Origin of the sequence: Helicobacter cinaedi PAGU611, from assembly GCF_000284635.1 — a bacterium.
Taxonomy (GTDB): domain Bacteria; phylum Campylobacterota; class Campylobacteria; order Campylobacterales; family Helicobacteraceae; genus Helicobacter_C; species Helicobacter_C cinaedi.
The window spans coordinates 1,672,473-1,730,143 of sequence record NC_017761.1; the positions used below are offsets into that span (position 1 = coordinate 1,672,473).

A 57,671-nucleotide genomic window follows, 5' to 3' on the forward strand; every position below is an offset into this window, starting at 1 on the left:
CCTAGATTCTACCCTTATAAAAAGTCTCAACGACTACACGATAAACTTTAACTTCCACAAGAGCCTAGACATACCCAAAGAGCCGCAAGGTTTTGTAGAAAAAGAGCTTACAACACTTATAGAATCTATGCGAGAATATGAGAATCTCATAAATGACACAAACGCATTTGAATGGCGGTTTGCATTCCCTGAAGTGCTAGATTCTAATGGCGACTTTCTAGGCTTTGATTTAGTTATAGGTAATCCACCTTATATCCGCCAAGAAGAGATAAAGCACCTAAAACCACAACTTCAAAAAGCCTTTAGAATCTACAAAGACACAAGCGATATTTACACCTATTTCTACGAGCAAGGACACAAGATTCTAAAACACAATGGAATCTTAAGCTTTATCACAAGCAATAAATACTGCCGAGCAGGATATGGCGAGCCTTTAAGGGAGTTTCTACTTGAAGCCACCGCCCTGCTTTACTACATAGAACTAAATGGTATAAAAGTCTTTGACTCCGCCTCTGTGGATACAAGTATCCTAAGCTTTATCAAAACAACGCCAGATTCTACACATACATTTGACTTCGCACACCCCAAAGACTACGATACTAAAGCCAATGCCCCACTACAAGAATACATCACACCACAAAGCCTTTTGCAATCTAGCTTAACTAAAGAAAGCTTTATTTTCCAAGACAGCACCAACGCCGCCCTTAAAGCTAAGATTGAAGCCATCGGCACACCGCTAAAAGAATGGGATATTTCTATAAATTATGGAATCAAAACAGGCTATAACGAAGCCTTTATTATAGACTCACACAAACGAGATGAGATTTTAAGGAATTGTGTGAGTGAAAATGAAAGGCAAAGGACAAGTGAGCTTATAAAGCCCATTTTGCGTGGCAGGGATATTAAGCGGTATAGCTATGAGTGGGCAGGATTGTGGATAATCATAGCCAAATTTAACTCTCATCAATATTTAGAAAAAGATTATCCAGCAATATATAACTATCTCTTACAACACAAAGATAAGCTACAAAAAAGGGGACAATGCACCAACAAACCAGCCACAGATAAAAAGCCATACACAGGGCAACACCATTGGCTAGAGCTAGACAACAACCCTACAAATGAATACTTAAGCAACTTTGAAAAAGAAAAGATTGTGTGGAATCCTGTAAGTGGAGAGTATTTTTTCACCCATATTAAAGAAACAATGTATTTTAACAATTCGCTTTTTATGATGACAATAGGGAATACATCATTGCAAGGCGTGAGTGAAACGAACAACGAAGCAATGAAATCTCATCAATCGCACGAAGTGCCACCGCTTGAAGCGTCGTCGGGGGTTTGGGGGGTTAAAGGGGGGATAAGGGGAGCGACTTCGCAATTCAAGCCCCCTTGTCCCCCCTTAAAAAAAATGAATGACAAATTGCTTTACATTCTAGGGCTTATGAATAGCACTTTGTATAAGTGGCTTATCACGCAAATGACAAATTTAGTAGAAACAGGAAAATACGCTTATGGTGCTAAAGATAAGATAGAGCAACTCCCTATCCCGCAAATCACAGAATCTAATAAGCCCCTATGCGATGAGATTATAAAATGTGTAAATAAAATCCTAGAAATTAAAGCTAAAGATTCTACCCTTGACACAAAAGAGTTAGAATCCAAAATTGACTCTTTAGTCTATAAACTCTACAATCTCACAAATGACGAGATAGAAATTATTGAAAAGGAGTAAAATGGATCAACCAACAAAAAACACCATTACGCAAGAGTCTTATGCAGACAATCCTACAGCTAAAACTACCGCTCTAAAATCAGATAGTGAAGCAGAAGTGACAGAAAGACAAAGAATGTATGAATCTTTTTTTAAAGATGCAATGAATAGAGCAAAATCTAATCAAGAAGCACAAGACAAGATGATTCTAACAATATCTGCCGCATTGTTCGGAATAATGCCGTTTATCCTAGAAAAATTACAACCAACCTGTTCCAATAAAGTTTTTATATTTATTTTTTTATTATCCAATACGCTTTGTCTTATTTCTGTAATACTCTCATTTTGGTTTTGTGCAAAAGGAAATATGAAAGATGTGGAATTTGCCGAGAAGTATTATTTGCAGGGGAAAGAAAAATCTTTTAACAAAAAAAGTAAATGGACAAAATATGGAGAAAAGTGCAATCAATTGTCTTTAATTTCTATTATAATTGTTTTCATTGTTTTTGCTATAATGATGGGCAAATATTTCATCAATAAATAAGAGGAGTGTAATATGAGTGATAAAAACTCTCAAAGTGAAGCCACATTAAATGGGCTACCAACACAAAATCTGCAAAGATTCCAAGATGGTGTGTCTTCCGCAATGATGCTCAAACTACAAACAGAAGGAGTAAGCACGAGTCCAATGATAAAACCAAGCCAACCACAACAAACAATAGCTCAACAACCCAATTTTAATCAACAGACCTTGCCATCAACACCAAATAATGGAGCAGAAACAAAAGCAAAAAATAAATAGACTTTATTATCATTATTATGAGTTAATGAAGTCAGCATAGCTCCATTCCAACAATCATACAAAATGCTGTCAGTAGTGGGGGCAATAGAAAATCTCTTATTTGTGTTGTATAGCATTATAATGTTTTTACTTTTATTTTCACTCCAAAAAACCGCACGCAAAAATTCCATAGTGCCAAGCTAAATATGCTAAACCTTGGATTCTAAAGAAAAGTTTCTACCCTTGACACAAGCAAGTTAGAATCTAAACTTGACTCTTTAGTCTATAAACTCTACAATCTCACAAATGACGAGATAGAAATAATAGATTCCAAAACATAAAAAACTAATGCTAGAATTAAACAATACAAAAGCCCAAAGGATAACAAATGACGCTGATTATAGAAAATGCTAGTAAAGAGCTTTACACTGCGATAAAAAGCCTAGCAAAGATTGATAACGCAAAATGCAAGGTGCAAAAGCCAAAGCTTACAAAGTTTGAAAAAGAGATTCTAAAGGCAAAAGCAGAACTTGAAAAAGAGAAAAGAGAAGGCACACTAAAGACTTATGCTAGTGCGAAAGAAGCGTTTGAAAAAGAGGGCTTACTCTAATGTATAAAGTGCATTTGACAAAGAGTTTTAAAAAAGACGCAAAAGCCCTAAATCAAGCAGATAGAATCTTATCAATGCAGATTATAGACACACTAGCTAAAGGAGAGAAGCTAGAGTCAAAACACAAAGACCACGCCTTAAGCGGCAACTTGCAAGGCTTTAGAGAATGCCACATTAAACCAGACTTGTTACTCATTTATGAGCTATGCGATGATATTTTGCAGCTTAATGCCTTGCGTGTGGGGAGTCATAGCAAATTGTTTAAAAAATAGTAAGTTATGAAAGGCTAGAATCTAGCAATGAACCCCTTGTGTGATGAGATTATAAAATGTGTAGATAGAATCCTAGAATCTAAAGCAAAAGATTCCGCCCTTGACACAAGCAAGTTAGAATCTCAAATTGACTCTTTAGTCTATAAACTCTACAATCTCACAAATGATGAGATAGAAATAATAGAAAGGAAATAGGTTGGAAATCAATTTCACATTAGTCAGTATCGGCACATTTACAGGCATTGGTAGCTTTTTAATTCTAATGGCAAACTTTATATGTCAAAGATATTCCTTTATCACATACATAAAATACCAACCAGATACACTATTGCTTGTTGCTTTATATAAAGCTGCTACAGAAGGATACAAATTTATTAGAATTGGTAAAAACATTGTTTTAATAGGACACACACAAAATAATAAGTGGATAAAACCGTATAAATGTGTAATTAATCCTTTTTCCAAAAGCCAATTCTTAAATGAAAGCGAGATTTATACCTACAAAATAGATTGGACTTTATTGTTAATAATCAAAATTTACAAAAAAAATAAGAAATAAAAATATTTTGGATATAGCCAAAAAACTACAAGAATTCAATATAAAAAATTCTACAAAAGACAAGTATTATAAGTTTGATTTCTTTAAAAATAAAAATGAATTAAGAGAGCTTCGATAACAATTTAATATTTCACACAAGATTCTATCAAGCTTCAAATCTCGCCTACATTACCCTACTCTCGCACTTCCCCATTCCCCACAATGCAATACTTATAACTTCGCAGAGATTCTATCCCCATAGGACCACGCGCGTGAAGCTTAGAAGTAGAGATGCCTATCTCCGCTCCAAAGCCAAACTCCCCGCCATCGCTAAATCGCGTTGAAGCATTTGCATACACACACGCCGCATCAACACTGCTTAAAAACTTCTCGCACACCGCCTTATTCTCACTCACTATACATTCAGAATGCCCCGAGCCATAGCGTGATATATGCTCCAACGCCTCTTCAAAGCCCTCCACAATCTTAAGATTAATAATCCTATCCCCCCACTCTTTAGTAAAATCCGCCAAGCCATCAAGCTCCGTGCCTAGAGATTCTAGCAAAGCTTGTGTTTCAAATCTCACGCTGATTTTATGTGAATGCAAACTCTCCACTATCTCGCTTAAAACCTGCTCCCCAAGTGCAGAATCTACAATCACGCATTCACACGCATTGCACGCCGCAGGATAGCTAAGTTTGGCATTTAGCACAATCGCCTTCGCCTTTTGCAAATCCGCGTCTTTATGGATATAGGTATGACACACGCCCTTATCGTGCTTAATAATAGGAATACTCGCATTATGTTTTACAAACTCTATAAGCCCCTCTCCACCACGCGGGATAAGCAAATCCACATACTTATCCATTTTGACAAATGCCAATACAGATTCACGCGAAGTATCTTGTATCATACTTACACTTTCTTTTGGGAGATTATGCTGTTGCAGGGCTTGCTGCAAGGCAGAATGGATTGCTTTATTAGAATGATAAGCTTCCTTGCCACCTTTTAGCACACAGGCATTCCCGCTTTTAAAACAAAGGGCAGCCACATCGCTTGTAACATTAGGGCGAGATTCATAAATCACGCCAACCACACCCAAAGGCACACTTATTTTTGAGATAAGTAGCCCCGCCTTGCTTTGCCACTGCTGCATTATCTCCCCCACCACACAAGGCAAACTCACAATATCCCTTATCCCTTGAGCCATTGCTAGAATCTTGCTGTGATTAAGCTCTAAACGCTTTTGCATAGCTTGTGGTAGGGCAGAAGCCGCCTTTAAATCCTTAGCATTTTCTTCATAAATATATTCACTTTGAGATTCTAAAATCTCTGCCATAGAAAGTAGCACGGCATTCCTTTGACTATCCTGCATAGTGTTTAGAATCCTAGCACTCTCTTTAGTCAGGCTAAGTTGTTTTTCTAGTTTTTGCATAGGTTTTCCTTTTTGTAAAAATCTGCGTCGTCTTTTTTGCACTTTCAAGGGAGTTTGCGTTTTGAGCTTATAGATTCCATCTCTGCTTTTTCTTTTGCCAAGGCTTCCACCTCAGCGATAAAACGCTCTAAAAGCAGCTCTTCTTTGAGCTTACATAAAATCTTGCCTCCTTTAATAATCAGCCCATCTTTATTCCCAAAAGCAATGGCAATATCAGCGTGCTTTGCTTCACCTAAGGCATTCACCGCACAGCCCATAACGCTCACTTGCAGTGGTGTTTTAATATGCTTTATGCGAGATTCCACTTCCTGCACCATTTTGACAAGATTCGCTTCAATCCTCCCGCAAGTGGGGCAGGAAATAAGCGTTACACCGCTTTTTTGCCGCCCAGAATATTGCAAAATCATACGCGCTACTTTGATTTCTTCTTCAAGCTCCCCTGTGATAGATACTCTCATCGTATCGCCTATACCCTCCATAAGTAGCCCACCTAATGCCATTGAGCTTTTTACCATAGAATGTGGCAAAGTCCCCGCCTCTGTAACACCTAAATGAAAGGGGTATTCCACCAAAGGACGGAGCATTCTATAAGCTTCCATTGTGCGTAAAACATCACTTGCTTTAAGTGAAACCTTGATATTGCTAAATCCAAAATCCTCTAAAAGCTTAATGTTATACAACGCAGATTCCACCATACCTTTAGGCGTTGCACCATATTTCTCATCAAACTGCTTCTCCAAGCTCCCGCCATTAACCCCTATGCGGATAGGAATCCCACAAGCATTACACGCATCTGCCACGGCTTTTATCCTATCTTTTGAGCCGATATTCCCCGGATTAATACGGATACAATCCACAGATTCAGCTGCAATCAAGGCAAACTTATAGCGAAAATGAATATCGGCAATCAAAGGCAGTGGCGAGACTTTTTTAAGATCTTTTAGTGCATTGGCATCTTTTGGATCACTCACCGCCACACGCACCATATCCGCCCCAGCAAAATACAATCTATCTAACTGCTCTTTTGTGGCTTGTATATCACAGGTTTTACTAAAAGTCATACTCTGCACACTAATTGGTGAATCGCCCCCCACAGCCACCGAGCCTACATAAATTTGTTTTGTTTTTACCCTTTGCATATAAAAATCCTTTCGCATTTTTTGCTTTATTTTATCACTCTTGGGTAAAATTCCACCACACATTAAAGACTTAAGGGCAAATATGCACGAATATTCCATTGTAAATTCTCTCATTGAGCTGTGCGAAGAACAAGCCAAAGCCCACAATGCTAAAAGCGTAGAGGAAGTGCATATCGCCATTGGGGAGCGAAGTGGAGTGGAAAAAGCCTTGATTGAAAGTGCCTTTGAAAGCTTTAAGCTTGAATCTAGTGTGTGTCAAAATGCCAAACTTTGCGTTAAGATTCAAGGCGTGGTGCTAGAATGCAAGGATTGTGCTTTAAGCTTTGAGATAAAAGGCTTAAACCTTGCCAAATGTCCGCAATGTCAAAGTCAAAATATCCACATCATACAAGGCAAAGAGCTTCATCTCTTATCCCTTGAAATGAGTGTGGAATCCTAGTTGCATATAGAAGGAGTGAAAATGCAGCAAGATAAACCCTTAGCCCAAAAGCTTGATGAACGCGTTTTTGAGCAGCTTTTGAAATATAATCCCAACACGCAGAATCTGTGGGATATTGTTGGGCTTTTTGAAAATGAACGGCAGAAATTACGCCTTGAAGTGGCACAATATCACCAAGATATTAAAGATTCTCAAAGCACACTTAAAGCTCTACGAGCCGAGATTACAGTAGCCAAACAAACACTTCATTCCCTAGAGCAACAGCTAAGGGACGCCCCGCAGATTCCAGAAAATGAAGAACACACACAAATGCTACAAAAAATGACCGAACTTGAGCTAGAAAATTCCAAACTCCGCGTGGAGCTAAGAGACTTACGCAGTGAGTTTGAACTAGAAGAAAATCTCCAGCAGTTTGAAGCTGAATCTAGCAAAGAATCTCATTAAAGAATAAAAATGCCAAGCAATATAACACAAAAAAAGCACAAACGCCTTTTTGTTAGTGCGTGTGAGCCTAGCTCAAACCTGCATTTAAAGCACTTAGCCAAGCACCTTAGTAAAGATTTAGAGATTTGTGGTGTTTTTGATAGAGAGACTTTTATAGATTTTGAGAAAGCCACGCCTAGCTTTACGCTTAAAGATTTTGCGGTGATGGGCTTTTTTGATGTGATAAAAAAAATAGCCTTTTTTAAAAAAGCCATAGCCCAGATGAGTGAGTTAGCAAAAAATGCAGATTGTGTGCTGCTAATGGATAGCTCAAGCTTCAATCTCCCCATTGCCAAGGCGTTGAAAAAAAGTGGAATTAAGGTGCCTATTGTGTATTATATCTTACCGCAGGTGTGGGCGTGGAAGCCTTGGAGAGCTAAGAGTATAGAGCAGAGTTGCGATTATCTATGTGGAATCTTGCCTTTTGAACTCACAATGTATAAAAATGCATTGGCACAAAAAAGGGCATTATATGTGGGACATCCCTTGATGGACGAAATCACAGAGTTTAAGAGTAAGCCATTGCCACACAAAACGGCTCCTATTGCCTTTATGCCCGGTAGCCGCAAAAGTGAGATTAAGAAAATTTTCCCTATTTTTGCTAAAGTGGCTAAGAGCCTACCAAATAAAAAGATTCTTATCCTGCCCGAGCATTTTAAAAGGCTTAATTCACAAGCGTTGAATGACATCTATGGCGATGAGATAAAGGCATTTGAGATAAGCTTTGAAGCAAATAAAGCCTTGCTAGAATCGGGCTTTGCTTTTATATGCTCAGGCACAGCGACACTTCAAGCCACGCTCATAGGCACACCGCTTGTGCTAAGCTACAAGACAAGAGGCATTGAAGTGCTGATAGCTAGAGCATTTGTAAAGCTTAAACACATAGGACTTGCTAATATTTTATATAACGCTTTGTATTCCAACGCCCCACATTCTAATATGAGAAATGGCACACAGCAGATTCACGCCGAGCTTATTCAATCTCAACTCACAGCAGAAAATCTACTCAAAGCCTTTGAAGAGATAGATACAAAATCTTTTAGCACAAAAGCCCAAGAGTTAAGAGACTATCTCAAACACGGCAGTGCCAAGCAAGTAGCTCAAATTCTTAACACACTCCTTAATTAACATATTTTTTAGTTTTGTGCTGTTACAATGCCGAAATTTAAAATCAACTTAAAGGCTAGTATTTTATGGATTCACAACTTTTAAGCAAACAATTAAATGGGGGGGGGGGGCAGAACAAGAATCTACTAATCCCACATCTTCTACATTACACACTTTACACGGATTTCATACACTTTCAATCATCATTCCCTGTTTTAATGAAAAATCTACCATTTTAGATATTTTACAAGTGGTGCAAGATGTGCAGATCCCCTATTATAAGGAAATTATCATTGTTGATGATTGTAGCAGCGATGGCACAAGGGAGATTCTATCCACTCTTCAATCTATCCAAGAAAACTGCTCTATCAAAGTGCTTTACCACGAGAAAAATCAAGGCAAGGGGGCGGCTTTGCGTTCAGGCATAGCAGAAGCAAGTGGGGATATTGTGCTTATCCAAGATGCGGATTTAGAATATGACCCAAATGAGTATCCAAAGCTTTTAGCTCCATTTGAAAAAGGTGTGGCTGATGTGGTGTTTGGCTCAAGGTTTGTAAGTGGGGAATCTCATCGTGTGCTTTACTTTTGGCACAGAATGGCAAATGGGCTTTTGACACTGCTTTCAAATATGATGACAAATCTCAACTTAACTGATATGGAGACTTGCTACAAGGTTTTCAAACGAGAGATTATACAACGCATCACCATAGAAGAAAATCGCTTTGGCTTTGAGCCTGAAATCACAGCAAAAATCGCTAAGATTAAAGGCATTAGAATCTATGAGGTTGGCATAAGCTATTATGGCAGGACTTATGAAGAGGGCAAGAAAATCGGCATTAAAGATGGCTTCCGTGCGTTGTGGGCAATAGTGAAGTATAGATTCAAAAGATAAAATATGGAATGGATTATAGTCAATCTTAAAATTACATTTGTGCTTTTAGGCTGGATTCTAGCCACTTATGGTTTTGGACTAGCATTTTTTGCTTTGCTGACAAAACTTTATGATGTCTTTATTGCACCTCTTACCTACTCAAATACAAACTTTAATGCCCCACCCAAACAAACATACGCACATTACTACAAAAATTTACCTTTTGCTTTAGAAATGCCTATTGTCGGTTTGCTTGGTGTGATTTGCATAAGCGTTTTGGTGGGGTGGATTCATATCTTTATGCCTATTAATGCTTTTGTATCACTCATAGGCATTGCTCTTGGGATGGGCTTTTTATGCTTTTTTAACACACAAGGCGTGTTTAAAAAAATGTGTAGTAAGGCGTATATTTTTGCCTTTATCATCGCTTTTTTATTTGTCGCGTGGGTGGGTTGCCTAAATGAAAATGCGTATGACACAGGACTATATCATATACAAGCTACAAAGTGGGTGCAGGAATCTCCGCTTATTTTTGGAATCGCTAACATTCATACGCGTTTTGGATTTAATAACATTCTTTATAATTTTTCAGCCATAAGCGAAATTTCACACATAGTTGGCATTCGCAGTTTTATCACAAATGAGATTCTTATCTTTTTCACGCTTATGGCTTCTTTGGCTGTGTGTTTTGGTTTGCGTTTTGATAGTATTTATCGCTGCTTTATTGCTCTAGGCTGGGTGTGGCTTCTTGCCGTATTTCCAAATCTTAAAGGATTATATGCGGAGGGGTATTTGGGGCTTATGGGATTTTGTATTGTGAGCTATCTCATTTATATTTTAGAATCCCGCAAACAAGATTCTCATTTTGATTTTCTCCTTATTTTTATTCTCGCATTTTTTAGTGTGTATATTAAAATATCTGCTGTTATACTTATCCCTTGTGTGCTTGTGCTATTTTTTCAATACTTTAAACTTTCAAAATACTCTTTTAAGATTCTTGTATTTTTGCTTGTTGTTCCTTTGTTTCTTGGCATTATATGGGCGTTAAAGGGTATTTGTGTATCAGGAGCGGTAGCCTATCCAGCGGGATTATTCTATTTTGAATCTTTGCCTTGGGCAGTGGATAATATTACAAGATCTGGAGAAGTTGGAGTTATTCATAATTGGGCGAAAGTTGGAGGCGCACCAAATCCACAGGAACTACTTGAAAGCGGAAAATGGCTGGGATATTGGTTTTATCAATTCATTATGCCCTTATCATATAGAATAGGGCTTATCTTGTCTATATTTGGAATCTGTGTTGGCGTAGCCTTAGCATTAAGCCGTAGAAAAACTATATTTAAGCCTTATATGCCACTTTTTGCGTGCTTATTTTTAGGTATTCTTTTTTGGTTTTTTTCAGCTCCCGATCCTCGTTTTGGGTGGCAGTATTTTGTGCCATTTTTTGGACTTTTACTTGCTATGGGGCTTTATGGCGTATCGCATAAAATTATCTTAAAATCCCAAAATATCCTTTTTGCTTGTGCCTTGCTGGGTATAGGCGGAATATATGCTTTTAGCTTCAACAATGAGCCTTTCAATGTAAAAGCAATCAGTGGTTTTAAAGATACAAGTAAGATTCCACTTATCCCATTGCAAACATATACAAATACCAATGGCTTAAGCTTTTTTATCCCTCCTGTTGGTGAAGATAGGGTATATGACGCTCCACTTCCCGCTTCCACTTCTCCACGACCAAACCTTGCCAAAGGCACATTTTTGGGGCGAGATATGTATTATATACAAGCACCGAAGCAAGAGCAAAAAGAGCTAGATTTAACCTCATCTTCACTTTCAAAGGATAAGTAATGAAAGAAGCCCTGCTAGAATCCACACTGCGTAAAATGCGACTAAATCGCGTTTTGCCCACAATCAAAAGCTTTAAAAATCCAAATGTCCTAGATATTGGTTGCGGCTGGGAAGCGAGACTTTTGCAAGAGATTGAACCTTATATCGCTAAAGGCATAGGCATTGACTTTAAAGCCCCAACAATTAACACAGATAAGATTCAAACCTTTGCGTATTATTTTGAATCTAAGGATACAAAAAGTATGAATTTTAACGGGGGGGGGGGTAATGCTATTTTTCCACAAGATTCCTTTTCGCAAGATTCAAAATGTCATCTGCCATTTGAAAATGAGAGTTTTGAAGTGGTAACAATGTTGGCTGTTTTAGAGCATTTAAACCACCCATTAGATATGCTTAAACAAATCACTCGTGTATTAAAGCCAAATGGCGTTTTAATCCTTACCGTGCCTAGCCATTTAGCCAAGCCTGTGTTGGAGTTTCTAGCCTTCAAGTTAAAAATCGTCAGTGAAGCAGAGATAAGAGACCATAAAACCTATTACAACAAAAAAGATTTACACCATCTCATCGCTCAAATCCCAAGCCTACATTTAAAAACCCACAAGTATTTTCAATGTGGTATGAATAACCTTGCCATTGTGAGTAAAGCCTAGCCTATGCCCCCACATAATTCACAAAAGCAAGATTCACAAAATCTGCATAATGCTAACGCCACTTCCACAAAAGCATTTTACACATCATTTTTTACAAAACTTTATAAATACATACTCGTGGGTGGCTCTGCTGCACTTATTAATTGGCTTATCTTTTATATCACCACAGAATCTGGGCTATGGTATATCCTAGCTGGACTCCTAAGCTTTATCCTAGCGACTTTGTGGAACTTCATTTTTGCTAAAATTTTTATTTTCAAACATTCTAAGCACCATATTTTTAAAGAAAGCATTCTCGTTTATGTGGTAAGTTTTATAGGGCTATGTATTGATATGGGCGTGTTATTTGTATGTGTGGAGTTTCTAGCTTTTCACACTATGCTAAGTAAAGTCATCGCCACAGGCATTGCTTTTATTTTTAATTTTTCTGTGCGTTTTTTTGGAATCTACAAGGAATAAAATAGAATTTATTAAAATGTATAACCAATTGAGACGGAGAATAAATGCAACTGCCCAAATCCACCTGTTTGGTAAATGCTCTTTCTACCATCTTTAAGGCTAAGCGAATATGCCAAGCCTATATTCCACTTATCACTTGTCTGCTTTCTCACACCTAAGCCAAACATATATGCGTTACTATCTGGAATCCCTAGCTTATCTTGTGGCACAGGGCTTTGATCAAAAGCAAACGAACCCATTAAAAAGTAATTTTTCTTAGTCAAATAGCTAAGTCCCAAACGCAAGGCAATCGTGTCATTCCACCCATCACCCATAGCCACCGCACCATAATCAGCTAAATCCATCATACCACTTAACTGCTCTGGGCTAAACTGCATAACCATACCGCTTAAGGGCGTAAATCGTGGATTGCTAAAATTAAAGGCAAATTTATCGCCCTTGCTCCAATATATCTTTTCATATACAAACTCCACGCCAAGCCGTCCAAAATTGTACATAAGGGCAATTTGCATACTTGAAGGTAGCGTTACTGCAAGATTCAAATTCGCCTTCATATTGACATTTCCCATAGATCCACCAATATAGGTTGTTGCGTCTAAATCCCCTTTGAGATTAAAAGTAACAGGCGAGGTATAAACAAAACTTAGCGTTGTGCTTTTACTCTCAAAAGGACGCACACTCACCGCCGCCTTATACCCAAAGGCAAAGTCCGCCCCTTTGCTCTTTTGATCCACTTTTGTAGCTCCTACAAGATTTGTAGTGATATTCATATCACCCATACCAAATTTTTCAGACAACTCTTTGGCGTCCATAAGCGTAGCATAGCCCCTAGGCACTCCATTTTCATCGGTCTCCGTTGGAGTAGGATAGGCACAAGGACCGGGATTGCTTGTTTGCAAGTTGCCATTATAGTCATAAAATGTCCCCGTGTAGCAATTTACATACGCTCCAAGCTCTTTTGCTTTCTCCATTGTTTCACCCATATTTTGGCAGCCAAAAAATCCACTTGTTGTATGTCCATTTTGGATACAATAATTCACCCCATTAACAAATTTATATCCCGTTTGTGTTTCTCCATTAAGTGTAGTCGTGTAGGTTTTATTCGGCACAGGATTAAATTCTGTTGGCAAACAAATCGTAGTTTGACTAGCACAAGTCTTATCATTATAACGCCACTCAAGATTCCCATTCTCCCATTCTCCCTTATAATGCTCCCAATTTTTCTTAATTGTCGCATTGATTTCTTCCACCTTTGCGTTATATCCCGCCACATCAATGCTTTTTTTATCTTCATTAATAAACTCATCAAACACGCTAGGATCAGCCATACCAAACCACGCTTCAGGATTAAAAAGTGTAGGCAGCTTATAGCGAAGCTTATTATCTAAATGCTTTCCGCCACCTATGCCAATCCCTGCTAACGCAGCTAGGGCATTGCCTTGAGCAGTATTTACCGCATAGATAAGCTCCCCCATAGCCTCCGGAATCATACTTGAAGGAATCTCATCAAAATCCTGCAAGTTTGTTTCAACCTTGCCGGGCTTTTGTGGAGTGCCTAGAGGCACAAACACGGTGTTTTGGAAATTCCCCATTCCATAAAGGATTCTAGGGGAGACACCAATAGATATGCGTTCATTATAATTCCAGCTAAGTGAAGGGCTAAACTCAACCATAGCAATCATTACATTACGCAAAAATGCTCCAGCCTCGCCATTCCAATTCATCGCTAAACCGCTTGGTGCGGTAAAGCTTACGCCATAATTCCAATTTCCAAATGATGATTTTGCTGTTTTGCTTTTATAAAAAACCTTAGGCACGGGGAAAAATGTCGGGTCAGCTGAACCTTCAACTAAAGCTCCTTTTTCACTGAATCCATAAGTGCCGTGCTGATTTTTCTCTTCTGAATCTACTTTGATGGGTGCTTTGAGATCTACGCCTAGGAATGTATTTGCCAAGTTTGCCATATTATCTGGCACACCAAGGGTTGTTTCTGTGCTTAAGCCCCAGTTGATTGAGCCTTGCCCTATGTCCTTTCGCCCCGTATCTGTGGTGAATGAAAAACCGGGTATGTAAATACCTGTGAGTGTAAGTTCTAGCTCACTTTTATCATTTGATGATAATTGATGGGTAAAGCCCATATTTGCAGGATTGTAATACGCACTATCAGCACCAAAAGCCCCTGCCACATACGCAGAGCTAAGTGCAGTGGCATTAAGACTTTGTTCAGCAATCTTAAAGCCAGAAGCCAAAGCATAGCAACAACACAAACAAGCGATTAACAATGCTCTCATTTCCTATGACTCCATTACAGGCGAATCTTAAAAGTTGCATATACAACTATTTTTAAAAATTCTATCAAAAAAAATCAAAGTCAAGTTTTCAAGCTAAAAATATTCTCTCAATATCGCTTTAAGATTCTATAATGCCACCAAAGAGATAGGGCAATCAGCAATGAGCCAAGCAAAAATTGTCCCAGATTCTCTATGCTCTGCCCCCACACAAGAGCATTAGCCACAATCGCCAAAGGAATAAGCACATTATTCATAATCGCTAAAATCCCACTATCCACGCCACAAGCCCCCTTGTTCCACCAGAAATACCCAAGCCCAGAGGCAACAACCCCAAGATAGAATAAAATCAGCCATTGATGAGTTTCACTAGGTAGCATATTGACATTGCCAAAAAACGCATAGCTTAGTAGCCCCACACCCAACGCCCCGATATAAAAATACCCAAACACCTGCTCCTGATGGGGCAAGGCAAATCTTTCCATCACAAACTTATACGCACTCTGCCCGATACCAAAACACATATTCGCCCCCTGAATCCACAAAAACCCCACAATAAAATCATCACTCACATCACCATATTTAATGATATACGCCCCAAGCACGGCTAGAGCGATACTTGGCAAATATCGCCAACGCATAGAGCGTTTGCATATATCATAAAACACACTCACATAAAAAGGCGTAAATATCGTAAACAACGCCACTTCGTGAATCTGCAAATACTTAAATGACTGATAGTAGCAAATATACATTATGCCTATCTGCACCGCCCCTATGCTAATAAGTGAAAGTTTTAGCGTATTTGAGATATTTCTAAAGCGGATAAAGGGCAAAAATACAAGTAACGCAAGAGTAAATCTCGCCACAATCACAAAGTAGCTATCCACTGGGTTTGCCACATTTCTCCCCACAAGATAATGCCCGATTAAAGGAAAGGAAAATGCCCAAATCACACTCACAATTACCAAATACCGCATTCTGCCCCTTTATTAGAATCTTTTTTAATTCTCAAAGATTCTAGAATTCTAGCTTAATTTAGTAATATTTAATAAAAACTCAAGTAACATTAGCCCCTTTAGCTCCTTTTCAAATTATACTACTGACGCGTCTTGCGATATGCTGTAATTTGGGTAATTTATACTTTTAAAAGGTTTATGATGAATAATTTTAGTAAAATCGGCTTTATCTTGGCTGCCCTTGGTAGCTCCATAGGTTTGGGGCATATTTGGCGTTTTCCCTACATTGCAGGAACAAATGGTGGTGGTGCGTTTGTGCTACTCTATCTGTTTTTAGCCCTTACCATAGGCATTGCTATGCTTGTGGGTGAAATGCTTATAGGCAATAAAGGCAAGGCAAATGCGTTTAAAAGCTATGAGAATCTTGACCCAAGCCCTAGCAAAAAATGGCGATATGCTGGGCTAACGCTCATTGGCGGACCTATTATCCTTTCATTTTATGCTATCATTCTAGGCTGGGTGTTTTACTACCTCTTTATGGTGAGTCTTAATCTCCCTAGCGATATGAAAAGCTCTGGGGCGGTGTTTGGCGAACTCTATAAAAATGGCTTTGTGCCTCAAACGCTAGGGCTACTTTTTGTTATGGGCTTGACAGGCTGGATTATCTCTCGTGGGGTAAAAAGGGGTATTGAACTTTTGAATCTTATCCTTACACCTTTGCTTTTTATTATTTTCTTTGGGTTGCTTATCTATGCGATGAGTATGGATTCTTTTGGCAGGGCTGTGGAGTTTATGCTAAGCTTTGATATGCAGGAGGCTAAAAAGGCTCTTAGCCTTGATGTGTTTGTTGATTCCTTAGGGCAGGTGTTTTTCTCGCTATCTCTTGGAGTTGGGATTATCATCACTTACGCGGCAAGTTCAGATTCTAATCAAAACCTTCTAAAAAGCTCACTTTGGATTGTGTTATCCGGCATTGCTATTGCGATTATGGCGGGGCTTATGATTTTTACCTTTGTGTTTGAGTATGAAGGCGTTGTCAATAAGGGGGCTGGGCTTATCTTTGTAACCCTACCTGTGATGTTCTCTCATCTTGGAATCTTAGGTAACATCATCGCCTTTTTGTTCCTTATCGCCTTTAGCTTTGCTGGGATCACTTCTACTATCTCACTGCTTGAACCTGCTGTAATGTATATGAGTGAGACTTATGGCTGGAGCAGGGCGAAGGCGACTTGGAGCATTACACTTGCTATCATCGCTCTTGGAATGGTGATTGTCTGCTCTATTTGCACACCTGCGGCGGATTATTTGGCTGTTGGCGGAAAGTCGCTTATGGATATTATTGAGTTTCTTTCAGCAAACTTTCTTATGTCTATCGGTGGGCTTTTGGCGGTGATTTTTATCGGTTGGGTCGTGCCAAAAGAAAAATTAGAATCTTACACTGCCCACTTCTTTGGGAATTTTGGCTTTAATGTGTGGTATTACCTTATGCGTTATATCACGCCACTTATTACTATCATCATTCTTTTAGCAAAAATCGCAGAATTTTTTATGGGCGAAGATGCGGTAAAATCTATCATTGAGAGTATGGGGCTTTAGGACTTAAGATTCCAAAAATGCTTAGATTCCTATCCTGCTATGGCGACTTCAAAAGAGTATAAGGACTATGTGCTGGAGCGTTTATGCGAGTATATGACGGATTTGAGCAAAGATTCTAAGGGCGGAGTAGAATCTTACACTGTTAGTGCGAGAAAAATGTTTGGGGAATATTGCGTCTATATACAAGATTCTAAATCTATGCAAAAGCCCAAAGCACTTTTCCTGCTTTGCGATGAGTGTGTATTTGTAAAACAATATAAGCTTTTAGAATCTCTTTTAGCCCACTCTCAAAAAGCAAAGCCATATCCGGGTGCAAAGGAATGGTATATGATTGATATTGATTCTAAGGAAGTGTTGCAAGAGATTATCACAATTCTTGCCCCGATTTTATGTGCTAAAGATTCTAAAAACACTTAAAACAACACAGAATCTAGCAAAATTTATCACGCACTTTTTTTACACAAACTCCCTTAGCAAACTCGGTTTATTCGCACTCATAAAGTGGAATTTATTATGCAATGTTTGTAAATCCTTAAAAAGCTTGTTTGAAAGCTCTAAGCCGATTTTTCGCTCTTCTTCCTTGCCTTTAATACTCGCCTTTTCTAGCTTTTGCACCCATTCATCTGGAATATACACGCCGGGCAGTTTATCCCGCAAGAATAACGCCACCTTATAGCTTGGCACAGGGAAAAATCCTAGAATCATCACGCAGTTTTGCCCTAACTCTTTATTTATAGATTCCATGCTCTCAAGCAAAAACCTTGCGGATTCAAGTGAGAATACAGGTTGAGTGAAAAGCCCTTGCACTAAAGAATTACTAAGCTTTTTTAGCATTTTCTTTTTTAAAGATTCTGTGTTGTTGGCATAGGAATTAATAACTGAAAAATTATAGATTGTCTCCACGCTATCCTTTAGCACCTTGCCATTTGCCGCTATGCCTTGATTTAACCCATCTATAATCCTGCCTAGCTTCAAAGAACTCTCTTCAAACACACCCTTAGCCCCTGTGCAATCGCCATTTTTCACCCCATCGCCACTAAGGCTTAAAAAGGAGCGAAGTCCAAACTCATTTGCCCCCAAAATATCGCCACACAAAGCAATGGAGTTTCTATCTCGCATTGAAAGCGTGCAAATCACGGGCTTTTGCAAGGCATTTTGCAGCTTGATAGAGCTTAGGATTGAAGAGGGTTTCAGCCGTGCAAGTGGGGAATCTGTGCAGACAAAACAATCTGCTTGACTTAAAGATTCTAACTCATCTATTACGCCCTGCCCAATTGTAAAGCTAAGGCTCGGTGAGACTTCTACGCTTAAAAATGGCTCGTTACTTTTTAGTTTAGTGATGAGTTGGTCTAACATTTTTTATCCTTTTTATTTTAGTTTTTTACGAATCTCCTGCCACTTGCTAAATTTTCTAATTTCTCTTTATTTTTCTATGCTTTCTTTTTTTCGCAAAAAGGGGTTTATCCCCTCCCCGCCCCCCTTAGCCCCGAAAAAGTCGCCACTTTTTCGGCAATCAAGGGGAGAGCCTCGCTATTCCCTCTCTAGCTTCGCTTTGGCGGTGGCACTGCTGCCACCTTATTCCCAAAGCTACGCACCACGAGAGGGGCGAGATACGGATTGCACACCTTGTGTGCTATATTGATTTGGATTTTACTAACGCAAAATCTCTGTGGTTGTAGAATCTTCTTGAGATTCTGGAGTCTTAGAATCTGCCATTGTGGAATCTGATTGAGATTCTAAGCCTTTTAGATTTTTCGCCTTTTTCAAAGGCTCAAAATGACAAAAAACATAGAATTTGCGTAAGATTCTGCAATGCTAGAATCCACAATTCTAGTATTTGCGGTGGTGCTAGTGGGGCTTTTTGTGCATTTTAGGGGGGAGCTAGACATAGAGTCTGCGGTTCCCCTAAAATCCACAAAATCGCCACTATGACTACCCAAAGACGAATTGCCCCTTAGCCCCTTACTTGCTTCACTGCCTCTACTATGTTTTGGAGACTTGGCTTCACCTCTTCCCACTTCCTAGTCTTTAGCCCACAATCTGGATTTATCCATAACTGCTCTTTTGGCAGCACTTCAAGCAAAGCTTTAATTTGTGCTACTAGCTCTTCTACGCTTGGGATTCTAGGGCTATGTATGTCATACACTCCCGGTCCCACTTCATTTGTATAGCCAACTTGCTTAAAGACTTTTAATAGCTCATTGCCACTTCTAGCCGTTTCAATGCTAATCACATCAGCATCAAGGGCTTCAATGGTTTTAATAATATCATTAAACTCGCTATAACACATATGCGTGTGAATCTGCGTCTTTGGATCGGCAATTGCCACTGAAGTTTTAAAACACGACAATGCCCACGATTCATAATCCTTAATATTTTCAGCTCTCAAAGGATAGCCCTCTTTAAACGCTGCCTCATCAACTTGAATGACTTTAATCCCAGCCTTTTGCAAGTCATCAATCTCATCGGCAATACACAAGGCTAACTGCTCACAGACTTCCTTTCTACTCAAGTCATCACGCACAAAGCTCCAGTTCAAAATCGTTACAGGACCTGTCAGCATTCCTTTCATCACTTTTTGTGTCAAACTTTGCGCGTAAGTTATCCACTCAACAGTCATAGCCTTTGGTCGCTCCACATCGCCATAAATGATAGGGGGTTTCACACAGCGGCTACCATAGCTTTGCACCCACGCATTTGTGCTAAACACAAAGCCGCTTAGCTGCTCCCCAAAATACTCCACCATATCATTTCGCTCCGGCTCCCCGTGCACCAACACATCAAGCCCGATAGAATCTTGAAACTCCACACAATCCTTAATATACGCCTTTATGCCCTTTTCATACTCTGTCTTATTTATTTCGCCCTTTTTATAGCCTAGACGCAATGCCCTTATTTCGCTAGTTTGCGGGAATGAGCCAATGGTAGTAGTCGGCAAAAGCGGAAAATTGAGTGCTTCTTTTTGAATCTTAATGCGTTCTTTAAAAGGCAGACTTCGCTCTTTTATACTATAAGATTCTACCCTTTGGCGTATAGCTGTATTATGCGTTTTGCTAGAGTTTTTGCGAGATTGATTTATCGCTTTATTCTGCTCTAAAAAGCTTTGTGTGTTAGAATCTAGGCTTCCTTTATACGCCTTTTCTATCGCACAAAGTTCAGCAATCTTCTCCCTAGCAAAGCTTAGCCACGATAAAATCTCTTTTTCAATCTTGCTCTCTCCCTCTTTACTAAAAGGCAGGTGCAAAAGTGAGCAAGAAGCACTCACTACAATCCTATCCTTTGGCACAATGCTACTAATAGATTCTAAAAGCTTCAATTTAGATTCAATATCTGCTACCCAAATATTTCGCCCATCAACAACCCCAGCGTAGAGAATCTTATCACTCTGTGCGATTAAATCTAAACTCTCTTTATTTTTCTCTCCATAGATAAAATCAAGCCCAAGCCCTGCAATTTTTGACTTTACAAGTATTTTTGTAAGCTCATTACTATGCTCAAAAAATGTGCTTACAATCGCCTGTATGCCGATTTCAGCAATGGCGTTATAAACACTCAATACTTCAGATTCTATATCAATGCCACTAAAAATATCTTTGTTTAGCCCACGCACAAAAAGCGGCTCACTAAACTCAATAGCGACTTTAGAATCTAGCTTTGCTATCTCTTTTATTAACTCCAAATACGCCGCTTTTAGCTTATTAAAAATAGTAGCACCATTGCCATTTGTAATTTTACTTAGCCCAAAGAATGTAAAAAGCCCAATGAGTGAGATTTTAGGGCGATAGCCTAGCGTTTTTGCCTCATTATAATAAGCTTTAATATTGTTTATATCTGCCTTGTAGTTATCATCTTCACTTAGCTCTGGCACGACATAGTGATAGTTTGTATTAAACCACTTTGTCATCTCACACGCCACACCGCTTTTATGCCCTCTTGCCATTGCAAAATAGCCCTCTAGCCCACTTAAATCCCTAAATCGCTTAGGCTTTGCGTTTAACGAGTATGCTAAATCTAGCACATTATCATACAAGCTAAAGTCATTCACACATACAAAGTCCAAATCCTTTTGCTCCGCCCAATGCTTCTCGCACAAAGCCTTTGAGACAGATTCTAAATCGCTTTGTGTGCTTTTACCACTCCAAAAGCTCTCCAACGCCTTTTTTAACTCTCTATTTTGTCCAACTCGTGGAAATCCTAAAATACTACTCATAGCAGTCTCCTTAAAGTTTAATTTTTTACACCGCTATTTTTGCATAAAATTTTTAAATACAATATGTAATTTTAATTTTTTGTAGATTATTTTGCGTAGATTTAGAATCTCATCTTGTAAATCGCCCTAATAAAAGGCATTTTCAGCAGAGATACAAAAAGTAACAAATACAATATGTAATTTTAATTTTTTGAAAAATGAAATATTTTTAAGCCTAATTCCACAAACGGAATCCTAGCCCCAAACGATGTGAGTGCATTTTATATTCAAAGAGATTATCGCCATAGCCATTGACATATTGACAATAGATTCCCATATTCTTAGAAATACGGAGAGTATAGCCAAGCTCTACATAAGGATAATATCGCAATGCCACAGGCGGACGCATATACAATTCCAAAAGATGCTTATTTGTTTTGTAATACAAATGTAAGTCATTGTATCCACGATACAGGGGCAAATCGCGATTATCGTGGATAAAGCCCTCAAAATTTGTCCCAATATACGCCCACGCTCCAAGCCTTATGCCAAAAGTGCCTTTGTTTGCAGTATCGTATTCCCACAACACACGGAGCAAAAGGCGATTTTGTGTGCGAGAACGCAACGCCCTTTCGCCATTAGAAGTGTGATTGTAACCAAATGATATATCCTTAATCGCCCCACCCAAAAAGGCGATGGGGGCTTCATAGCTATAAAACAGCTCGGGCTGATAGTCAATATCGCGGAATGGGCGAGAATCTTCCTTGTTGTAGTTTTGAAACCACGCAGTTTGCGTATAGGCAAAATACAAGCTCCCATAAGGTGAAAAATGCCCTTTTATCACAGGCATTTTAAAGCTAAATTGAAACTTCGTCTCCGTGTCATTATTCCCCACAGCAGGGTCACTAAAACTATGATAAAAAGGCAAAATATACACTGATTTATGACGATAAAGGGCTAGATAATGGCTTGAAAAATTAGAATCTTCAGTGATTGTAGAAACCGCATTTGATGTGTTATGAGATTCTGCTTTTTTATCATCTTGCTGTTTGTTTTGTGAATCTTGGGATAAAAGCTCTAAGGATTTATCTGCGGGATTTTCATTCTCCGCATTTTGTGTATGCGTTTGACTTTCATCTGCCCACACAACACAACACATAGCAAAAGCACAACACACAACTCGCCATATTATATTTTTTCTCATCTCTACTTATCCCTAGCACCTTAAAGTTTAAAGTTTTATCAAATGATGTAAAATGTATCAATAATTTTAACATACACGAGGCAATACACAAAAAGTAGTATTTGACTTAACAAAACTATGTCAATAAAGTTTGTCCCACAGAATAAAATAGCTTTATTTAAGCTTGTCAAAAAAAACACCATACTTAAATCTTTCATAAAATACGACATAAGGAGAAAAAATGAAAGTTTCAAAAGCGTTAGTGGCATTAAGTCTTATAGACAGTTTAGCAAGTTTAGCAATAGCAGATGATATAGATTCTGAAATTGCAAAGCTTAAAAAGGAAAATGAGCTTTTAGAATTACAAAAGAAAAATCAAAATCTTAAAAAAGGTAGTGGTAGCTCATCTAGCTCACAAGATGGATTAGCAAGTGAATTGACAGGGTGGTTTGTAGGAGCAGAGCTTGGATATAGTCCTAGTGTTACAAATTATGTCAATCAAACAAATAATCCTGCATTCCCACTTCTAACAAACACAACCTTTGCCTTACCTATCAATCTAGGTTTTGGGTATCAATGGTATCCTTGGGATAATGCAGGATTCAAGTTTAGAGGTTATGTAGGCTATGCAAATTATAATTCTAAAATATCGCTTGGCAATGAAAAAGGCAATCAAAACTCACAAGCTATCCATTATGGACTTGAAGCAGAATATCTTTATGACTTTATTGCAAGTCAAATGCACACTTTTGGACTAAATATAGGCACAGGATATGAGTTTGGAAGTTTTATGGGGCAAAATATTACATCAAATGGGAATGATATAAACTTTAAAGGTTATACTTCATCTAGCTGGACTTCAAGTATAGGAATCCACTACTTCTATAATGTCAATCATCAGTTTGAGTTAAAATACCGCTATCGCTCGGGCTATGGATATGATGATGGCGGAAAGGTAGATGTTGATTATGGCTCAACTAGCGGAACTTCAACATTTCAATACGCCTCTACACCTAAAGGCTCAATTATCTTTGCTTACAATTATAAGTTTTAGAATCTAAGTAGGGGCTGGATAAGACTTACTCACGCCCCTTAGTCAAGCGTGAGTATTGGATAATCTAAATCTTAGTAGCACTTGACTACTATAAAACATAGTAGTATAATGGCAACTAAGATTTGTAGTGAAATCTTATCCATAGTAACCTCCTTTATAAAGAAGTAGGTTACACTTCAAGGGGATAGCCGCCCCTTGAGGCAACCCCTAGTGCTATTATATCTCACTTTTCTTAACTTCAAATTCCCTTGTTTGCTTGTCTTAAGGTTTTATGACTTTTCATTTTTATTGCCACATTAACGATAAATCCATCATACTATGCTATATTTGAGAGATGAAATAAAATGGCTATGCCGCAAAAAATGCTAAAATCTTAGTTTAGTTCTTAGTAAGGAGTTTTTATGTGTGGGATTGTGGGCTACATTGGCAGAGATGAGAAAAAGCAGATTCTATTAAATGGCTTAAAAGAGCTAGAGTATCGCGGATATGATAGTGCGGGGATAGCCGTGCTAAGCCTTGATGAGCTACAAACTTTCAAGGCTGTGGGGAAGCTAGAAAATCTAGAATCTAAATGCAGAGACTTTAGCTTTCAGGGCTTTGGTGTAAGCATTGGACATACGCGCTGGGCGACACACGGCAAACCCACTGAAGCAAACGCCCACCCACATATCGCTGATTTTAGTAATGTCGTGCATAATGGGATTATTGAAAACTATCAAGAGTTAAAGACTATGCTTGAAAGCAAGGGGCATAGCTTTATCTCTCAAACAGATACTGAAGTCATCGTGCATTTATTTGAAGAAAAGCTTAAAAATACGCAAGATTGCTACACTGCCTTTACTTCCACAATAGCCGAGCTTAAGGGGGCTTTTGCCATTTTGCTTATCACAAAACTTGCTCCAGATTCTATCTTTTATGCTAAAAATGGCTCTCCGCTCATCATCGGCAAAAGTGCCTCACAAGAAGATGAGATTTACTTTGCAAGCTCTGATGCACCACTCATTGGCTTTGTGGATAGTGTGGTATATCTTAATGATGGGGATATGGGGGTGATGAAGCTTGGCTCTTTTTCACAGCTTAAAAACCCAAAAAAGCTTGATAGCAGCAAAGGTTATGCTCAAAAAGAGGGCTTCCGCTACTTTATGGAAAAAGAAATCTATGAGCAACACAAAGTTTTGCTAGAGACAATGATGGGGCGTGTGAGTGAAGGGGATATTACGCTTAGTGAAATAGAATCTGGCTTTTTTGATGATATACAAAGCATTAGCATTTGTGCCTGTGGGACGAGCTATCACGCAGGGCTAAGTGCAAAGTATCTTTTTGAGCGACTAGCTAAAATTAAGACAAATGTGCTGATTGCAAGTGAGTTTCGCTATGCTAAGCCTGTTATGGATAAAAATGAGCTTTTTATCGTTATTTCCCAAAGTGGCGAGACTGCCGACACGCTTGAAGCCTTAAAACTTGCTAAGAAAAATGGCTTAAAAAGTCTAGCTATTTGCAATGTGGATAATAGCTCTATCGTGCGTGAATCTAGCGTATCCTTGCTTACTCGTGCTGGGATTGAAAAAGGCGTGGCTAGCACAAAAGCCTTTGCTACGCAGATGATGTTACTATGGATTCTAAGTGTGTATGTTGGCAAACTCCGCGGACACATCAAGCAAGATGAGCTAAAAACCCATATCGCACAAATGGTAGAATCTGCTAAGGCTACAAAGGTAGATTCTGCGATGCACGAGCATATCAAACGCCTTTCAAAGCGGTATTTGCACGGACACGGCTTTTTCTTTATTGGGCGAGATATTTTCTATCCTTTGGCGTTGGAAGGGGCATTGAAACTTAAAGAGATTAGCTATCTTCACGCGGAGGGCTACCCAAGTGGTGAAATGAAGCACGGACCAATCGCACTAGCTGATGCGGAGCTTTTTACCCTAGCGCTTATGCCTAAGCATTTGCTTTTTGATAAGATTAAAAGCAATGTAGAAGAGCTGAGTGCGCGTGATGCGACTATTTGTGCGGTAAGCACAGAGCAGATTCAAGGTGTTGATGATATGCTACTTGTCCAGCCTTGTCAAAGCTATATGGAGGAGTTTTTCTCTATGATGGTGGTACTGCAAATCTTTGCCCTTGAAGTTGCTATTCGGTTAGGCAATGATGTAGATATGCCAAGGAATCTAGCAAAAAGTGTAACGGTGGAATAAAACTCAAGCCTTGATAATCGCCTTATTATCTCTAATCTCTAACACCTGCACCCTATCGCCCTCTTTTAGTGGCGTATTAGATTCTAATGTGCCAGATTCTAATCCATTAGAATCTAATGTAAGGGCTTTTTCATACGCCCATAATGTGCCTTTGAAATACACCATTCCCTGCTGAATCTCACCTACACCGCCACCATTTTGCAGAGAATCTTCATAGACTTTCGAGCCTTTAAACCACGATTTTATGGGCTTTCTTAGCAAAATAAGTGTAAGAAAAGCAAAAGCACAAATGCTTACCGCCTGCCACGCATACACGCTCTCCACACTTCCACCTATGATGTTGCCAAAGCCAACAAATGCTTCAATCCCAGCTGTGATACATAGCCCTAAACCGATGAAAAGCAAGAAAAATGAGCCAAAAAATATCTCCGCCACGATACAGCCAAGCCCCAACCCCAAAAGCATAAGTGCCGACATCTCACTTCCTTATATTTGCATTGTTTTTAGAAAACTCCCATAAGGGATTTGGATTCTAAGATTTGACACTCACAAGCAAATCCTAGAATCCACAAAGCCAGATTCTACGCCTTTTTACCCTTGCCTAGAAACTCACCTATCACACTAAGCCCACCGATAAATTCACTCGTCTCATAGGGGATAATCACCTTATCCTTGCTTGGATTCTTGCTTAACTCTGTGAAAGCTACAATCCGCTCCTTTGTCAGCAAAAACTCCGCTGCTTGTGCGTTTTTACTCATTTGATTAGCGATAAGCTCCATTGCATCGCTCTGTCCTTGTGCTAGGGCGATTTGCTCATATTTTTTAGCATCTGCCATACGCTCAATGGCTTCAGCTTGCAAAACCTTTTCTTGCTTTAGGGCTTCAGCGTTGCGGATTAGCGCTTCTTTTTCCGCCTGTGCTTTTAGCTCAATGGCGCGTTTTTCTCTCTCTGCCTTCATCTGCAGATTCATCGCATTTTCTATATCTTTTGGCACAGAGATTTCGCTAATCTCCACACGCATAATTTTCACCCCCCAATTATTTGCCGCATCGCCCAAAGCCACTTGCAAAGCGGCATTAAGCCTATCGCGAGATGAGAGGGAGTCATCTAAATTTATCCGCCCTATCTCACCGCGAAGTGTCGTGGTAGCAAGGTTTGCGATGGCTTGTTTATAGTCATTGACACTATATACCGCGGATTTTGCGTCAAAGACTTTCAAAAACACAATCCCATCAATGTTAATATTGACATTATCTTTGGTAATCACCTGCTGCCGCCCAATGTCTATCATCTGCTCCCTAGCACTCACCACCGCACTTAGCCTATCAATTATGGGGATAATGAAGTGAAACCCGCCATCAAGCACCCTATGGAATCTCCCCAGCCGTTCCACAATGGCAATATCTGTTTGTGAGATAATCTTTATCCCAAAAGCTAGCACCGCCACACATAAGACCAACACCACACCAGTAAAAATAAGCATAAAATCTCCTTTGTTGCATTTATAACGATATTATAAATGAGATTATTAAACTAGGCTTATTTTGTGATTGTATTTGATTAAAGTTTATACGCTCTCTTTAGGTGTCATTAATAAAAGATTCTATAAAGTTGAATTGATATTTTAGAGTCTAAAACAAGCACTTAAACACATATTTTTAGTAACTTTATCTATCTACATATAGCCTACACTTTAGAATCTAAAATGCGTTTATTATAATCCAGCATAAGTTCTTGTTTTTCTGTGTCATATTTTATATTGATGTTGTTTTCACAATGCACGACACAATCATTAAAATCACTAAAATTTGCATTATTATTTTGTGTGATTTTTGCGTGTGAAAAAGCGTCTATATAAACCATATTTTCCCATTTATCAATGATTTGAAATTCAGCTCTACTTGCAGCCAAACACAAAGGCACAATATGATGAAGTTCCCTTTTCCTTTGTGATATTGTGCTTTTCAAAATATAAATCTTTTTCTTTAATGGAGCGTTTAAGCTTGGTATTGTCTTCATAGATTCCATAAGTTCCTGTGCGAATATAAAGCTTAGAATCATTTTTGTTGTATTCAAAATATGCCATTTGTGTTAAAAGACTTAGAATCTGTTGTGTCTCGTTTAAAAAGTTATGAAAATCTCTCTTTTGTGTTTTATCACCGCTAAAATTTTTAGGCTCACAATAATCTTTTACTTTCTCAAGCAAAGCTTGTTTTTGAAATTTACTTAAAGTTCTATAATCTCTAATGAGCGAGATAATATCGCTACGATTATAGGTTTTAGAATCTAGTTTTTGATATAGAAAAGTTACAAAAAATAATACTTCATAGAGTGTCAAATAATTACTCTCTAATTCTAAAATAATATGCAAAATCTCTTCGCCAAAACCTTGCATAAGATTTTCTAAAGCCCTTGTAAAAAGTAAATTGTGTGTGAAAATATCTGTGCTTTGTAAAAACTCTATGCCAAAATCTGTAAGAGCAATATATTTTTTCGTGCCATTATCAAATGGATTTAATTGTTTCTTTTTAGCGTTAAATCTATCAATAAGCCCCATTCTATGTAAATCTACAAAGATATTTTTACGCAAAGAATCTTGTGTGCATCGCCCAAGTTTTGAAGAGATTTTTGTTGTAAGCTCAGCATATTTTTCTTCACCTTCAATATTATAGGGTCGTTTGCTTAAATCACTTGTGCGGATTTGCAATAATGTATCCCCACAAAGCTCGTAAATCTCTTGTAAAATCACTAGAATTTCTTTTTGCGTATAGCGATTATGTTGTGAGATTTGCAACCCTCTATAATTATCACTTTGCACTCGTTTTACTAGAAATTTTATACATTCTCTACTAGAATCTATTTGTAAAATCTCTTGTAAAACTTTATCCATTAGCACTCCTTTATATTTAAGCTAGAATCCACATATTCAATACTCGCTTCACAGCCGATAAAATTTCTCTCTAAATCCCTTGCTACTAGGCTTGTCATTCCACTTCCGCTAAATAAATCTAGCACTAAATCCCCCTTTTTAGAACTCGCCTTTATCATTCGCTCAATCATCTCTTTTGGCTTTATGGTTGGGTGGTGGAGCTTTTGCGTTTTGCCATTTACTTTTTGCTTGTGTCTTTGACTAGCGATTTCCCATACATCAGGGCAGAGTTTGCCATTTTCGTTTGGATACCACCTTTTGCCATTTTTTAGGATTCCATTTTTTTAGCGTGTTCTATGCGACTTGTTGATTCATAAGGCACACGGATAGATTCTGGATTAAAACAATAGCTTTTAGAATCCATTGTGTAAAATAAAATAGATTCTTGGTTATTTACAAAGCGTTTTTTTGTATAGCTTAAGCCGTCTTTTTTATACCAAGTGATGAAGTTTTGAAACACAGCTTTTTCTTGTAAGTAATGCAAAAATAACGCACAATGATAAGGGGTATTAAAGATATAAAAACTCCCATTTTTTTTCATTTTTGGCAATAATAAATCTATCCATTTATAGCTAAATGCTAAAAATTCTTTTTCACTTTTAAAACTATCCCAAGATGCTATTTTTAGATTATAAGGTGGGTCAATTATGGCTAAATCAATGCTAGAATCTGTCAAAGATTCTAAAAAGCTAAAGCAATCTTGTATATAAATTTTATTGAGCATTACCCTGCCCTTGCATTGCAAATAAGCCACTCTCCCCAAGCTTTTCCTCAATCACGCTTTTATAATGCGGATAAATCTCATAGCCTATGAAATTCCGCCCTAGCTCCTTTGCCACTTTTAGCGTTGTCCCACTCCCAGCAAAAGGGTCTAGCACAATATCCCCTATAAAAGAGTAAAGTTTAATAAGGCGGTAAGGAATGGCTTCGGGCATAATAGTAGCGTGTTTGCCAAAGGCAGAATCTGCTTTATTTGGTATAGGTATATCCCAGATTTGCTTGGTAAATTGCACCCATTCTTTTTGGCTAAGTTTGCTTTGCTCTTTTAGCTCTTGTGGCGTGTTCTGTGGCTTACCATCTTTGACATAAATCGTGATGAATTCGCTTGTATTTTGCGCGTAAAAATTGCGTGGGTAAGGGTAGCTTCCAAACATCAATTTTTTAGTCGTATTGGTGCGATTCTAAATATATAAATCAAGTAAAAAGAGAGGAGTAGATTCTAAAATGCTATGTTGTATATCACTTTGTAAGTCAAAAATATGGCGATTATAATGCGTGTTTAAGTCCCTTTTAAACATCGGCATTAAAGGCACATTAATGCAGAGTTTGCCATTTGGCTTTAGCACCCGCTCACATTCACGCCATACTTTTAAAAGCTCTTTAATGTAGGTTTTTGTAGTCTGTAAGACTGCCTAAATCCCCCTCCCTCCCGCAACTGCAGAGTGTTTTACATTTTGATAGCCATCTTTTGAGTAGTCTTTGATATTAAAATACGGCGGACTTGTGATGATTAAATCCACACTGCATTCACTCACTTCACACATATTTTGACTAGATTTATAAAAGATTTTGTTCATTTAGTGGGATATCTCCTTATTGACTTTATTTAGCTTTGTTTGTTTTATAATCGCATTTTACCACATTTTTACAAGCTTCTCTCTCTTTCTCTTGCCACAGCACCACGCTTTTTATACATTCTTTTTGGAGGGCTTTGATGAAGGATTCTACAAATTGCAGCAATAAGAAATTAAGTTAAATAAAATTTATCTTTATTATATTGCAATGCTAGTGGGTCTGGACGCACATCTAATTGCTCTGGTAAAAATATAGGTTTATTATCAAGATCAGCCAAAATGCCTTGTTTATCAGTTATACGGTTTGATGACGAAGTGATTATAACTATTTCATCATCATTTTTATATGTAAAGCTAAATAATCCATTATCAAACATTTTGTGCATTTCATAGCTTAAGGCTATGCCGTTATTTACAACAAAAGATCCACCGTCTCTATATGGGATAATATGTGCTGCTTCTAGTAAGCACCTATCATCAATCAATAATGACTTGCCTGTTATGGCACATTTATAATCATAGGCTTTTAAGACACTTTCTCTAAATAACCGTTGTTCTTTTGCTGGTCTGGAACGATTTTGAGTAAAATAATACAAAACATTATTATTCATCGTAGCATTTAAACGATCTACCAAATTAAAATCAACGATGATATTATAAGAATAATCCACCACCAAAGCTGTTATAAGAAAATTATAAATGTATGAAATGGGTCTATTTAATTCTATTTTTGTCTCATCATCTAGACTTACAAAAGCATTTTGATTGTATCGCATAAGTAAAATATCCTCTTTTGTATGAGCTAAGATATTTTTCAAAAGATCTCTATTTAAATTCCTTATTCCATAATTTTTCATATAATTTAGAAGCACTAAATATGGACGAATAGAATCCGCAGTATCATAGTAGGATAAAATAAGCTGTAAAATTGAGAGTTTATATTTATAAAAATTAATATGTGGGTTGGGTGAAATCAAATCTTCAGGTGGTAAAGAATCTATATTTTTTCTCTCACTTTTTATTATATTTTCATCATAAGCATAAATGCCCCAAAAATTCCCAAAAGCTTCTTTAATTTTTTCTGCTTCCAAACTCAAAGAAAAACTATAATCGCTTGGCTTATTATAATCTATTAGCCCTAGTTTTCTCATATCGGGGTATTTTGACTTATAGTTGGTGGAAATAAGGCTTAAATACCTTTCAGCACCAAGATGACAAAGTGTGGGTAGCTCTACTCCTATGAGATTAGAGAGATTATGTTTTAAATGCTTAAAAGAGTCAAAAAATAAATCTGTATTACTTCTTTTGTGTCGCATATTTACCTGTCTCATTATTTCTCCTTTTGTAAAACTATTATGCTCTCTCGCAAGTAAAATTTAGCTTTAGAATCAATGACTTTCATCTGTTGGCTAGAGGTTTTAAGTTTTCTAGCAATAATTATTTCTTTACATTCAAACCCTAATTTTTGTGCCTCTTGCGCTAGGATTTCATCAGTTTGTATCGGCACTCCTTTATAGCAAGAATTTCCAACCACAATAAAGCAAAATCCATTATCCTTAAGGACTTCAAAACAATTTTTCAAAACCTTTTGCATATCAAAAAAATAATTATTAAGCATTGTTAAAGTGCTAGATTCTATACCCTTATTTTTAAGAGTTTCTAGTGTGTGATTAAGCAAGGTATTTTCTATTTTGTCTTGTTGTTTTAGTGCTGCATTTTTATTATTTCTTAGGGCAGTTTTTTTTAGTTTTTTCCATTCTTCATAACTTTTTACAATTTTGCTACTCCACAACTCCATTTTATAAATTTCAAAATAATCAAATAAGTTCGCATAAGGCGGAGAGGTTAAAATACAATCAACTTTATCTTTTGGTTTATTATTTATAGAAGAGCGATTTTCTAAAATGATAAGCTTAGAATTATTTCTATCAAATTCTTTTTTTAATTCAAATGCCCTTAATGTAAGTGCTTTGAGATAAGATTCTATATCTCTAATTTTGCTTTCTCTATACTTAATACCATTGCCATCTTTTTTAAAATGAAGCATTTTTTCTAAATTACATAATACCAAAAAAGACACAAAATGATAAATCTTAGAATCCACATCTTTAAAAGATTCTATAAAGTCCATTATGAGATTAAACCGCTTTTTATCAGCGTATTTGCCAAAAGATTCCCATTGTGGAAAGGGATATTCTCTATTACTAGGCATAAAATTACGAATATTTTTTTCTGCCTTTTTTAAGTGCTTAGAATCCAATTTTTCTAATTTTACTTTAGCAACATTTAGGGCAAATGCTGAAGTGTCAAAGCCATAGCAAATTTGCGTTTGGGTATTTAAAAAACTAGAGCCAACACCGCAAAATGGATCATAAACACTCGCAATAGAACAAACAAAACGGTTTTGCAAATGCTCTATGAGATAGGGACTAAAGGCTTCTTTATAGGGAAAAACCTCATTTAAAGAATCTCGTGTATCATCGCTATTTACTAGATTTGTCAGTATTGTAGGATAGCTTTTTATGATAGGAGTCGTTTGAGAATTTGTCGTTTTTTGTAATCTTTCAATGGCAATTTTGCAATATTTGCTTGATAGCTCAATACCGATAAATTGCCTATGTAATTGATTTGCCACATAAGTTGTCGTGCCTGTGCCATTAAAAGGATCTAGCACAATATCATTTTGATAGGAATAAATTTTTAATAATCTCTCAATTAATTCTTCTGGGTAGGGTGCTGGGTGTAAGTCTTTTTTAGCATTATTACTAGCGCATAAAACATTTTCAAAGCCCTGCTTACCATTCTCATCAAAATACCAAATATTTTTTGTCCATTCTTTAAATTCTTCGCTAGAAGTATCTATATTAGCAGAACTGCCCTTATGGATTCTTTCATTTTTATAAAATACCAACACAGCTTCTCCTAGCGGTCTAAAAGACGGACAAGAGGGGCTTTTCCAACTCCCCCAAGCTGTATTGTTTCCTTGAAAATGCTTAATATCCTTTCCCTTATGCCAAGTGATAAGCTCAAATTCTTTAAAACCTATCTCGTTTAAAATTTGCGTCATATAAACGCTTAAAAATCTAACCTCTTTGCTATCTCTATTTTTTACCGCAAAAGGCACATTAACACAAATGCGTCCATCATCTTTAAGCACACGGTAACACTCTTTAAAAATATCTCGCATTGCATTAAGATAAGATTCAAAGTCTAAATCATCATTATAGTTTTCATATTTGTGTGCCACATTATAGGGTGGGGAAGTGATAATAATATCTATAAAATTATCAGCTATATGATTTTTTAAGATATATAAACTATCTCCATTTAGAATCTCTTGCAAACTTTGTTGTGTAAAATCGTGCAATTGATAACATTGTGAGTTTAGAAGTTTTTTTGCCATTTTTTATCCCTTACCCCAACTTCTCTCTTGCGATTTGTTTTGCTAGATCTAGGGCTTCTTGGACTTTATTAGATTCTGTAACCTTACCTCCAGCGGTGGCAAAATCATCTCTGCCTCCACCATTGCCCCCTAAGATTTGTGCGACTTGCTTTACCCACGCTCCAGCTTTAAGGCTAGATACACCCTTTACTCCAGCGGTTAGAGAGACTTTTCCGCCAGATTCTGTTACAAGCAAAATCGCTACCTTTTCATTCTCATTTTTCGCCCTATCTATGATGTCCTTTGCCTCTTTTGTTTCCACTGAATCTAGCTTTAGGACTATAAGCTTCACGCCATTTATTTCTTCATAATCTAGGCTTTTGACACTCTGCTTTGCTTTGTTTGCATTATCTCTTGCCTCTTTCAAAGCGTTTTGCAACTTTACCACACCTTGCAAGACATCTTGGGCTTTTAGCTGCTCTTTTAGAGTCTTTATAGATTCTAGTGCTGCTTTGCCATAGTGATACGCCGCTTTGCCACACACCGCTTCAATACGCCTAACCCCACTACTCACGCTACTTTCACGCACGATATAAAAGCTCCCAATCTCTGCGGTATTGTGGATATGAATCCCCCCGCATAGCTCAATAGAATCGCCGAGGGTTATCACACGCACACTCTCCCCATACTTCTCGCCAAAGAGTGCCATAGCCCCCTTTGCTTTAGCTTGGTCTATCCCCATAGTCTCACACATTTGCGGTGAAGATTCTGCTATTTTTTCATTAACTAGGGCTTCTATTTGCTCTAGCTCATTGACGCTTAACGCCTTTGGGTGAGAGAAGTCAAAACGCAAGCGATTTGCTTCCACAAGACTTCCAGCTTGAGCAATATGAGATCCTAGAATCTGCCTTAAGGCGTAATGCAGTAAATGCGTGGCAGAGTGGTGCTTAATGATTTCAAAACGACTAGAATCCACTTGTGCTTTCACCAAATCCCCTGTTTTTAGCATACTTGTGGCAACGACTTTAGAGAGATTTAGCCCAAAATATTTTTGGGTGTCTAAAACTTTAGCGATTATATTTTGCGGACTACCAGAATCCACTTTGCTAGAATCTACAATTCTAGTATTTGCGGTGTTGCTAGTGGGGCTTTTTGTGGATTTTAGGGGGGAGCTAGACATAGAGTCTGCGGCTCCCCTAAAATCCACAAAATCGCCACTATGATTACCCAAAGACGAATTGTTACAAGCTGAATGCTCCAAGTTAAATAATACTCCCTTATCCCCAATCGGTCCGCCTGACTCCGGATAAAACGGCGTAGATTCCAACATCATCCAGCCCTCTTGCCCTGCCTGTAAAGATTCCACTCTTTTGAAGTTAGAATCTAGCAAGGCTAGAATCTTAGATTCTGTGCTTATGCTTTCATAGCCCACAAACTCATTCTCACCAAATTCACTCAACAGCGCGTTAAAATCGCCATCCTTGACACTATCGCCGCTTCCTTTCCAGTGTGCTTTGCTCCGCTCTTTTTGCTCCTGCATACATTTTTCAAAGCCCTGCATATCCACGCCCAAGCCAAGCTCCCTTAGCATATCTTGTGTTAAATCAAGCGGAAAGCCGTAAGTGTCGTAGAGTTTAAAGGCTATTTCACCGCTAAAGTGCATTGCTTCTTTGGTCTTGTTAGAATCCACTTTGTGAGAGTCTTGGCATTCTAAGGATTGAGATGAGAAATCGGCGTTACCAAGTGAGCCAACAAGAAGCTTACTAGAGGTAAGTGCCGCAGTTGGCGAACGCAGATTCGCCGATTTATCGCTCAATACTGAATACCCCCTTAATTTTTCTAGCTCTGCGTTAAACAACGCCATTCCCGATTCTATCGTCTCAAAAAACCTCTCTTCTTCTGCCTTGCACTGCTCTTGCAGGGCATTTTTACGCTCTATTAAATAGCTATAATGTCCGCCCATAGAATCACACACTACCCCTACAACTTCATATAAAAACGCTTTTCTTAAGCCTAGCAAATAGCCGTGCCTAACCGCTCTGCGTAAGATTCTCCGCAAAACATAGCCCCTGCCCTCTTTGTCAAAATTTACCCCTTGTGCCAGCAGAAACGCCACAGCTCGTGCGTGGTCGGCAATGACTCTAAAGCTTGCAATGTCTTTCTTACAAGAATCTATTATGTCTTTTGCAAAACCCATCGTGTTTTTAAGCAACACGCTATCGCGGTAATAGCTCTTGCTTGTAAGCTCCTTAATACACTGCATTATGGGTGCAAAAAGACTAGAATCAAAATTATTTATCTCGCCCTCTTTGAGTGCTATTACTCGCTCTAGCCCCATACCTGTATCAATACTAGGCTTAGGCAATGGTGTCAAACTCCCATCAGCACTTCTTTCATACTGCATAAACACAAGATTCCATATCTCTAAAAATCTATCCCCCTCACCGCCGAAATAGTCCTCTTCTCCATTAAAAAACTCCGCTCCTTGATCCACATATATCTCACTGCAAGGTCCGCAAGGTCCTGTATCGCCCATTTGCCAGAAGTTATCCTTATCACCCATTCTTTTAATGCGACTAGATTCTATATGCTCCTGCCATAATTCATACGCTTCATCATCGCTTTCGTGAATCGTTACATATAAAAGGCTCTTATCAAAACCTAAAATTTCTGTTACAAACTCCCACGCATACGCAATAGCTTCTTTTTTAAAATACGCCCCAAAGCTAAAGTTACCAAGCATTTCAAAAAGCGTGTGATGACGTGCTGTATAGCCGACATTTTCTAAGTCGTTGTGCTTCCCACCTGCACGGATACAAAGCTGTGAGCTTGTAGCGATATTGGGACTTGGGATTGGAATCTTACCTGTAAAAATATCCTTAAACTGCACCATTCCCGCATTGGTAAAAAGCAGGCTTGCATCATCTGGCACTAAAGGCATAGAATCATAGACTTTATGCCCATTGCTTTTAAAAAACTCCAAATACAATGCTCTAATATCTTTCATCACTTTGCTCCTTTAGAATCTATAACGCACATTTAGGCTTACTGTTGGGTTGCCTTGCATATCAGTATCAATATTTGGCGTAATGAGCGTATTTTTTGGCATATATTCCTTTGTAAAAACCCACGCAAACCCCCAAGCAATTAACGCTCCAACACTCACTTGCAACACAGAATGCTTTTTTGCCTCTACCCTTGAAGCTGCTGTGAGTGTGGCTAGAATCCCAACGGGAATGGCGGACTTCCACCCATAGCGATAATACACATACCCCGCCGCACTAAATGCCCCACTTGCGTGTCCGCTTGGCATACCTTTATAAATATCACAGCAAGGGCGTTTAGCAAACTCAACCTTATAGCCATTCTCGTGCATTGTTTCAAAAATCTCTTTAATACCCTCTGTGGCAAGTTGTGTGCCAAGTGTGCCAAGTGCAAGCTGCGAAGCACCCTCATAATCCTCCATTGCAATAGACACAATCATCACATACAAAGGCAAGAATCTAAACGCATCGCCAAATTGTTCAAACTCATTCTCTCGTGCGTGAGACACACCGAGTAATCCACATATACATAAAACCATACAAAGCCGCTTCATTCTTATCCTTCATTAGCAAAAATAAAGGCGTTATTATAAGATTCTATCCTTAAAATTGCTTATGCTAAGAGTGGCTTAGATTTCCTATCCACCGCATATTTCACCGCATTCATATAGCTTTGAGTATGAATTTTCACGCTCTTTTTATATGCCACATCAAAGCCCACACCGTGATCAACAGAAGTGCGGAGAATGGGGAGATTCAAGCTCACATTAATGCTTTGCTCAAAATACAATGCCTTAAGTGGGGCTAATCCCACATCGTGATACTGACTTACAAAATATCTAAATTTCTTGCGATTAAGCGGGGAAAACGCACTATCAGGCGGATAAGCTCCAAAAAATAGCTCTCTATTTAACACCATATTTGCTTCACATACCGCTTGAGTAATATATTTATCCTCATCTCCCATAAGCCCACCATCGCCACAATGCGGATTTAGCCCAAGCACACAGCAAGGCTCATTTAGCCTAACCGCCCCAGCAAAAGAAAGTAAAAATGTTTTTATAGAATCTTGATTTATGCTTTGACTGACTTTTCTAAGCGGTATATGATCAGTATATAGGGCTACAAACATCTCTTCACAGCCTAGCATCATAATAGAATCTGCTCCAAAATATTGTGATAACACTTGCGTATGCCCGATGGATTTTACCCCCGCTTCTTGCCACGCTTTTTTGTGTATAGGCAAAGTTACAAGGGCTTGTGTTATCCTAGATTCTGTAAGTTTGATAGCTTGAAGAAAGCTTTTATAGCTATATAGCCCACTCTCTTTACTCACCACACCGGGCTGTATATCAACACAAAGCTCAAAGTCCGCTACACATTTCATATCCTTTGGCATTGATAAGCCTAGAATCTTTGCTGCAGATTCTACAATCTCTAAATGCGTAACATACACAGGCTCACAAATTTGAGATATAGCATTATGCGACTTTAGGGCAATCTCAAGCCCTATGCCATTTATATCGCCTATGCTGATAGCTATCTTTGGCACATTGCCCTTCTCATATCCATAATAGCACGCTCCAGCCCCACAAATACAGATCTAGCAATGATGCTATGCCCGATATTTAGCTCACTGATATAAGGAATACGCACAATATCAGCGACATTTTGATAATTTAACCCGTGTCCTGCAAAGCACTCTAACGCCCTTGTGTCCATACTAGAAGTGGCAAGTTTAGCACATTGACCAATAGAATCTAGGCTCTTTTGTATTTCAGATTCAAGCTCTTGTGGGGGTAAATCAAGCTCTGTAATCCTGCGATGTGTGCGGGAAAGGTTTGTATTTTTCATTAAATGCAGGTTCGCATATCGCCCAGTGTGTAGCTCCACAGCTTGTGCGCCAAGCTCACGCGCTAGAAAGATAGATTCTTTTTTAGGGTCAATAAATAACGCCGTGGCAATGCCTTGAGCTTCAAAGGCTTTGAGCACTTCACGGATACTCTCATAATGAGATTCTATATCTAGCCCTCCTTCAGTTGTTATCTCCTCTCGCTTTTCAGGCACAAGGGTAATGCGTTGTGGGACAATCGCACAGAGATAATCAATCACCTTTTCATCAAGGGCAGATTCAATATTGACAGGCAAGGGGCTAGATTCTACAATGCGTTTGACATCGCTATCGTGGATATGCCGCCTATCCTCACGCAAATGCAGTGTAATTTGACTAGCCCCTGCATTTTTAGCAATAAATACCGCCTCTAATGGATCAGGCTCATAAATCGCCCTTGCTTCACGCAAAGTCGCTATGTGATCAATATTCACTCCTAGCCGCATATTCTCTCCTTAATCTATCGTTCCATTGCGATGACACCGCTTCGCACAATCTCTTTAGGATTAAAAATCTTAATGGCGGAAATAAACTGCTCAATAGCGGTAGGTCTATCTGTGGCTATTACAATGACATACTTTTCATTGGCATTGACGATTTTGCCATTATAGGCTTTACATAATGCCTGTATATCTGCGAGTTTCTCACTGATTGGAATCTTCACAAGCACCGCTTCTTTCTCAAGCAAATCATCACTTGAAATCACGCTCACAACAGGGATAAGCTTATGAAGCTGCTTGATAATCTGCTCAATAACCACTTCCGAGCCTTGCGTCACAATCGTAATGCGTGAAAGATTGCTATTGGGAATGGGAGCGGTGGTAAGCGATTCTATATTATACCCACGCGCTGAAAAAAGCCCAGAGATTCTAGCCAAAACGCTGTGTTCATTAATCACATTTACACAAATGCTTTTTCGTAAAACTTTTGCTTCCATAAGTTCGCCTTTAATCTTGTTTTTGTTGTGTCTTTGGGAGTATCATCTCGTGTATTGCCCCACCGCTTGGCACCATAGGTAGCACATCTTCATACCTATCCACAATCACTTCAATAAACGCCACTTTCTTAGAATCTAATGCCTTTTGCAACGCCAAATCAAACTCGCTTTTTTTCTCCACTCTAAAGCCCACGCCACCAAAAGATTCTATAAGCTTTATGAAATCAGGCTGTAAAGTCAAATCTGTGTGTGAAAATCTATGCTCGTAAAAAAAGCTCTGCCACTGCCGCACCATACCCAAATAATTATTATTCAAAATCACACTCACAAGTGGAATCCCATACGCGACGCAAGTCATCAGCTCTTGGATATTCATTAGAATTGAGCCATCACCAGTGACATTAATAAGTGTTTTATCTTCACGCGCGAGTTTTGCTCCCATAGCCGCAGGTAGCCCATAGCCCATAGTCCCAAGCCCACCGCTACTTAAAAACTGACGCGGAAAGCTAAAGGGGTAAAATTGTGCCGCCCACATTTGATGCTGTCCCACATCTGTGGTAATAATCGCATTTTCTCCTAGAATCTCGCCTAGCCTTTGAATCACCCATTGTGGCTTAATACAATCAAGGCTATCTTCAAAACTTAGCGGATGCTGCCTTGCATACTCTCGCAAATGCTCTTTCCACTCTAGAATCTTAGCACTCCCATAGCCACTTAGCTCACTTAACATATCACTCACAACACTCTTTAAATCCCCAACAATGGGATAATCCACGCCTACAACCTTACCAATAGAGCTAGGATCTACATCAATATGGGCGATTTTTGCCTGTGTGGCAAATGCACTTAATTTACCTGTTACCCTATCATCAAATCTAGCACCCAAGCACACGAGTAAATCACACTCACTCACCGCCATATTTGCCGCGTAGCTTCCGTGCATTCCTAGCATTCCTAGCAGATTATCATCATCATATCGTAGCACCCCACGCCCCAAAAGTGTCTCCGTGCAAGGAATACCCGTGCAATGCACCAAATCTCTAATCACCTCACCCGCATTTGAGAGAATAGCCCCACCACCGATATAAAATAAAGGCTTTGAAGCCTTAGAGATAGCTTCACAGAGCTTTTTAACCTGACGCGGATTGCCCTTAATTGTAGGCTTATAGCTTTGCAACACAATAGAATCTGGGTAGGAAAACTCGCCTTTTGTGCCTGTAATGTCTTTTGGAATATCCACAAGCACCGGTCCGGGTCGCCCACTTCGTGCGATATAAAAGGCTTCTTTTAAGACTCTAGGGAGTTCTGCTAGATTCCGCACTAAAAAATTATGCTTCGTGCAAGGGCGAGAAATCCCCACCGCGTCAATCTCTTGAAACGCGTCTGTTCCAATTTGTGTAATAGGCACTTGTCCGCTAATCACCACAAGTGGGATAGAATCTGTAAAGGCTGTGGCAATACCTGTAACGGCATTTGTAAAGCCCGGACCTGATGTGATAATGGCTACACCCACATCGCCACTAGCCCTAGCATAACCATCAGCGGCGTGAATTGCCCCCTGCTCGTGGCGTGCGAGAATGTGGGAGAAATAATTTTGCTTATAAATCTCATCATAGATGTGTAAAACAGCCCCACCCGGATACCCAAAAACAACCTTCGCACCCTCTAAGTGCAAGGCTTGAATCACCATCTCCGCACCTGTCATTGTTTTCATAAAATATTCCTTCCATAGATAATCTTAAGATAATCTTAACGCTTGAAACTTAGAATTTTAAGAAAAGGCAAATCATACCAATTTTGCTTAAGAATGCAATAAAATCATTCAAAGTTTGAAAATTTTTCAAAAATTTATACTTATTTTATACAATACCCCTTTCACATTCGCAATACCCTGCAAATAAGTTAATTACAACGCCCAAGACACAATGGAGCAAGATTTTATGAATATGCGTCAAAAAATCTTTTTTATCAATCTTTTGCCAATTATTCTAATAAGCCTTAATCTCCGTGCCCCCATCACCGCCATAAGCCCCGTTGTTGATATTATCAAGGACTATTATCATTTAAATGCCGCATTAACCGGACTACTGACTTCCCTGCCCCTTTTAGCTTTTGGGCTTGTATCATTTTTTGTATCATATTTTCAGCCTACAAGGGCTTTATTCATAGGGCTTATATGTATTTTTGTAGGCGAGATTTTGCGTTGTGTGGGGGAGAGTGCGGAGCTTTTCATCGGCACAGCGATTATGGGAGGGGGCATAGCTATTGCAAATGTTTTACTCCCTAGCCTTGTAAAAGCAAAATTCCCACGCAATATTCCAAAAATTATGGGGATTTATAGCCTTGTGCTCAATCTCTCTGCCGCACTTGGTATTGCCCTTATCTTGCCACTTATGATGATTTTACCCGTGCCAATCGCACTTGGAATCTGGGCGATTTTAGCTCTCATTGCATTAATAAGCTATTTTCCGCAAATGAAAAATCGTAGAATCTCACGCCCAAAACTTAAAGCCGATTCTAAAGGCTCAGTTTTTGCTAATCCCAACGCGTGGAAAATCATCTCTACTTACCAATCATAAAAAGGCAACATAAAACTTTCATTCTTATTTTATGCGTTTTTTAAGATAAGTATGATTATACTTCAGCCCGGGTTTTGACCCAAACAAACAACAAATAAGGGAGCAGAGCTATGGCTGTTAAGATTACAGATATTTGTATCGCTTGTGGTTCTTGTATTGATGAATGTCCTGTAAGTGCTATCGTTGATGATGATGATAATCCAACAGGCGAAGGCATTTACTATGTGTATTCAGACAAATGCGTAGAGTGCGTTGGGCATAATGAGCAACCTGCTTGTGCAAGTGCTTGCCCAACTGATGGTTGCATCGTGTGGAGCGAATTGGGAAGTAGCAATCGCGACAATATCGGTGCTGATATGAGAGATGGCACACACCCTGTGGTATCTTAAAATATAGAATCTCACGCTTGTGGGATTCTTGCTTTACAAATCTTCTTTTAAACTTTCACTTTTTCATCTTTAAATTTAACTTGTTTTTGCTAATTTAGATTCTTAAGCTAGAATAAATCCGTTTTTAAATTTCACTTTCAAGGAGACATAATGAGGTTATTACACACATTTGGGACTTTTGCATTTGGAGCTTTTGGTTTAGGGTTATTGTTAGCAGGGTGCTTTTCTGGTGAGCCTAGCACACCACAGGATAATGGGGAAATTACACAAATTTGCAATGAGCCAAAATATACCATTGCCCTTGGTAAGATTGAGACAACAAAGGAAAATATCCTTTCAAAAAAAGATTTTCAAGTAATCTTAGATGAAAGCCTTGCTAAAAGCGGTTGCTTTAAGATTGAATCTAAAATAAGCCCAACAAACTATACGCTTAACATCAAATATGGCTTTGAGATTCAAGAGACAAAAGAAGACACAAGTGCCATTAGCACCAAGGATAGTGCGACTTTAAAAAGCGATGTAAGCTTCACAATGACAAATAAGACAAACACGATTCAGCAAAATGCAACAAGTACATTGAAGATGAGTGAGAAAAAATATCTTGGCGTTGGCGATGAGCTAGAAATCACGCAAGATCAAAAGCAAAATGTCATTAGACGCTCACTCCGCACGATTTTTAATAACCTTTCAAATATGCCTAGCAAATAAGCTTTAAGGATACAAATGCAGGTTACGATTATTGGTAGTGGGTATGTAGGGCTTGTGGCTGGGGCGTGTTTTGCCCAAATGGGAAATGAAGTGATTTGCCTTGATGTAGATTCTAAAAAGATAGAATCTTTAAAGCAAGGCAAAATCCCTATCTATGAGCCGGGCTTAGAAGAAATGGTGCGTGAGAATGCTAGGCTTAAAACTTTGCGTTTTAGCACGGACAAAAAGGAAGCTATCTCAAATGCGGAAGTGATTTTTATCGCTGTTGGCACACCAATGGGTGAAGATGGCAGTGCGGATTTAAGCTTTGTCAAAGCTGTGGCACAGGACATTGGCAGTCATATAGAGCGAAAATATGTCGTGGTGGTGGATAAAAGCACAGTGCCGGTTGGGACGGCTAGAGAGGTGAGAAGAATCATAGAATCTGCGTTAATCAAAAGAGGGAGGCATTCAGCTTGTCAAGGCAATTCGTCTTTGGGTAATCATAGTAGCGATTTTGTGGATTCTAGGACAACCTCAGACTCTTTGTCTAGCTCTGCCCTAGAATCCACAAAAAAAAGCCCCACTAGCAATACCGCAAATACTAGAATTGTAGAGATTCAAAGCCTAGAATCTGGAGTAGATTCCGCAACTTCCAAAGTGGCAAAGCACGACTTTGCCACAGATAAAATCAATAGTAGCGATTCACAAAGTGAAACGCCCACTTTAGAGGCGCTGTCGGGGTGGGGGATTGCTAAGGGGGAGGGAGCGACCTCGCCTAATTCAAGCCTCTCCCCCTTAGCTCAAAAAAAAGAAGCAGAACAAAATCCCTTTTTGCGAAAAGAAAACAATGAAAACAACGATGATTTTTTAGAATCTAACATTCATCACTCAACTGAAATGCAACCCATTGCATTTGATGTCGTAAGCAACCCCGAATTTCTCAAAGAAGGCGTTGCCATAAAAGACTTTATGAGTCCAGATAGAGTGGTTATCGGCACAGATTCTACAAGGGCATTAGAAGTGATGAGAGCCTTGTATGCACCATTTTTATTGAAAAGCGATAGGTTCATTGCGATGGGGATAGAATCTGCGGAGATGACAAAATATGCAGCAAATGCAATGCTTGCTACAAAGATTAGCTTTATTAATGAGATGAGTCAAATCTGTGAGCGTGTGGGGGCAAATATCAATGATGTGCGGCAGGGCATAGGCAGCGACTCACGCATAGGATATAGCTTTATTTACCCGGGCTGTGGGTATGGCGGGAGCTGCTTCCCTAAAGATGTAAGGGCGTTAGAAAAGAGTGCAAAAGATGTGGGCTACACGGCAAAGATTTTGCAGGCGGTGCAGGAAGTCAATGAAAAGCAAAAAATGTTTTTGGTGGAAAAAATAGTCAAGCATTTTGGGGAGAATCTGCAAGGGCTTAGCTTTTGTGTATGGGGGCTTAGTTTTAAGCCAGAGACTGATGATATGCGTGAGGCAAGCTCTTTGGTGTTAATAAATGAGCTAACTAAGCGTGGGGCAAGGATACAAGCCTATGATCCAAAGGCATACGAACAAGCAAGATTCTATCTCAAAGATAGGCTAGATTCTATTACATTTATGGAGAGTAAATATAGTGCGTTGCAGGGCTGTGCAGCGTTGGTGCTGCTAACTGAATGGCGGGAGTTTAGAAGTCCTGATTTTGGCGAAATAGCAAAGCTGTTAAAAGAGCCTATTATCTTTGATGGACGAAATATTTATCAGCATTGTGGCTTAGAATCTAAGGGCTTTGCGTATTATCAAATTGGGGTTGCACAGAGGGCTTAAAAACATACCATTTAATAAAAAAGCCGATTGTAAAAGTTAGGATTCTATAAAAGGAGTGTGTATGCTAAAAAGTATTGTAATTTTTATGGGTATGATAGGCTTTCTTATGGGGGCGGAGCTTGAGATACGCACCACGACAATGGGAACGGTTGGTGAGGTCAAGCAGATTCGTGTGAGCTACATTAAAGGCACAGACATTAAGCACGGGCGTGAGGCGTGGTATGATGAGAGTGGGCGTTTGCTTCATCAAATGCACTATATTAATGGACGCAAAGAGGGGCGAGAAATGCAGTATTCCCAAGATGGCGAAGTGCTGTATGATGCGAACTACAAAAACAATAAGCTAGATGGATTAGCCCAAGAGTTTTATCCGCAAAGTATTTTGAAAGCAGAAATGACCTATGATGAGGGTAAAATCATCGGCAAGGCAAAGTGGTATCACTCAAATGGCACACTTGCTAAAGAAGCAGATTATAATGATGGAATCTTGGAGAGCAAAGTCGTAGAATACTATGATAATGGTAAGGTCTCTCGGCAATATGCCTATAAGCAGGGCAAGATTGAGGGGGTAAGTCGGGGATTTTTTAAAAGTGGTAAAATTGCCGAGATGGTAAATTACCGCGATGGCAAGAAAAATGGCGATATGAAGCAGTATGATGAGAATGGGCTGGTGCGTGCAGAGGCGAGTTTTGAAGATGATGAGAAAGTCGGCAAAGAGCGAACCTTTGATGAAAATGGCAATCTTGTAACGCAGCGTATTTACAGCACAGGCTCTCCCAAAAAGGTGGAAGTGAGCTGGTTTTATCCCAATGGCAAACTCAAGCTTGAAATGCTCTATGAAAATAATCAAGCTATATGGCAGAAAGAATACAACCAAAAAGGCGAAATCACCGCAAAGCTAGACTGCCAAGCACAAAGTTGTCTTCCGGGCTTAAGCGAAGTAAGAACACGGGGGGATTAGTTTTTAGATTCTGTTTTCACATTGTATTGCTTTGAAGCCTTAAGGATTGCCTACCTAGCATTTTTACAAGGCAAACTTACAAGCCTTGAATCTCTAAAACAAGAGCTGTTTTTTCATACTTGTCAATTAGCCAAACGCCAAGCTACCTTTAACCGCACACAATTCCCCAAAATCACACTTTTACCAAAACAAGATTTACAAAAAAAGAGAGATTTATAAACTTTTAGCTACTTAAGACAAAGACTGATTAAGATTCTTGAATCTTGCCAGAAAAATAGAACAATACGAAAACCTATTACACAAGGAACTTTTGTGTGCACTTTGGACTTCAATTTTTCGAGATTTATGACAAGAAAAGGAAGTCATATCCGTAAGATTTGTTTATTCGATGGCGAATATTATATAAAGGACTTTTTTGATGAGACAAACTAGCTCATATCTAAGCCCATTTTGCCGGGATTCAAAATATTATTTTGAGTCAAATGCCTTTATGATAATCTAAAAATATTTATTTGTAATTAATGTTTATCTGCGTCTATTTCCAATATCAACTCAATTTATTTTGTTACTTTTTGTGATTAATTTTTGTAAATCTCCGTTTTTTTTTTTTTGTCAAAGAATTAGATTTTTTTCAAATAGAATTTGGCCTTAATTTCGCTGGGGAGTTAGAATATCAATGAAAAAAGTTTTTGTAGTAATTCTTTTAAGCTTATCATTGAGCTCAAACATACTTGCCCAAGAAAAAAGTGGCTTATTTCTTGGGGCAACGGGAGGGCTTGGCTTTATAACGGGCGTATTTTTTGATACAGCTGGTAATGACACATCGTGGGATAGTGTGCTAATGAAAGAAACAACCTACTCAACCGCACTTGGCATAAAAGGCGGATATCAGTATTGGTTTTCTCCACGCGTTGGTGTTAGGACATATTTGCAATATGATTTCAATTCTGGTCGCACTTGGCACATCAAAAATGATAAATTATTTATCCATTTTCAACACTCAACCGGCAATATGGACTTAATGATTAATTTCCTTAACACAGAATCTTTTTCACTAGGTGTATTTGGTGGGTTTGGGCTAGGCTATACTATCAGCACTTGGAATAATGCAGACATTCTTAACTTTCTTCAAAACAAATATGATTATTTTGGATTAGCATTTATTACGAATGTAGGCGTTTCAGCGACTTTTACACAACAGCACAAAGTTGAACTTGGCTTAAGATTCCCCCGATTGCCTATATTTTATCAAAGCCTTGAGTCGCAAAACAGAAGTGGCTTTGGATTCACAGCAGCAAGTGTGAATCTAAGCTATTCTTACATATTTTAGCCATTACTTCATATCTAAGCCCATTTTGCCGGGATTAAGAATATTATTTGGATCAAATGCTTTTTTGATATTCGCAAATAAACTCATCTCCGCTTCACTAAAGGCTAAACGCATAAAAGGGGCTTTTGACAAGCCTATGCCGTGTTCCCCACTAAGAGTGCCTTCAAGCTCAATGGCGATTTTAAAAATCTCCTCTATACACGCATAGCCCCTTTGCATAGATTGTGCATCATTTGGATCACTCACCATTACATTTACATGCACATTCCCATCGCCCGTATGCCCAAAGCAAGGAATCTTAAAGCCATATTCTTTGCTTAGAATCCCAATGCGTTTAAGTAGCTCCGGCAAGGCTGAACGCGGCACGGTAATATCTTCATTGAGCTTTTTCTTACCATAAATGGTGATACTTTGGCTGACATTCCGCCTTGCAAACCACAAATCCGCCGCTTCATCATCAATTTGAGCGATTTTGAACTCCACACAACCATTTGCCTTAAAGCATTCCTGCAAAACTTCAAGCTGAAAGTCTAACTGCTCTGGCAAATCCCCATCAACTTGCGTGATGAGAATAGCCCCCGCTTGAGTTGGTAGCCCCTTGTGGAATCGCTCCTCAACCGCACAAATACTCAAATTATCCAAAAACTCCATTGCCACAGGCGTAATGCCACTTGCCATACTTTTATACACTGCATTCATCGCTGATTCTATATCAGCAAACACGCCCATAGCCGAGCGTGTGAGCTTTGGCTTGGCAATAAGCTTGAGCGTAATTTCTGTAATAACAGCTAAAGAGCCTTCACTTGCTATTAAGATTCCAGCAACATTGAATCCTGCTACATCTTTTATCGTCTTTTTTCCTGCACGAATCACATCGCCATTTGGCAAAACCGCACGCAATGCCATCACATAATCTTTTGTGATTCCATATTTCGCCGCTCGCATACCTCCAGCATTTTCACTGACATTGCCTCCAAGTGTGCTGTATTCCTGACTTGCAGGATCTGGCGGATAGAATAAGCCCTTTGCCTCCACCGCTTCTTGAAACGCCTTATTCACCACGCCGGGTTGCACTCTAGCGATAAGATTTTTTTCATCAATTTCTAAGATTCTATTAAAATGCTTTTCTAATGCTAAAACAATCCCCCTTTGAACGGGCAATGCCCCACCGGTAAAGCCACTTCCCGCCCCTCTAGGAATAACAGGAATCTTTTGATCATTGCAATAGGCTAAAACCGCACTGACATCTTGCTCATTCCTAGGAAACACCACTGCATCAGGCTCATAACGCTCCCTTGTCGCATCGTAGCAATACGCCACCAAATGTGCCTTGTCATCATAGCAATTCTCTTCCCCTACCATTTGCTTAATGGCTTGAATATGTCGCTTGTGTAGCATAATCACTCCTTATTTGTGGGATCAAAAGCTTTAAGGCTTGGGTTTAAAAGCTCATCATAATAGCTAAAATATTGACGCGATTTTTTTGAACGCAACTTGCTTGCGAGTGATCCGGTATCAATATTAGCAATGCGTGAAAAAAATGGTGCTTGGGTTGTCTCTAGCTCTGGCTTAGTAAAGGGCTGCACTTCAAGCAGGGCAAAACTTTGGCAATCAAGCACATTTAGCCCATTTGACGCCAAAATATACACAAGCCCTATGCTATATGCGTTACAAAACTTACGCAAATGCTTGGGCTTTGGGTCATTAATGCCATCTTTTGCCAAAAACGCCGCAAACAAATCAATATGCACAAAATGCGTTGGATTGGTAGATAGAATCTTATTGTAACTCTCTTGATTTGGAGCAATAGCAATGGCTTTATTATAAAACCCACCAAAGATCACCTTATCATCTTTTGTTGGTGTAGCTTGTGGTGTGGGGAGATATTTTTGTGCGATATTTTCAAAATGAGCAAATCTCGCATACGCATTGCCACTCTCAATCTGCTCAATCACAGCACTTGCGATAATGACATTATAATCCCCATTTTGTGCTAGAACAATCCCACTTTGCCCCACTCTCAATCCATTAGCCTCAAAGGTGAGTATTTTGCCCTTCACTTCTGCTATATTTTTTGACACAGGCTCAAGATTGAGCGCAAAGCCCATACTCACCGCACATACAATACCTAACCACAATCGCCACAACATAAATTCTCCTTCTATTTATTCACATATTTTTTATTTCTTAAAAACCACATCACGCCAAAGGCTAAGCCGGGCGTTTTTGTCTTGCTTTCATCATATAAAAACTGCTCTAAACAATCCACCTTAACAAACACAGATTCAATCACTTCTCCATCAATACCCCCACCTGTGCTAACCCTATCATTTTCATTAATTTCAGCATAAAAAAGGTTTTGTTTTGCCCCGCTATGCCCTACCGCTGTGGCAAAAGAAGTGATATATTCTAAGCTATTGACCTTATATCCACACTCTTCTTCTACCTCTTCTTTAGCGATTTGCTCCACGCTCTTGCCCTTTTTATCCACAAGCCCAGCACATAGCTCATAAGTGTAGCCAACCTCATCTTGAGTCTTTGAATCTGTCCTAGATTCTAAATGTGATTCTCCAAAATGACGCACGAATACCGGCGGACGAAACTGCTTAACAAACAACAAACTTTGCTTTTGTGTGTGATAGAGCAAAACAGAGACAGAATCTAGACTATGGATAAAATCCCAACTGCGTTTTGCCCCATTTTCCACATAAAGCATACGGCGAGGTTTGATATAGGCTGAATCCACACATTCACAAAAGCTTATATCTGTAATAATGGACTTCATTAGACTACTTCCCTTGTGGATTTTGCCGTGTGGATTCAGCAGAATCGGCAGAAGTGCTAGATTTAGAATCTTCGTCTGCTTCACTCGGTGTAAGACTAAAGCTTTCATTTGCCACAATGCTATTGCCACCTTTTTCCAACGCCTCTTGCAAAAGTGGGATAAAGCTTTCACTCACAGCCATAAACTTCTCTTTTTCCTTACCTTGTAGCTCTTTACTTACCGCCTTGACACTTGAAAGCGGATTAATAGGCACATTATTGCGATACAGCCCAAAATGCAAATGTGGTCCTGTGCTTAAGCCTGTTGAGCCAACGCGTCCTATAAGCTGTCCCCGTTTGACTTTTTTGCCACTTTTCATACCTGAAGCAAAGGAATTCATATGTGCGTAAAGGGTTTTAAGATTATTCTCGTGGCGGATTTCAATAAGATTCCCATATCCGCCCCGCTTACCTGCAAAAATCACAACCCCATCAGCAGCTGCGACAATGGGCGTGCCTTTGGGTGCGGCATAATCCACCGCATAATGTGGGCGAATCGTGCCTAAAATCGGGTGTTTTCTACCAAGTGAAAAGCGTGAGCTAATCCTTGCTCCAGCCACCGGCGTTTGTAGCAAAAAGCCTTGAATCTCCTTGCCGTCCTTATTGTAATAACGCCCATTATTGAATCTAAAAATATAATGTGGCTTTTTGTTGATCTCTACAACCGCAGCTTTAATATTTGCATTTTTAAGCGGTTTGCCTAAGCGATATTTGCGATCATAAATTACTGCTAGTCTATCGCCCTTTTGGATAGAGCGAAAATTGACACTATTTTTGTATGCGTTTAAAAACTCACTCACAAGCCCATTATCGCGTGTCATCTCAAGTAAATCTTGATAGGGAGAACTTTGAATAGAAAGACTGATTGTTTGCTCTTGTTCAAAATAAATCATCGGTGCGAAATCAAGCTTAAACTCGCCATCTCGCTTAAAAATATGAATCTGCATACCATCGCCTATGGGAATAAGTGCCTGTAATAATTCCTCATTATCATCTAAAAGTGTGTAGTATGTAACACCCGCATATACCTCCGAAGTTAGCTCCCTATCTTTTGGAGGGAGATTGTAATATACGCTTGTTGGAATATTATACTTTTGAAAAAAAGCAAAAAATGTATATCCACTCTCCCAAATTTGACTATATGCAGTCGCTCCAAAGCTTAGACTACTCCACAAACTTAACAATACAATCGCTTTTTTCACCATAGAATACCTTAAATAAAATGATTTGGGGTTTTAAAATTGCTCTTTTTAAAATGCTGGATTCTAGTATAAAAATTTTAATAAAAAATGCTAGAATACGATTTTGCACTTTTGGCATTCTTTTTGCTGTCTCTTTTGTAGCAGGAGTATTTTTAAGGAGTGAAATATGAGCATAGGCTTGAAAAATTGGCTATTCCCTACAATCAGTTTTGTTGCATTTTTGTATGTGATGCTGTTGCTTGGGATTTGGACATATCGCGTTGATGCCAGTAAGCCTTTGTTTAGCTCTGATGGAAGCTCTAAAAGTGTAACAACACTCAAAGACTTTAAGCAAGAAATGCAAGGCTATGTAAAATAAAGAGTGTGTCAAACAGCTAAAGTTTTTTAAACATTAGCCGATTTGGCATTAATCGCACATCAATAAAAGGGGTATCTTATGGTAAATGGTATCAATACAAGCATAAAAGCAACAGCAGCTCTCAATAGAGATATAATCTCAAAGCAAAGTGAGAATAATGAAGTCAAAGAAAAAGAGCAAGTGCAGCTCTCTCGTGCTGAACAAATCAAAGAGCAAATCAAAAATGGCGAGTATAAGATTGATTTGCAACAAACTTCCGAAAAAATGGCATCAAATTTGCTTAACCTTTAAGAACTATCCATTGTGGCTTGTTTGTCTAAAAAAGCAGGTTAAACAATGGATCTTTGAAGGATTAGGCTATGCTACACACTTATATCAATGGTGCTATCGCTGATTTAGAAGCACTCATAGAATTAACACAACTTGATAACGCCGACATTCAAGTGGCGAACCACGAAGCGATTTTTGCTAGAGTTGAGCAAAAGGATTCTCTTGTGAAAGCATTTGAAAACAAAAAATCGCTCTTACAGCAAGAAATGCTTTTACTTTGTGAAAAAAATCCACATAAATCACTCCAAGATCTTTTAAAGCAAGAAACTAGTGCATTACTTGATACAATGCGTGGAAAATTAGAAGAGCTAAAAACCCTTAATGCCAATTACGCACGAAGTGTGTTTGCTGTGGCAGAGTTTTATAACTCCCTTATCCAAAGGGTTATTCCACACGAAAACAATGGCTACGGGCATAACCGCCCACAAAGCCATATTCTTAAGATTCAGGCATAGGCTAGATTATGGGTGGCATTCTCTCATCTCTCAATACTTCCTACACAGGCTTACAAGCTCATCAACTTATGGTTGATGTAACGGGTAATAATATCTCAAATGCAAGTGATGAGTTTTATAGTCGTCAGCGTGTGCTTGTCCGCCCAGAAAAACCTCTATACTTTCAAGATTATAATCTCGGCAGGGGCGTGAGTGTAGAGACGATTCAAAGAATCCACGATGAATTTGTCTTTAATCGCTACCGCAAAGCCGCAGAAGAAGCACAATACTATGATACGCATTTCACAACCTTGCGTGAAGCTTCAGCCTTTTTCCCAGAAGTTGATGGTGTGGGAATCTACAATGATTTAGAAGAGTATTTTAACTCGTGGAAAGACCTAGCTAAAAACTCCACAGACCCAGCCCAAAAGCAAGTCCTTGCCAAGAACTCCCAAGTGCTTAGCACAAATATTAAAGACACAAGAGCTAGGCTTGTGCGATTACAACAAAAAGCAAGTGAAGAGCTTGAAGTAACGATTAATGAAGTTAATCGTATTGCCAAGGAAATCGCCCACATTAATGGCAAACTCAAAGAAATGGAAGACCAAAGAGAGTTAAAACAAGCCAATGAATTACGCGATAGACGCGATGAGCTAGAATACAATCTCCAAACGCTCGTAGGGGCAAATGTCTTTAAAAATCACCTAGATTCTAACGCTTCCATACACCCAAAACTTGCAGACTTTGATGATGAGTATGTGCTTAATATCGGTTTTGGTTTTAATATCGTTGATGGGGCGATGTATCACCCCATTGTGCTTAAAAAAGATGATAATCATCTCAATTTAAACCGCGTATATTTTCAAGGTGATGACTTCAAAACCGTTGAAATCACAGATAAAATCGTGCAGGGCAAAGCCGGCTCACTCATTAGCCTATATAATTCCGGGGCAGATGGCACAAGAGTAGGTAAGATTCAAGATTATATCAATCATTTAGATATTTTCGCAAAAGGCTTTATTGAAGCGACAAACAGCATTTATTCACAAAGTGCGGCAACGCAAATCCGCAGCGATAAGCTTGATGTGTGGAGCTTGAATGCCCTTGTAGATAGCAACTATAATATTAAAGAGGGAAGTTTTGATGTTGTTGTATATAGCACACAAGGCGAAGAAATCGCACGCAAAACCATCACTATTGATAGAATCACCACAATGCACGATGTGGTAAAAGCCATTAACGAAAACACCGATGACAATAATGATAATAACGCCCTAAATGATGTTGATGACTATTTTCGTGCGTATTATGATAATGGCACAAAGGAGTTTAATATCCTATCAAAGAATCCATCGCAAGGCTTGTATGTGGCGATTCAGGATAATGGCAGTAATTTCACCGGGGCTTTTGGGCTAAATAAGTTTTTTAATGGAGAAGACGCACACGATATTGCCTTAAATCAAGAATATGCTAAAGACGCTACACTTATACGCCCTTGGCTTACCCCCGTAAATGGGAACTTTGATGTGGCAAATATGATGCAACAGCTCCAATATGATGATGTGGATTTTTATGTCAATAAGTATGAAAAAAAACAGATGAGAATCCCAGAGTATTTTCAGTTCCTAGCTGGACGCGTGGCAAACCAAACCGAAGCCGCCCAACGCACAAAAGAGACTAAAGATTCTGTCCTATCTGCCGTGAAAAAGGAGCATTTAGCTATCTCGCAAGTAAGCCTTGATGAAGAAATGGTAAATCTCATTAAATTCCAAGGCGGTTATGCGGCAAATGCTAAAGTCATCACAACCATTGATCGTATGATAGAAACCCTGCTTGGTATCAAGCAATAAGCATAATAAAGCTTAGTTATGCAAACTTCATCATCTTCTCTATTTACACTCTTGGGCAAAAGTCTCAATGACTTTTTTTCCGCTAAGATTCTAACACTCACCCTTTTCCCAACACTCTTTGGCATTATGCTTTGGGGCGGTGTGCTTTATATTTTTGGCAATGAGATTTACACCTATCTTTCACAAATGCTTTTAGGCTTTATGCCCGATTGGCTCAATATGCAAGGCACGGCACAAAGCATTTTAAATGGCATTATCCATTTTAGCCTATCCTTTGCTCTTTATACTTTGTTTGGAATCTTTTTTCTTATAGCGATTTTGCTTACAAATATGCTTTTTTCCATTTTCTACACGCCCTTTATCGTGGAATATGTGCGGGTAAGAAGCTACCCCCACTTACCAAAGGCGGAGTTTGGCTCTCTTTTTGAGTGTATTTTTGTATTTATCAAAAATTTTTTACTTTTTGCACTTTTAGCCCTTCTCTCACTTTTTTTATACCTTGTGCCACTTATTGGCTCACTGCTTGGCTCTTTTGGCTTATTTCTCGTGTGGTATTTGTTTTTTAAAAATATGACTTTTTATGATGTGGGTAGTGCTAGTATGGAAAAATCACATTTTCAATCTATCAATCAAACGCGTTTTTTTACAAATCACGCCTACGCCCTAAGTGCTTATCTCTTAAACTATGTGCCGTTTTTTAATTTTTTTCTTATGCCATTGCAGATTCTGCTTATCACGCATTATTTTTTCACAAGGCTAAATGAAAATATAACAAGCTAGTCAAATTTACAATGCTTATAATATCTCACAATACCGCAACTCGCAAAAAGCTCCATAGATTCTATACTGCTTTCACGCCCCATATATATGTCTATATCCACATTTGAATCCACTAAGCCAAGCAAACTATGCAATTCAATCGGTGGGGCAAAAAGTATAAGATTCTGCACTCTTAGAATCTCTTGTGTCGCCCCCTTTGTCTGCCTATGCTCCCCATATTTTTCCAAACGCTCTAATGTCCGCTCCACCGCCCTTTTTGCTGAATCTACGCGGGGAGACAAGCCAAACGCCCCATAGCCTATAATCACATAAGGGTTTAGCCCCGCTCTTGCTAGAATCTGCTCTAGGATTCTAGCAAGAGCCTGATTAGCACTTTCACAGACTTGCTTCATAAATGGCTTTTATCTCTTCTTTGCTCAAACGCTCCTTTGCCAAAAGCTCCTTTGCTGCTTTTTCAAGCAAGGGCTTAGCGTTTGTAAGAAACTCGCTCATTTCCTTTTGTGCCGTGTCTAAGATATACGCCACATCGCTCACATCGCCCAAAAGTCGCTCCGCCATACCATATTCCGCACACATCTGCGTAGCAATCTCTTTTGCCCTAGCCACATCATCTTTAGCATTGCTAAAACTTTGCTGATAAATAAGCTTTGTGGCAATATTCCCAGCTAATGCTACTTTAATCTTACTCATAAGCTCTTGCTTACTAATCAATTCCTTATCCACCTGCTTAAAGCTCTCCCCCACAAGCCCAATCTTATCAAAATCAACTTCTAGCCAATACGCACTTAACGCCTTTGCCCCTTGATAAATAGCTAGAATCTCCTTTTCTTTCTCGCTCAAACTCAAAGCCTTCTTTTTCCCCACAAGCACCTTATCCTTTGTCGCTAAAATATCTTCCTGTGTTATCTCTTGTCGTTTATGTCGCAGTGCATTTAACGCACTCTCATTTACCAATGCTGCTAATGCCGCCCCGCTAAAGCCCACGCACAAACGTGCAATGTGATGAATATCTAGGCTATGCTTTTTGCCACGCAAATACAGCTCTAAAATAGATTCTCTCTCCTGCAAATTAGGCAATTCCACATAAATGCGTCTATCAAACCGCCCACTTCTTAATAACGCTTCATCTAGCACTTCAATCTTGTTTGTCGCGGCAATCACAATCACCCCACTTGAATCTTCAAATCCGTCCATTTCGGTTAAAAGCTGATTGAGTGTTGCCTCACGCTCATCACTCCTAGCATTGCCCCTTGCTTTCCCCACCGCATCAATCTCATCAATAAAAACAATACTCGGTGCATTTGCCTTTGCCTTTAAAAATAGCTCTCTTACGCGTTTAGCACCCATTCCTGCATAAATCTGTACAAAGCTAGAGCCACTTTGATAGAAAAATGGCACATTTGCTTCCCCAGCCACAGCCTTTGCAATCATCGTTTTTCCCACACCGGGAGGTCCTACAAGCAGCACTCCCTTAGGCAGAGCAATGCCTAAATCTTGATAGAATCTAGGATTTTTAAGATAATCAATAATTTCTAATAACTCTTCCTTAACTTCACTAATCCCAGCAACATCTTTAAATCTCACTCTAGAATCTAAGGGCATATATGTTTGCACACCAAGAGACACAGGCGTTTCCATAGGCGTTTCACTCTCACGCAAAAACTCTGCCCTTTTGTTTTCACGCATTTTTGGCTTTTTAAACAATAATCGCAATGCTTGAAACAGCACCGCTAAACCCAAAATCAGCACAATCACTATGCCAAGATTGCCCAAAATCTCGCTAAAAAAATGCTGATTTTTGATTGTTACAGGTTTATCTAACGCCCATAGTTTAGAATCTAAGCCCTCTCCATAAGCCTTATACCGCTTGTTTTCAAGTGTAAAATAAATATATTGTGTATCATAGATAATATCACTCACGCTTTGATTTGTAAGCAAATGCTCTGCCTCCTTAGCACTCACAAGCTCTATATTATCTTTTAACACCAGCACTAAGCCTAGTGCGATAACAAGCACAAGCCCTACAAGCCCTATAATCAAACTTTTAGATTTTGCCATTATTCTGCTCCATTGCTATATCATAGTCCTTAAAAGTCAGCCACTGCCCGATAAGATTATCTTTTTCACTCTCAAATCTCATACGATTAAAAAATTCATCTAGCCCCGTATAGACAAAACCATCGCTAGATTCTATATTACTAGATTCTATTTTGCTTTCACACAGCACATTAAGCGGTATCTTATGGGCTTTTCTAAATGCAACATTATTTTGTGCCACAATGTCTTTAAGCGTATGCAGTCTTTGCTTACTCACATCGCCCTTAATGTCATTTTTCATCGTGCTTGAAGGTGTTCCATCGCGTTTACTATATACAAAGGGGTGCAAATGTGTGAGTGGAAAAAGCTTAAAATTTGCTAATGCCTTTTCCCACACAGATTCACTTTCCCCCGGATGCCCCACAATAAAATCACTCCCCAAGCAAAAGCCTTTTTGAGCGAAATAATTAAAAAGCTCCAAATCACTCTCCACACGATTATGCCTATTCATAATCTCTAGCATTGTA

At 38.9% G+C, this 57,671-nt stretch carries 54 protein-coding genes and 4 pseudogenes (2 of these 58 cut by a window edge); 30 read left to right on the top strand and 28 right to left on the bottom strand.

Translation table 11 applies throughout. The features are described from left to right. The 7 genes and pseudogenes from HCN_RS11315 to HCN_RS11090 form a co-directional block, all read left to right on the top strand. A protein-coding gene (locus HCN_RS11315) for a type IIG restriction enzyme/methyltransferase (RefSeq protein ID WP_014667239.1) crosses the window boundary here: on the top strand, positions 1-1,735 show its 3' portion. 2,093 nt of this gene lie to the left of the window's left edge; 1,735 of the gene's 3,828 nt are visible here — the last part of the coding sequence; its start codon lies beyond the left edge, outside the window; its stop codon occupies positions 1,733-1,735. Position 1,736: 1 nt separating this feature from the next. Beyond that, on the top strand, positions 1,737-2,258 hold the full coding sequence (locus tag HCN_RS08470; RefSeq protein ID WP_002955602.1) for a hypothetical protein: 522 nt from the start codon (positions 1,737-1,739) through the stop codon (positions 2,256-2,258). A gap of 12 nt (positions 2,259-2,270) precedes the next feature. Beyond that, on the top strand, positions 2,271-2,516 hold the full coding sequence (locus HCN_RS08475; RefSeq protein WP_002955603.1) for a hypothetical protein: 246 nt from the start codon (positions 2,271-2,273) through the stop codon (positions 2,514-2,516). Positions 2,517-2,740: 224 nt separating this feature from the next. Continuing rightward, a pseudogene (locus HCN_RS12610) lies at positions 2,741-2,836 on the top strand (type II restriction endonuclease); the annotation flags it as partial. A gap of 47 nt (positions 2,837-2,883) precedes the next feature. Continuing rightward, positions 2,884-3,105 carry a hypothetical protein gene (locus HCN_RS08480; RefSeq protein ID WP_002955605.1) on the top strand — a complete coding sequence of 74 codons (222 nt, stop codon included), beginning with the start codon at positions 2,884-2,886 and terminating at the stop codon, positions 3,103-3,105. Next, the gene (locus tag HCN_RS08485; RefSeq protein ID WP_014667600.1) at positions 3,105-3,377 is read left to right on the top strand and encodes a type II toxin-antitoxin system YafQ family toxin; all 273 of its coding nucleotides are present in this window, start codon (positions 3,105-3,107) and stop codon (positions 3,375-3,377) included. Before HCN_RS08480 ends, HCN_RS08485 begins: the two co-directional genes overlap by 1 nt. Positions 3,378-3,404: 27 nt before the next feature. Next, the gene (locus HCN_RS11090) at positions 3,405-3,572 is read left to right on the top strand and encodes a hypothetical protein (protein ID WP_014667240.1); all 168 of its coding nucleotides are present in this window, start codon (positions 3,405-3,407) and stop codon (positions 3,570-3,572) included. Positions 3,573-4,109: 537 nt separating this feature from the next. Here HCN_RS11090 and HCN_RS08500 read toward each other — a convergent pair. Together HCN_RS08500 and ispG are read right to left on the bottom strand one after the other, a co-directional pair. Next, complete coding sequence (locus tag HCN_RS08500) at positions 4,110-5,351, bottom strand: glutamate-5-semialdehyde dehydrogenase (RefSeq protein ID WP_014667242.1); 1,242 nt, start codon at positions 5,349-5,351, stop codon at positions 4,110-4,112. 44 nt (positions 5,352-5,395) lie between these two features. After that, positions 5,396-6,490 carry a flavodoxin-dependent (E)-4-hydroxy-3-methylbut-2-enyl-diphosphate synthase gene (ispG, locus tag HCN_RS08505; protein ID WP_014667601.1) on the bottom strand — a complete coding sequence of 365 codons (1,095 nt, stop codon included), beginning with the start codon at positions 6,488-6,490 and terminating at the stop codon, positions 5,396-5,398. An 82-nt stretch (positions 6,491-6,572) separates the two neighbouring features. Between ispG and hypA the strand changes: the two genes are divergently transcribed. The 7 genes from hypA (at position 6,573) to HCN_RS08545 (ending at position 12,347) form a co-directional block, all read left to right on the top strand. Then, the gene (gene hypA / locus HCN_RS08510; protein ID WP_014667243.1) at positions 6,573-6,929 is read left to right on the top strand and encodes a hydrogenase/urease nickel incorporation protein HypA; all 357 of its coding nucleotides are present in this window, start codon (positions 6,573-6,575) and stop codon (positions 6,927-6,929) included. A 21-nt stretch (positions 6,930-6,950) separates the two neighbouring features. Continuing rightward, a complete protein-coding gene (locus HCN_RS08515; protein ID WP_014667244.1) occupies positions 6,951-7,373 on the top strand; it encodes a hypothetical protein in 423 nt (140 codons plus the stop codon). 9 nt (positions 7,374-7,382) lie between these two features. After that, positions 7,383-8,540 (top strand): lipid-A-disaccharide synthase, encoded by a 1,158-nt coding sequence (lpxB, locus tag HCN_RS08520; protein WP_014667245.1) that lies wholly within the window; start codon positions 7,383-7,385, stop codon positions 8,538-8,540. Between the two features lie 91 nt (positions 8,541-8,631). After that, a complete protein-coding gene (locus tag HCN_RS08525; RefSeq protein WP_041309548.1) occupies positions 8,632-9,411 on the top strand; it encodes a glycosyltransferase family 2 protein in 780 nt (259 codons plus the stop codon). Positions 9,412-9,414: 3 nt separating this feature from the next. After that, positions 9,415-11,238 carry an LIC_10190 family membrane protein gene (locus tag HCN_RS08530; protein ID WP_014667247.1) on the top strand — a complete coding sequence of 608 codons (1,824 nt, stop codon included), beginning with the start codon at positions 9,415-9,417 and terminating at the stop codon, positions 11,236-11,238. Beyond that, a complete protein-coding gene (locus HCN_RS11095) occupies positions 11,238-11,888 on the top strand; it encodes a class I SAM-dependent methyltransferase (RefSeq protein ID WP_014667248.1) in 651 nt (216 codons plus the stop codon). Before HCN_RS08530 ends, HCN_RS11095 begins: the two co-directional genes overlap by 1 nt. A 3-nt stretch (positions 11,889-11,891) precedes the next feature. Further along, complete coding sequence (locus tag HCN_RS08545; protein ID WP_014667249.1) at positions 11,892-12,347, top strand: GtrA family protein; 456 nt, start codon at positions 11,892-11,894, stop codon at positions 12,345-12,347. Between the two features lie 11 nt (positions 12,348-12,358). On the opposite strand, the gene HCN_RS08550 is transcribed toward HCN_RS08545, so the two are convergent. Together HCN_RS08550 and HCN_RS08555 are read right to left on the bottom strand one after the other, a co-directional pair. Continuing rightward, entirely contained in the window at positions 12,359-14,638 is a 2,280-nt protein-coding gene (locus HCN_RS08550; protein WP_014667250.1) for an outer membrane protein transport protein, read from the bottom strand. 107 nt (positions 14,639-14,745) lie between these two features. After that, on the bottom strand, positions 14,746-15,615 hold the full coding sequence (locus HCN_RS08555; protein ID WP_002955620.1) for an EamA family transporter: 870 nt from the start codon (positions 15,613-15,615) through the stop codon (positions 14,746-14,748). A gap of 177 nt (positions 15,616-15,792) precedes the next feature. Here HCN_RS08555 and HCN_RS08560 point away from each other — a divergent pair, with 177 nt between their 5' ends. Both HCN_RS08560 and HCN_RS08565 read left to right on the top strand, forming a co-directional pair. Next, positions 15,793-17,190: a sodium-dependent transporter gene (locus tag HCN_RS08560; protein ID WP_172580114.1), complete on the top strand. Its 1,398-nt coding sequence runs from the start codon at positions 15,793-15,795 to the stop codon at positions 17,188-17,190. 39 nt (positions 17,191-17,229) lie between these two features. Next, on the top strand, positions 17,230-17,607 hold the full coding sequence (locus HCN_RS08565) for a transcriptional regulator (RefSeq protein WP_014667252.1): 378 nt from the start codon (positions 17,230-17,232) through the stop codon (positions 17,605-17,607). A 39-nt stretch (positions 17,608-17,646) separates the two neighbouring features. On the opposite strand, the gene HCN_RS08570 is transcribed toward HCN_RS08565, so the two are convergent. From HCN_RS08570 to HCN_RS08585, 4 genes are all read right to left on the bottom strand, one after another. Then, a complete protein-coding gene (locus HCN_RS08570; protein WP_014667253.1) occupies positions 17,647-18,546 on the bottom strand; it encodes a methylenetetrahydrofolate reductase in 900 nt (299 codons plus the stop codon). Between the two features lie 407 nt (positions 18,547-18,953). After that, positions 18,954-19,130, bottom strand: coding sequence for a hypothetical protein (locus HCN_RS11330; protein ID WP_232501862.1), 177 nt, complete (start codon positions 19,128-19,130; stop codon positions 18,954-18,956). A gap of 14 nt (positions 19,131-19,144) precedes the next feature. Beyond that, positions 19,145-21,400: a 5-methyltetrahydropteroyltriglutamate--homocysteine S-methyltransferase gene (metE, locus tag HCN_RS08580; RefSeq protein ID WP_014667602.1), complete on the bottom strand. Its 2,256-nt coding sequence runs from the start codon at positions 21,398-21,400 to the stop codon at positions 19,145-19,147. 214 nt (positions 21,401-21,614) lie between these two features. Continuing rightward, positions 21,615-22,583, bottom strand: a complete 969-nt coding sequence (locus HCN_RS08585; protein ID WP_231900443.1) for a phospholipase A — start codon at positions 22,581-22,583, stop codon at positions 21,615-21,617. Positions 22,584-22,803: 220 nt separating this feature from the next. Between HCN_RS08585 and HCN_RS12160 the strand changes: the two genes are divergently transcribed. Together HCN_RS12160 and glmS are read left to right on the top strand one after the other, a co-directional pair. Beyond that, positions 22,804-23,616, top strand: a complete 813-nt coding sequence (locus HCN_RS12160) for an outer membrane beta-barrel protein (protein WP_014667255.1) — start codon at positions 22,804-22,806, stop codon at positions 23,614-23,616. 401 nt (positions 23,617-24,017) lie between these two features. Beyond that, positions 24,018-25,814, top strand: a complete 1,797-nt coding sequence (gene glmS / locus HCN_RS08600) for a glutamine--fructose-6-phosphate transaminase (isomerizing) (RefSeq protein WP_014667603.1) — start codon at positions 24,018-24,020, stop codon at positions 25,812-25,814. Between the two features lie 3 nt (positions 25,815-25,817). Here glmS and HCN_RS08605 read toward each other — a convergent pair whose 3' ends face one another. The 13 genes and pseudogenes from HCN_RS08605 to HCN_RS08670 all read right to left on the bottom strand — a co-directional run bounded on the left by HCN_RS08605 (position 25,818) and on the right by HCN_RS08670 (position 41,286). Then, positions 25,818-26,291, bottom strand: coding sequence for an NfeD family protein (locus HCN_RS08605; protein ID WP_014667256.1), 474 nt, complete (start codon positions 26,289-26,291; stop codon positions 25,818-25,820). A gap of 104 nt (positions 26,292-26,395) precedes the next feature. Then, positions 26,396-27,298 (bottom strand): SPFH domain-containing protein, encoded by a 903-nt coding sequence (locus HCN_RS08610; RefSeq protein ID WP_002955635.1) that lies wholly within the window; start codon positions 27,296-27,298, stop codon positions 26,396-26,398. A gap of 203 nt (positions 27,299-27,501) precedes the next feature. After that, positions 27,502-28,705: pseudogene (locus tag HCN_RS08615) on the bottom strand (restriction endonuclease subunit R). After that, positions 28,705-29,468: pseudogene (locus HCN_RS08620) on the bottom strand (DNA-methyltransferase). The pseudogenes HCN_RS08615 and HCN_RS08620 overlap by 1 nt, the downstream one beginning before the upstream one ends. Further along, a pseudogene (locus HCN_RS08625) lies at positions 29,458-30,288 on the bottom strand (DNA-methyltransferase). Before HCN_RS08625 ends, HCN_RS08620 begins: the two co-directional pseudogenes overlap by 11 nt. A gap of 203 nt (positions 30,289-30,491) precedes the next feature. Next, entirely contained in the window at positions 30,492-31,649 is a 1,158-nt protein-coding gene (locus tag HCN_RS08635; protein ID WP_014667263.1) for an HNH endonuclease, read from the bottom strand. After that, positions 31,649-33,721, bottom strand: a complete 2,073-nt coding sequence (locus HCN_RS08640) for a site-specific DNA-methyltransferase (protein ID WP_014667264.1) — start codon at positions 33,719-33,721, stop codon at positions 31,649-31,651. The genes HCN_RS08635 and HCN_RS08640 overlap by 1 nt, the downstream gene beginning before the upstream one ends. A gap of 10 nt (positions 33,722-33,731) precedes the next feature. Then, entirely contained in the window at positions 33,732-36,707 is a 2,976-nt protein-coding gene (gene alaS / locus HCN_RS08645) for an alanine--tRNA ligase (protein ID WP_014667265.1), read from the bottom strand. Between the two features lie 12 nt (positions 36,708-36,719). Then, entirely contained in the window at positions 36,720-37,298 is a 579-nt protein-coding gene (locus HCN_RS08650; protein ID WP_002955642.1) for a phosphatase PAP2 family protein, read from the bottom strand. A gap of 59 nt (positions 37,299-37,357) precedes the next feature. Then, positions 37,358-38,296: a 4-hydroxythreonine-4-phosphate dehydrogenase gene (pdxA, locus tag HCN_RS08655; protein WP_002955643.1), complete on the bottom strand. Its 939-nt coding sequence runs from the start codon at positions 38,294-38,296 to the stop codon at positions 37,358-37,360. After that, positions 38,284-39,081 (bottom strand): pyridoxine 5'-phosphate synthase, encoded by a 798-nt coding sequence (locus tag HCN_RS08660; protein WP_002955644.1) that lies wholly within the window; start codon positions 39,079-39,081, stop codon positions 38,284-38,286. The genes pdxA and HCN_RS08660 overlap by 13 nt, the downstream gene beginning before the upstream one ends. 14 nt (positions 39,082-39,095) lie before the next feature. Beyond that, complete coding sequence (gene ilvN, locus HCN_RS08665) at positions 39,096-39,572, bottom strand: acetolactate synthase small subunit (protein WP_002955645.1); 477 nt, start codon at positions 39,570-39,572, stop codon at positions 39,096-39,098. 10 nt (positions 39,573-39,582) lie between these two features. Next, complete coding sequence (locus HCN_RS08670) at positions 39,583-41,286, bottom strand: acetolactate synthase large subunit (RefSeq protein ID WP_014667266.1); 1,704 nt, start codon at positions 41,284-41,286, stop codon at positions 39,583-39,585. A 226-nt stretch (positions 41,287-41,512) separates the two neighbouring features. On the opposite strand from HCN_RS08670, the gene HCN_RS08675 reads away from it, so the two are divergent. From HCN_RS08675 to HCN_RS08705, 7 genes are all read left to right on the top strand, one after another. Next, on the top strand, positions 41,513-42,151 hold the full coding sequence (locus HCN_RS08675; RefSeq protein WP_014667604.1) for an MFS transporter: 639 nt from the start codon (positions 41,513-41,515) through the stop codon (positions 42,149-42,151). Between the two features lie 110 nt (positions 42,152-42,261). Further along, positions 42,262-42,540, top strand: coding sequence for a DUF362 domain-containing protein (locus HCN_RS08680; protein WP_002955648.1), 279 nt, complete (start codon positions 42,262-42,264; stop codon positions 42,538-42,540). 150 nt (positions 42,541-42,690) lie between these two features. Beyond that, positions 42,691-43,248, top strand: coding sequence for a hypothetical protein (locus tag HCN_RS08685; RefSeq protein ID WP_002955649.1), 558 nt, complete (start codon positions 42,691-42,693; stop codon positions 43,246-43,248). A gap of 15 nt (positions 43,249-43,263) precedes the next feature. Then, positions 43,264-45,039, top strand: coding sequence for a UDP-glucose dehydrogenase family protein (locus HCN_RS12615; RefSeq protein ID WP_014667267.1), 1,776 nt, complete (start codon positions 43,264-43,266; stop codon positions 45,037-45,039). 61 nt (positions 45,040-45,100) lie between these two features. Next, positions 45,101-46,000: a toxin-antitoxin system YwqK family antitoxin gene (locus tag HCN_RS08695; protein WP_014667268.1), complete on the top strand. Its 900-nt coding sequence runs from the start codon at positions 45,101-45,103 to the stop codon at positions 45,998-46,000. 21 nt (positions 46,001-46,021) lie between these two features. Further along, positions 46,022-46,219, top strand: coding sequence for a hypothetical protein (locus tag HCN_RS08700; RefSeq protein WP_041309549.1), 198 nt, complete (start codon positions 46,022-46,024; stop codon positions 46,217-46,219). A gap of 457 nt (positions 46,220-46,676) precedes the next feature. Beyond that, the gene (locus HCN_RS08705) at positions 46,677-47,330 is read left to right on the top strand and encodes an outer membrane beta-barrel protein (RefSeq protein WP_002955653.1); all 654 of its coding nucleotides are present in this window, start codon (positions 46,677-46,679) and stop codon (positions 47,328-47,330) included. A gap of 3 nt (positions 47,331-47,333) precedes the next feature. Here the strand turns inward: HCN_RS08705 and HCN_RS08710 are convergent, their stop codons facing one another. Genes HCN_RS08710 through HCN_RS08725 form a run of 4 tightly spaced genes read right to left on the bottom strand, consistent with a single transcriptional unit; the run spans position 47,334 to position 51,358 of the window. Further along, the gene (locus HCN_RS08710) at positions 47,334-48,728 is read right to left on the bottom strand and encodes an FAD-linked oxidase C-terminal domain-containing protein (RefSeq protein ID WP_014667269.1); all 1,395 of its coding nucleotides are present in this window, start codon (positions 48,726-48,728) and stop codon (positions 47,334-47,336) included. Positions 48,729-48,730: 2 nt separating this feature from the next. Beyond that, positions 48,731-49,480 carry a plasminogen-binding N-terminal domain-containing protein gene (locus HCN_RS08715; protein WP_014667270.1) on the bottom strand — a complete coding sequence of 250 codons (750 nt, stop codon included), beginning with the start codon at positions 49,478-49,480 and terminating at the stop codon, positions 48,731-48,733. Positions 49,481-49,491: 11 nt separating this feature from the next. Further along, positions 49,492-50,115, bottom strand: a complete 624-nt coding sequence (locus HCN_RS08720) for an NUDIX domain-containing protein (RefSeq protein WP_014667605.1) — start codon at positions 50,113-50,115, stop codon at positions 49,492-49,494. Positions 50,116-50,119: 4 nt separating this feature from the next. Further along, positions 50,120-51,358: a peptidoglycan DD-metalloendopeptidase family protein gene (locus HCN_RS08725; RefSeq protein ID WP_014667271.1), complete on the bottom strand. Its 1,239-nt coding sequence runs from the start codon at positions 51,356-51,358 to the stop codon at positions 50,120-50,122. A 163-nt stretch (positions 51,359-51,521) separates the two neighbouring features. Between HCN_RS08725 and HCN_RS08730 the strand changes: the two genes are divergently transcribed. From HCN_RS08730 to HCN_RS08750, 5 genes are all read left to right on the top strand, one after another. Further along, a complete protein-coding gene (locus HCN_RS08730; protein ID WP_002955659.1) occupies positions 51,522-51,713 on the top strand; it encodes a hypothetical protein in 192 nt (63 codons plus the stop codon). 78 nt (positions 51,714-51,791) lie between these two features. Then, entirely contained in the window at positions 51,792-52,004 is a 213-nt protein-coding gene (locus tag HCN_RS08735) for a flagellar biosynthesis anti-sigma factor FlgM (protein ID WP_002955660.1), read from the top strand. 68 nt (positions 52,005-52,072) lie between these two features. Further along, positions 52,073-52,498, top strand: a complete 426-nt coding sequence (locus tag HCN_RS08740) for a hypothetical protein (RefSeq protein ID WP_002955661.1) — start codon at positions 52,073-52,075, stop codon at positions 52,496-52,498. An 8-nt stretch (positions 52,499-52,506) separates the two neighbouring features. After that, entirely contained in the window at positions 52,507-54,327 is a 1,821-nt protein-coding gene (gene flgK / locus HCN_RS08745; RefSeq protein ID WP_014667272.1) for a flagellar hook-associated protein FlgK, read from the top strand. Between the two features lie 18 nt (positions 54,328-54,345). Further along, complete coding sequence (locus HCN_RS08750; protein WP_014667273.1) at positions 54,346-55,107, top strand: EI24 domain-containing protein; 762 nt, start codon at positions 54,346-54,348, stop codon at positions 55,105-55,107. Here HCN_RS08750 and HCN_RS08755 read toward each other — a convergent pair. The 3 genes in view from HCN_RS08755 to HCN_RS08765 are tightly spaced (each overlapping or abutting the next) and all read right to left on the bottom strand, a layout consistent with a single transcriptional unit that may run on beyond the window. Further along, complete coding sequence (locus tag HCN_RS08755) at positions 55,104-55,499, bottom strand: hypothetical protein (protein WP_002955666.1); 396 nt, start codon at positions 55,497-55,499, stop codon at positions 55,104-55,106. The two genes, HCN_RS08750 and HCN_RS08755, sit on opposite strands and share 4 nt — an antisense overlap. Continuing rightward, complete coding sequence (locus HCN_RS08760) at positions 55,483-57,165, bottom strand: AAA family ATPase (protein ID WP_014667274.1); 1,683 nt, start codon at positions 57,163-57,165, stop codon at positions 55,483-55,485. The genes HCN_RS08755 and HCN_RS08760 overlap by 17 nt, the downstream gene beginning before the upstream one ends. Continuing rightward, positions 57,152-57,671: the 3' portion of a MiaB/RimO family radical SAM methylthiotransferase gene (locus HCN_RS08765; RefSeq protein WP_014667275.1), read on the bottom strand. Its footprint extends 764 nt past the window's final position; 520 of the gene's 1,284 nt are visible here — the last part of the coding sequence; its start codon lies off the right edge, out of view — the gene reads right to left on this strand; it ends in the stop codon at positions 57,152-57,154. Before HCN_RS08765 ends, HCN_RS08760 begins: the two co-directional genes overlap by 14 nt.

Bases quoted from the DNA above. Each gene is read 5' to 3' on its own strand.
- HCN_RS08470 (WP_002955602.1), top strand. From the start codon at position 1,737: ATGGATCAACCAACAAAAAACACCATTACGCAAGAGTCTTATGCAGAC.
- HCN_RS08730 (WP_002955659.1), top strand. From the start codon at position 51,522: ATGAGCATAGGCTTGAAAAATTGGCTATTCCCTACAATCAGTTTTGTT.
- HCN_RS08515 (WP_014667244.1), top strand. From the start codon at position 6,951: ATGCAGCAAGATAAACCCTTAGCCCAAAAGCTTGATGAACGCGTTTTT.
- HCN_RS08710 (WP_014667269.1), bottom strand. From the start codon at position 48,728: ATGCTACACAAGCGACATATTCAAGCCATTAAGCAAATGGTAGGGGAA.
- HCN_RS08670 (WP_014667266.1), bottom strand. From the start codon at position 41,286: ATGAAAACAATGACAGGTGCGGAGATGGTGATTCAAGCCTTGCACTTA.
- HCN_RS08475 (WP_002955603.1), top strand. From the start codon at position 2,271: ATGAGTGATAAAAACTCTCAAAGTGAAGCCACATTAAATGGGCTACCA.
- HCN_RS08500 (WP_014667242.1), bottom strand. From the start codon at position 5,351: ATGCAAAAACTAGAAAAACAACTTAGCCTGACTAAAGAGAGTGCTAGG.
- HCN_RS11095 (WP_014667248.1), top strand. From the start codon at position 11,238: ATGAAAGAAGCCCTGCTAGAATCCACACTGCGTAAAATGCGACTAAAT.
- HCN_RS08735 (WP_002955660.1), top strand. From the start codon at position 51,792: ATGGTAAATGGTATCAATACAAGCATAAAAGCAACAGCAGCTCTCAAT.
- HCN_RS12615 (WP_014667267.1), top strand. From the start codon at position 43,264: ATGCAGGTTACGATTATTGGTAGTGGGTATGTAGGGCTTGTGGCTGGG.
- HCN_RS08695 (WP_014667268.1), top strand. From the start codon at position 45,101: ATGCTAAAAAGTATTGTAATTTTTATGGGTATGATAGGCTTTCTTATG.
- hypA (WP_014667243.1), top strand. From the start codon at position 6,573: ATGCACGAATATTCCATTGTAAATTCTCTCATTGAGCTGTGCGAAGAA.
- HCN_RS08740 (WP_002955661.1), top strand. From the start codon at position 52,073: ATGCTACACACTTATATCAATGGTGCTATCGCTGATTTAGAAGCACTC.
- HCN_RS08715 (WP_014667270.1), bottom strand. From the start codon at position 49,480: ATGTTGTGGCGATTGTGGTTAGGTATTGTATGTGCGGTGAGTATGGGC.
- HCN_RS08485 (WP_014667600.1), top strand. From the start codon at position 3,105: ATGTATAAAGTGCATTTGACAAAGAGTTTTAAAAAAGACGCAAAAGCC.
- HCN_RS08610 (WP_002955635.1), bottom strand. From the start codon at position 27,298: ATGCTTATTTTTACTGGTGTGGTGTTGGTCTTATGTGTGGCGGTGCTA.
- HCN_RS08565 (WP_014667252.1), top strand. From the start codon at position 17,230: ATGGCGACTTCAAAAGAGTATAAGGACTATGTGCTGGAGCGTTTATGC.
- HCN_RS08570 (WP_014667253.1), bottom strand. From the start codon at position 18,546: ATGTTAGACCAACTCATCACTAAACTAAAAAGTAACGAGCCATTTTTA.
- HCN_RS08685 (WP_002955649.1), top strand. From the start codon at position 42,691: ATGAGGTTATTACACACATTTGGGACTTTTGCATTTGGAGCTTTTGGT.
- HCN_RS08635 (WP_014667263.1), bottom strand. From the start codon at position 31,649: ATGAGACAGGTAAATATGCGACACAAAAGAAGTAATACAGATTTATTT.
- HCN_RS08760 (WP_014667274.1), bottom strand. From the start codon at position 57,165: ATGGCAAAATCTAAAAGTTTGATTATAGGGCTTGTAGGGCTTGTGCTT.
- HCN_RS08720 (WP_014667605.1), bottom strand. From the start codon at position 50,115: ATGAAGTCCATTATTACAGATATAAGCTTTTGTGAATGTGTGGATTCA.
- HCN_RS11090 (WP_014667240.1), top strand. From the start codon at position 3,405: ATGAACCCCTTGTGTGATGAGATTATAAAATGTGTAGATAGAATCCTA.
- glmS (WP_014667603.1), top strand. From the start codon at position 24,018: ATGTGTGGGATTGTGGGCTACATTGGCAGAGATGAGAAAAAGCAGATT.
- HCN_RS08725 (WP_014667271.1), bottom strand. From the start codon at position 51,358: ATGGTGAAAAAAGCGATTGTATTGTTAAGTTTGTGGAGTAGTCTAAGC.
- lpxB (WP_014667245.1), top strand. From the start codon at position 7,383: ATGCCAAGCAATATAACACAAAAAAAGCACAAACGCCTTTTTGTTAGT.
- HCN_RS08560 (WP_172580114.1), top strand. From the start codon at position 15,793: ATGATGAATAATTTTAGTAAAATCGGCTTTATCTTGGCTGCCCTTGGT.
- HCN_RS08705 (WP_002955653.1), top strand. From the start codon at position 46,677: ATGAAAAAAGTTTTTGTAGTAATTCTTTTAAGCTTATCATTGAGCTCA.
- HCN_RS08640 (WP_014667264.1), bottom strand. From the start codon at position 33,721: ATGGCAAAAAAACTTCTAAACTCACAATGTTATCAATTGCACGATTTT.
- HCN_RS08480 (WP_002955605.1), top strand. From the start codon at position 2,884: ATGACGCTGATTATAGAAAATGCTAGTAAAGAGCTTTACACTGCGATA.
- ispG (WP_014667601.1), bottom strand. From the start codon at position 6,490: ATGCAAAGGGTAAAAACAAAACAAATTTATGTAGGCTCGGTGGCTGTG.
- ilvN (WP_002955645.1), bottom strand. From the start codon at position 39,572: ATGGAAGCAAAAGTTTTACGAAAAAGCATTTGTGTAAATGTGATTAAT.
- HCN_RS08530 (WP_014667247.1), top strand. From the start codon at position 9,415: ATGGAATGGATTATAGTCAATCTTAAAATTACATTTGTGCTTTTAGGC.
- HCN_RS12160 (WP_014667255.1), top strand. From the start codon at position 22,804: ATGAAAGTTTCAAAAGCGTTAGTGGCATTAAGTCTTATAGACAGTTTA.
- HCN_RS08650 (WP_002955642.1), bottom strand. From the start codon at position 37,298: ATGAAGCGGCTTTGTATGGTTTTATGTATATGTGGATTACTCGGTGTG.
- HCN_RS08755 (WP_002955666.1), bottom strand. From the start codon at position 55,499: ATGAAGCAAGTCTGTGAAAGTGCTAATCAGGCTCTTGCTAGAATCCTA.
- HCN_RS08680 (WP_002955648.1), top strand. From the start codon at position 42,262: ATGGCTGTTAAGATTACAGATATTTGTATCGCTTGTGGTTCTTGTATT.
- metE (WP_014667602.1), bottom strand. From the start codon at position 21,400: ATGAGTAGTATTTTAGGATTTCCACGAGTTGGACAAAATAGAGAGTTA.
- HCN_RS08550 (WP_014667250.1), bottom strand. From the start codon at position 14,638: ATGAGAGCATTGTTAATCGCTTGTTTGTGTTGTTGCTATGCTTTGGCT.
- HCN_RS08675 (WP_014667604.1), top strand. From the start codon at position 41,513: ATGAATATGCGTCAAAAAATCTTTTTTATCAATCTTTTGCCAATTATT.
- alaS (WP_014667265.1), bottom strand. From the start codon at position 36,707: ATGAAAGATATTAGAGCATTGTATTTGGAGTTTTTTAAAAGCAATGGG.
- HCN_RS08750 (WP_014667273.1), top strand. From the start codon at position 54,346: ATGCAAACTTCATCATCTTCTCTATTTACACTCTTGGGCAAAAGTCTC.
- HCN_RS08605 (WP_014667256.1), bottom strand. From the start codon at position 26,291: ATGTCGGCACTTATGCTTTTGGGGTTGGGGCTTGGCTGTATCGTGGCG.
- HCN_RS08555 (WP_002955620.1), bottom strand. From the start codon at position 15,615: ATGCGGTATTTGGTAATTGTGAGTGTGATTTGGGCATTTTCCTTTCCT.
- HCN_RS08585 (WP_231900443.1), bottom strand. From the start codon at position 22,583: ATGAGAAAAAATATAATATGGCGAGTTGTGTGTTGTGCTTTTGCTATG.
- flgK (WP_014667272.1), top strand. From the start codon at position 52,507: ATGGGTGGCATTCTCTCATCTCTCAATACTTCCTACACAGGCTTACAA.
- HCN_RS08545 (WP_014667249.1), top strand. From the start codon at position 11,892: ATGCCCCCACATAATTCACAAAAGCAAGATTCACAAAATCTGCATAAT.
- HCN_RS08660 (WP_002955644.1), bottom strand. From the start codon at position 39,081: ATGCGGCTAGGAGTGAATATTGATCACATAGCGACTTTGCGTGAAGCA.